This window comes from Clostridium aquiflavi (assembly GCF_031344075.1).
Lineage (GTDB): Bacteria > Bacillota > Clostridia > Clostridiales > Clostridiaceae > Clostridium > Clostridium aquiflavi.
On the sequence record NZ_JAVJAN010000015.1, the window covers coordinates 1 to 57,671 of the forward strand.

Consider the following 57,671-nt stretch of genomic DNA (forward strand, 5'->3'; position numbering starts at 1 on the left):
CTCTGTTTTAGCAGAGTGTTGATATATGCATAAGCAAAGTGAGCGGAGTAATTGAACTTAGGAATGCTAAAATGAGTATAGTCACATTTTAGCTTGCTCCCAATATAAAATTGAGACAAGCAGTAAATGTGACAATACTCATTGAGAATTCTCAAAGTTAAATTACAATGCCACTTTACCTATTGCATATATCAACACACATTTAAAACAGAGTTAAATTTAATTACAAATTAATAATTTGCAGTCTTTTTTTCTTAAAATCAAATAAATTTTAATTTATAAGCAAATACTAAAGATAATTATAAAAAATATATATTATAAAATGTTATTGTGGTAGTATATACTTAATATAATAGAAATATTTGCTATCAGTTAAGATAACAGGAGGACGTGTCATGACAATAAAAGAAACATTATTAAGTTTTATGAAAGAACCTGCATATAATCCAATGACTATTGAAGAGTTGGCTCTTGTTTTTGATATAAAATCACATGAATATGGTGATTTCAAAAAGATATTAAAAATTATGGAAAATGAAGGCTTGATTTCAAGTACTCAAAAAAATAAATATATTATAGCAGAGAGTGTAGGAGTAATAGCAGAGAGTGTAGGCTTAATTACTGGAAGGCTTCAAGCACATCCAAAGGGATTTGGATTTTTAATACCAGATGTAGAAGGAGAAAATGATGTATTTATCCCAAGTTCATGTATGAATGGAGCAATAAATGGAGATAAAATACAAGTTCAAATAACAAGGGAAAACTCAAATACTAAAAAAAGAGAAGGCGAAGTTTATAAAATCCTTGAAAGAAATACAACTAAAATAGTAGGAATATATGAAGATAATAAAAACTTTGGGTTTGTTGTTTCAGAAGATACAAGAATTACTCAAGATATTTTTATTTCTAAAAAGGATAGAAATGGAGCAGAAAATGGTGATGTAGTTATAGTAGAAATAACTAAATGGCCTGATAGAAAAAGAAGTCCAGAAGGATTAATAAAAGAAGTATTAGGTAAAAAAGGCGATAAAGGTATTGATATTTTAACAATTATAAGAAAGTTTGGTTTACCAGAAGAATTTAGTAAAAAAGTTTTAAAATTTGCAGAACAAATTCCAGAAACTATAAAGCCTGAAGAATATAAAAGAAGAGTAGATTTAAGAGATCTTAGAATGGTAACTATAGATGGAGAAGATGCTAAAGATTTAGATGATGCTGTATCTATAGAAAAATTGGAAGATGGAAACTTTAAATTAGGAGTTCACATTGCAGATGTTACTCATTATGTTAGAGAAAATAATATATTAGATAAGGAAGCTTTGAAAAGAGCTACATCTGTTTACTTAATAGATAGAGTTATTCCTATGTTACCTAAACAATTATCTAATGGGATATGTTCATTAAATCCAAAGGTTGATAGGTTAGCATTAAGTTGCTTTATGGTAATAAATAATAAAGGAACAGTCGTAGACCATGAGATAATGGAAAGTGTTATTAAAACAAGTGAAAGAATGACATATACTGATGTTACTAAGATATTAAGAGATAATGATGAAGAATTAATAAAAAAATATGATTATCTTTGTGAAGATTTTAAGTTAATGGAAGAACTTTGTTTAATATTAAGAAATAAGAGAATGAAAAGAGGAGCAATTGACTTCGATTTTGAAGAATCAAAGATAATCTTAGATGAAATGGGAAAACCAATAGATATAAAGCCATATGAACGTGAAATAGCTAATAAAATTATAGAAGAATTTATGCTAGTTTGTAATGAAACAGTTGCTGAGCATATGTTCTGGAGTAAACTTCCTTTTGTATATAGAGTTCATGAAAATCCAGATGAAGAAAAGTTAGTTAAATTTAAAGAATTTATATATAATTTAGGATATAAAATTAATTGGAGTGAAGATGTAAATCCAAAAACTTTACAAAGTATATTAGAACAAGTTAAAGGAAAAAAAGAAGAAACAATAGTAAGTACATTATTATTAAGATCAATGATGCAAGCACGTTATGCACCAGAATGTGTAGGTCACTTTGGATTAGCTGCACAGTATTATTGTCACTTTACATCTCCAATAAGAAGATATCCAGACTTACAAATTCATAGAATAATAAAAGAACATCTTAATGGAGAAATTGATGATGCAAGATTTAAAAAATTAGTACCAATAGTTGATGTAGCATCAAAACAATCATCTGAAAAGGAAAGAGTAGCTCAAGAAGCAGAAAGGGAAGTTGATGATTTAAAGAAAGCTGAGTATATGCTTGATAAAATAGGAGAAGAATTTACTGGAATGATATCCTCTGTTACATCATTTGGAATGTTTGTTGAATTACCAAACACTATTGAAGGATTAGTTCATGTTACTGAGCTAGATGATGATTACTATATATTTGATGAAGCACACTTAGCGTTAATTGGTGAAAAGACAAAAAATATGCATAAACTTGGAGACGAAGTAACAGTAAAATGTGTTAAGGTTGATATAGATAATAGAGAAATTTATTTTAAACTAGTGTCAACAAAAATAGATGAAGATAAAGAAGATAAAGAAGAGAAAAATAGTAAAGAAATTATAAAGGAACTTTTATCTTCAGAGGAAGAGCCCATTCTTAGTTAAATATCTATTAATTGATTAAAAATACTACTTATATTATAATTTTATATAAGAGTTAGTATGAAACCTAAATTATACATTAGGCTATGTTTTAAATGTGTGTTGGTATATGTAATCAGAGTAGCTTTACTTATTTACATATCAACACTCTGTTAAAATAGAGTTATACATTAAAATTTATGATTATTTGTGGGTGATTAAATGGTAAGAAAAAAAAGTTCAAATACTTTAGCAGAAAATAGAAAAGCAAGACATGAGTATTTTATAGAAGAAACTATTGAAGCTGGTATTGCATTGGTTGGGACGGAAGTAAAATCTATTAGAAATGGTAGAGCTAATTTAAAAGAATCCTATGCAGATATTAGAAATGGTGAAATTTTTATATTAAGTATGCATATAAGTCCGTATGAACAAGGCAATATATTTAATGTTGAGCCTTTAAGAGAAAAAAAATTATTATTACACAAATCAGAAATTCATAGACTAGCAGGTCTAGTATCTCGAGATGGATATACTTTAATTCCATTAACATTATACTTAAAAGCTGGGAAAGTTAAAGTAGCTTTGGGTATTTGTAAAGGTAAGAAAGATTATGATAAAAGAGATTCTATGTTAGAAAAAGCTCATAATAGAGAAATGCAAAGAGCTTTAAAAGAAAGAAGTAGATATTAGAGAGATGTTTATTTAAAATATAATAAAAAACTAATTTAATGGAATTTTATTTGAATTTTATTAAGTTAGTTTTTTATTTTTAGATTATGTTTTAGCAGAGTGTTGATATATGTATATGCAAAATGGACGGAGTAATTGAACTTAGGAACACTAAAATGATTATAGTTCCACTTTACCTATTACATATATCAACACATATTTAAAACAAAAAATTATAAATAAATAGAAAATATTTAAAAAATATACATTTTAGTAAAATAAAATATTAATTAAGTAAAATTTCAAAAAACATTTTAAAAAATTATCCAATTAGTGTATATTTATAGTATGCATATAAAATCTGAACAGGGGGAACAAAAATGTATAAGATAGTTAGTAAAAGAGAGCTTACAAATAATATTTTTTTAATGGATATAGAAGCTCCAAGAGTAGCAAAATCAGCAAAACCTGGTCAATTCATAATAATAAAAAATGATGACAAAGGTGAAAGAATTCCTTTAACTATTGCAGACTATGATAGTAAAAAAGGAACAGTAACAATAGTTTTTCAAACTGTTGGAAAAAGTACAAAGGAATTAGCACAATATGAAGTTAATGATTATGTAAGTGACTTTGTTGGACCTTTAGGACAACCAACTGAATTCATTCATGAAGAGTTAGAAGAATTAAAAAAGAAAAATATTATTTTTGTAGCAGGTGGAGTTGGTGCTGCACCAGTTTATCCTCAAGTTAAATGGATGCACGAAAATGGTATTAATGTAGACGTTATAGTTGGTTCTAGAAATAAAGAACTTTTAATATTAGAAGAAGAAATGAAAAAGGTTGCAGGAAATTTATATATATCAACAGACGATGGAAGTTATGGATTTAATGGTAGAGTTACTGATTGTTTACAAAGCCTAGTTAATGACGGAAAGAAGTATGATCATGCAGTGGTTATTGGACCTATGATAATGATGAAATTTATGGCAGCATTAACTAAAGAACTTGGAATTAAAACAACTGTTAGCTTAAATCCTATTATGGTAGATGGTACAGGTATGTGTGGTGCTTGTAGAGTTACAGTTGGAAATGAAGTTAAATTTGCTTGTGTTGATGGTCCAGAATTTGATGGACATTTAATTGATTTTGATGAATCAATGAGAAGACAAGCTATGTATAAGAGTGAAGAAGGTAGAGCACAATTAAAGGTTGAAGAAGGAAATACTCATAGTCATGGTGGCTGTGGTTGCGGAGGTGATAAATAATGGATATGAAAGATAGAATGGTTAAGGTTCCTGTAAGAGAACAAGATGCAAAAGTTAGGGCAACAAACTTTGAAGAAGTATGTTTAGGATATAATGAAGAAGAAGCTAAAAAAGAAGCTTCAAGATGTTTAAATTGTAAGAATCCTAAATGTATAGAAGGATGTCCAGTAGCTATCAATATTCCAGGATTTATATCACATATAAAAGATAATAAATTTGAAGATGCAGCAAAGGAAATTGCAAAATATAGTGCACTTCCTGCTGTATGTGGTAGAGTATGTCCACAAGAAAGCCAATGTGAAGGTAAGTGTGTATTAGGAATAAAAGGTGAACCAGTATCAATTGGTAAACTAGAAAGATTTACAGCTGATTGGTCTGCAGAACACAATATCGACTTAAGTGAAACAGCTCCTTCAAATGGTAAAAAAATTGCAGTAATAGGAAGTGGTCCTTCTGGATTAACTTGTGCTGGAGACTTAGCTAAAAAGGGATATGATGTTACTATATTTGAAGCTTTACATAAAGCTGGTGGAGTTTTAGAATATGGTATACCTGAATTTAGACTTCCAAAGGAAAAAGTAGTTAAAAATGAAGTTGAAAACATTAAAAAATTAGGTGTTAAAATTGAAACTAATGTTATAATAGGAAAAACTATAACTATAGATGAACTTTTTGAAGATGAAAAGTTTGAAGCCGTATTTATAGGATCAGGAGCAGGTCTTCCTAAATTCATGGGTATAAATGGAGAAAATGCAAATGGAGTATTCTCTGCAAATGAATTTTTAACAAGAGTTAACTTAATGAAAGCATATTTAGATGAATATGATACTCCTGTTAAGAATGGTAAAAAAGTTGCAGTAGTTGGTGGCGGAAATGTTGCTATGGATGCTGCAAGAACTGCATTAAGACTTGGAGCTGAAAGTCATATAGTATATAGAAGAAGTGAATCAGAGCTTCCAGCAAGAATTGAAGAAGTTCATCATGCTAAGCAAGAAGGAATAATTTTTGATTTATTAACTAATCCAAAAGAAATCTTAACAGATGAAAATGGATGGGTTAATGGTATGAGGTGCGTTAAGATGGAACTTGGGGAACCTGATGCATCTGGAAGAAGAAGACCAGTTGAAATTGAAGGATCAGAATTTATTATGGATGTAGATACTGTAATAATGTCACTTGGAACTTCACCAAATCCATTAATTTCTTCAACAACTGAGGGATTAGAAGTTAATAAGTGGAAGTGTTTAGTTGCAGATGAAAATGGCTTAACTACTAAAGAAGGTGTTTATGCAGGTGGAGATGCTGTTACAGGTGCTGCAACAGTAATACTTGCAATGGGTGCTGGTAAGAAGGCAGCAGAAGCTATAGATGAATATTTACAAAGTAAATAAATATTTAGTAAAATAAAAATGGTTGTATCAAATTACATTTATTTTAACTTATGGCTGTGCTTTAGTAGCGTATTGATATATACACATATTTAAAATAGAGCCTAATCTATAAAAGGGGATTCATTAAAATGTGAATCCTCTTTTTCAATGTACAGGGATTTTAAAATATGTATTTTTAGAAAATTTTTAGGGTTTTTAATCAAAATTTTCAAATTCAGTACTATTAACTAAAAAGCTTGAAATTTAGTTAAGCATCATTAAATAAGTGATATATCTTAATTTTAGATAATCTTAAAATAAGAATAAATCATCAGTAGAAAATGTAAGATATATTAAATCTCCTTTGTGAAAATTAATGAGATCTTTAGTAAGCCTAAAGTTTATTAAGTTAGAAGTTGTTTTATTAGGATTTTTAAGATATATTGTGTAATCAAATGGATTTTCTATTATATTTTCAACCATAAAAGGAAATGTATTAGCAATATTTTTATCATTACATAATGTTATATTATGTTCTCTTATACCAATGTAACTAATATTATTTATATCACAATTAGATTTTATAATATATTCATGTCCCCAGTCTTCAGCATAGATTTTATTATTATCAATTATTTTTATATGAGATATATTTTTGCAGCCAGTTAATCTTGCTTCGGCAAGCGATTTTGGAGCATTAAATAATGATTTTTTCTCTCTCATATTAAGAGCAGTACCATTATCATAGACAATTATATTATCACATACTCTATAGGCCTCTTCTATGTCATGAGTAACAAAAATAACAGTACCATCATAATTTTTTAGAATAGACAATAATTCTTTTTCCATGTTATGTCTAAGGTGATGATCTAAAGCTGAAAAAGGTTCATCTAAAAGTAGTATATCCGGAGAAGTAATTAAAGCTCTAGCTAAAGCAACTCTTTGTTGTTGCCCACCAGATAACTGCCAAGGATAATTTTTTTCTAATCCACTTAATCCAAATCTATTTATATATTTATTAACCAAATTATTAACATTAGCTTTTTTTGAATTTAATAGTCCAACTTTAATATTTTCTTCAACAGTCATATTAGGAAATAAAGCATAGTTTTGAAATAAAAAACCTATTTTTCTGTTTTTACATGAAATAGATATGTTTTTTTTTGAATCAAATAGAATAGTATCATTTAATATTATTTTTCCTTGTTCAGGCTTGTCTAAACCAGCAATACATTTTAAACTCATACTTTTACCTGAACCAGATGCCCCTAGAAATCCTAATATTCCTTTTTTATGATTAAATTCTACATTTAAAGAAATTGAAGATAATTCTTTTTTTATGTTTACATATAAAGACATATTACTTAATTCTCCTTCCAATGAGTTTAAGTTGTAAGTCTGACCAATAATTTAATAAAATAATCATAAATAATGATAGTGATACGATTATGATAACCCATAAAAGGGCTTTCTGCATGTCATCACCTTCCACTGCAAAAAATATTGCTAGTGGCATAGTTTGAGTTTTTCCAGGGATATTACCTGCAATCATTAAAGTAGCACCAAATTCCCCCATAGCTCTAGCAAAAGATAATACTAACCCTGCTATTATTCCAGGCCAAGATAATGGAATAGCAATTTTATAGAATATTTGTAATTCACTTAATCCCAGTGTTCTAGCAGCTGAAATGATGTTAGTGTCTATTTGTTCAAAGGCAGATCTAGTTGTTCTATACATCATTGGAAAAGAGACAACTACTGCAGCTATTACTGTGGCTGTCCAAGAAAATATTAAAGATTTATCAAATATTAAAAATAACTTTCCTATAAATCCATTTTTACCACATATAAGAAGTAAAAAGAACCCAACAACAGTTGGAGGAAGAATTAATGGTAAATTTAATAAACCATCAAGTAATCCTTTGAGTTTTCCATTAAAATTTGCTATCCAGTATGAAACAATAATACCTAATACAAAGGTAAGAGATGTCGCAACTAAAGATGTTTTTAAAGATATCCATAATGGTGAAAGGTCCATACCCATATTAATTCCTCCTCATAATTAATTAGTCTATAGATTTATAGCCATATTTTTCAAAAATATTTTTAGCATCATCTGTAAACAAAAAATCCTCAAATTGTTTTGCAGTATCAACTTGTTTTGTAACATCTGATTTTGATGTATTTTTTACTATAGAAATAGGATAAGTAATAGGAGAATGGCATGTTTCAGGAATAGTTTCAATTATTTTAGCATCTTTATTATTTAAAGCATCGCTTAAATAAACAAATCCAACATCAGCATTACCGGATATTGACCATGCTAGTACCTCTTTTACATCCTTTGCAAATACTAATTTTGATTCTATATCAGATTTTATGTTTAAATTATTGAAAGTCTCATCAGCATATTTTCCAGCAGGTACACTTGATGGTTCACCAGCTGCAATTTTTTTTACTTTATCGGTTTTTAAATCATTTATACTAGTAATAGTTGTAGACTTAGGACCAATAAGAACTAATTCATTTTTTACTAAATCTTTTTTTGTAGATTCAAGTAATAAATTTTCTTCATCTAATTTTTTCATTTGACTTTGACCAGCTGAAATAAAGATATCACAAGGAGCACCTTGTTCGATTTGTTGTTGTAAAGAACCTGATGAACCATAATTTATAACAAGATCAGCATTCGGTGCAATAGATTTGAACTTTTCTTGAATATCAGCCATAGCTTCTTTTAAGCTAGCGGCTGCTGAAATGTTAAGTTCTATTTTTTCAGAGTTGTTAGATTGAGCAGAACTATTTTTTGTTTCCTTTTTTGCACATCCTGAAAGTAATACGATACAAGATGTAACTGCTAATAATGCGATTAAAATTTTGTTTTTCATAAATATCTCCCCTTTTAACATTGTTTTGTATAGTTTTATTGAGTTTTACACTGTTTTGTATATTTTTAATAATTTTACCATTATTTAAGAATTGATTCAACAACATAATTGCTAAAATAACAAAATTTTCCTTGGTAAACATAATATTTTATAGCAACTATTATTTCTTAATGATAAAATTAATAAGAAGTGAAATATTCGTTAGAAAGATAAATAGCTTTCTATGAAATGTTACAACTAGATTATACAAGGGGGAGATTAATTGTGGACTCAGAAAGATCATTGACTGCACTTGAAGTATCAGAATTATTAAAAATAAATAAAAATACAGTTTATGAACTTGTAAAGAGAGGCGAATTACCTGGATATAAGATAGGAAAAAAATTAAGGATAGATGAAAAAGATGTTTTTGAATATATAAATGATCAAAAATCTTCTTCAAGAAATAGTAAGAATATCACAAACAACTATTTAAATAATAATGTGAATATAAATTCTGAATTTAAAGTAGAAAATGATATCATAATTTCAGGACAAGATATTATTTTAGATGTTTTAGCTCGTCATATTGAAGAAAAAACTGATAATATTAGAGTTTTACGTTCAAATGTTGGTAGTTACACGAGCTTGTGTGATTTATATAATGATAAGATATCAATATCGTCATCACATCTTTGGGATGGTGATACAAATGAATATAATACAGCTTATGTAAGACGATTAATCCCAGGAATTCCCTGCATAATAATTAATTTAGCTTATAGAAGACAAGGTTTTTATGTAGCTAAGGGAAATCCACATAACATAACAACATGGAATGATTTAATAAAAAATGATATAAGTATAGTGAATAGAGAAAAAGGATCAGGTACTAGAGTATTGTTAGATGAGAAGTTAAGATTATACAATGTTGAAGGCGAGTCTATTAAAGGTTATAACTTTGAACAATCTTCTCATTTAGCAGTAGCAAGCAGTATAGCTGTGGGGGATGGAGACTTAGGGATAGGAATAGAAAAGGTTGCCCATCAAGTGAGTGAGATTGATTTTGTACCTATACAAGAAGAACGATATGATTTGATTATAAAAAAATCCTCTTTAAAATATCCACTTTATAAGTTAATAATTGAGATAATTCAATCTAAAAAATTCAAAAAAGAAATCAAAGGATTGGGTGAATATGATTTAAGAGATATAGGTAAGATTCTTGCCGAAACTTAAAAGCTAGCATTAAGTTAAAAAATATATTAAATATTATTAGAATATATATTTTGGAGGAATTATGAATAATGTTACCATACAGGAACTTAGAAATTTAGAAATTTTTAAAAATATATGTGATGATTCTTTGAATAAAATTATTGAAATGGGAATTTTAATTAAATACCCTTCAGGGAGGCATATTTTTAGAGATAAAGAAGATGTGAAAAATTTATATGTAGTATTAAGTGGTACAGTATCATTGTATAAATCAAATGAATGTGGACATAAGAGAGCCATCTTTATTTTAGGAAAAGGTAAGATGATTAATGATGTTATAATACAGGAATTACCATCATCCATTAATTGTGAAGTTTTCGAAGAAGCAGAAATTTTAAGTTTCAATAAAGAGGAATTCTTGAAACTTATGGAAGTGGATTTTACATTAACCAAAAATGTAATGTGCTCATTATCAATGAAAGTAAGAAGGTTATATAGGCAGATTAAAAATTCAACAGGCGTTATAAAAATGGAAAAACGATTATGTGCAAAACTGTGGAAATTAAGCAAGGATTATGGAATTGAAAAAAACGGTGAAGTAGTAGTTGATAAAAAGATAACTATTACCTATTTAGCAGATTTATTAGGTTCGAAAAGGGAAACAATATCTAGGGCATTAAAAATATTATGTAATGAAAATTTAATTGAATATAAAAATAAGCAGATAATAGTAAGGAATCAGGAAAAATTATCGCAGTTTTTTAAAGCACCGTGATTAATATCACGGTGCTTTAATTCTTTAGAATATATACTTAGATTAATGGAAAGCATAATTTAAAATCGCAATTATGAAGGGAGATTTAATACGGTGTTTTGTGAAGAATTTAACAGTGTAGTAGTAGCTGCAAAAGCAAAGGTTAATTTACTAAAAAATAATAAATTAGGTTATTTTATTAGCTCAATGCTTGCAGGTGCTTATGTAGGAATGGGAATAATACTTATATTTACAATAGGTGGACTTTTAAGTAGTGCAGGATCACCATTTACTAAAGTAATTATGGGAGCATCTTTTGGAGTAGCACTTAGTTTAGTAGTAATGGCAGGATCAGAACTTTTTACAGGAAATAATTTTGTTATGACAGCAGGATCCTTAAGTGGTGAAGTAACTTGGAGTGATACACTTAAAGTTTGGGGGCTTTGTTTTTTAGGAAATTTAGTTGGATCTATAATTACAGGAGCTATGTTTTATTTAACAGGTCTTGCAACAGGTCCAGTAGGAGAGTTTATTGCTAGTACTTCAGCGGTGAAAATGAGTGTGCCTTTTTTACCATTATTAATGAGAGGTGTACTTTGTAATATACTAGTTTGCTTAGCTGTATGGTGTAGTTTTCGTTGTAAGAATGAAGTCGCTAAGTTAATTATGATATTTTGGTGTTTATTTGTGTTTATAACAGCTGGATTTGAACATAGTGTAGCTAATATGACACTTTTAACAGTAGGATTACTTTCACCAGGTGCAGCATATGTAAGTGTAATGGGATATTTATATAACATCATAGTTGTAACACTTGGAAATATCATTGGAGGAGCTATATTTTTAGCAGTTCCATACTATTTAATATCAAAAAAGAAGTAAGGGGATATCATTATGGGATATAAATTAAATAAAACTGATGTAAATAATATTTTTGATAATTTATCAAGAGAATATGATATATATGCGCCTAAGCTATTTCTAGGAGAAGGAACTTATTCTGATACAGATAGAATTAGGTATGGAAAGGTAGAAAATATAGATGAAATAGTTTTTGATAAAAAAGCTGAATATTCATCTAAAGAAATTTTATTACCAATATCTGAAACATTGTTCTTCTTTACAGAGGATGAGATAAAAGAAGCTAAGACTTCTAAAAAAGGTGCACTAGTATTTTTAAGAAGTTGTGATTTACATGCTATAAAACGTATGGATGATATTTATTTAAAAAATGGACATGAAGATTTTTATTATAAGAGATTAAGAGAAAAAACTAAGTTCATTTTAATTGGATGTGAAAAATCATTTGAAAAATGTTTTTGTGTAAGCATGGAAACTAATAAAACTGATGAATATGCGGCATATTTAAAAGTTATAGGTGACGAAGTATATATAGATGCTAAAGAAGAAGAATTCATAAAACTATTTTCAATTGGTGAAAATATAGAAGTGAAGCCTGACTTTGTAAGTGAAAACAATAAAAAGGTTTCAGTGCCAGATAATCTTTCATTAGATATTATAAATTCAAAAATGTGGGAAGATTATAGTGCACGTTGTATTGCATGTGGTAGATGTAATTTTGTTTGTCCAACTTGTACTTGCTTTACAATGCAAGATATATTCTACACTGATAATGGAAAAGCAGGTGAAAGACGTAGGGTATGGGCTTCATGTCAAGTAGATGGATTTACTGAGATGGCTGGTGGACATACTTTTAGAGCTGACAAAGGACAACGTATGAGATTTAAAGTTATGCACAAAGTATATGATTATAAAAAGAAATGGGGATATCACATGTGTGTTGGATGCGGTAGATGTGATGATATTTGTCCAGAATATATATCTTTCTCTAATTGCGTAAATAAATTAGAAAATGGAATGAAAGAGGTGTCTTCTAATGAGTAGAAATGAATATATTCCTTTTTTATCAGAAATTAAGGAAGTTATTAAACATACAGATATTGAATATACTTTCAGAATGGAATTTTCAGGCGATGTAAAACCAGGACAATTTTTTGAAGTATCATTGCCTAAGTTTGGAGAAGCACCTATTTCAGTAAGTGGTATTGAAGAAAATACTGTTGACTTAACAATAAGAAGAGTTGGAAAAGTTACTAATGAAATATTCAATAATTATGTAGGTGATAAATTATATCTAAGAGGTCCTTATGGAAATGGATTTGATGTAAATGAATATAAGGGAAAAGATTTAATTATTGTAGCAGGTGGGACAGGTTTATCTCCAGTTAAAGGTGTAGTTGATTATTTTGCAAATAATATAGATAAAATTAACAGTTTTACATTAATAGCAGGTTTTAAATCTCCTAATGACATTTTATTTAAATCAGATATAAAAGATTGGAACGATAAAATAAATGCTATTATTACAGTAGATAATGCTGATGAAAGCTATGATGGAAAAGTAGGATTGGTTACTAAATATATACCAGAACTTGATATAAAAGATTTAAATAATGTTGCTGTTATTGTAGTTGGACCTCCTATGATGATGAAGTTCACAGTTGCAGAATTTTTAAAACTTGGAATAGAAGAAAAAAATATATGGATTTCTCAAGAAAGAAAAATGTGCTGTGGAATAGGAAAATGTGGACACTGTAAAATAGATGATACTTATATTTGTTTAGATGGACCTGTTTTTAATTATTCAAAAGGTAAGTCTTTACTAGACTAGGAGGAGTTAATTATGGATTTAAATACAAAAAAAATCAAGAAAAATGCTTTTAGAGTTACTAAAGTAAGGGGATTAACTGCTTCTAGAGTTAGAGTTCCAGGAGGACATTTACAAGCAGATTTATTAGGCAAGATACAAGAAATATCGCAAATGTATGGTAATGGAAGTGTGCATATAACAACACGTCAAGGATTTGAAATACCAGGAATAAAATATGAAGATATTAATAAGGTAAATGAATTATTACAGCCAATTATAGAAAGTTTAGGTATAAATCAAGAAATACCAGGAAAGGGATATACATCTGCTGGAACTAGAAATGTATCAGCATGTATTGGTAATAATGTTTGCCCATTTGCAAATTATAATACAACTAATTTTGCTAAAAGAATAGAAAAAGCTATATTTCCCAATGATCTACACTTTAAGATAGCACTTACCGGGTGCCCAAACGATTGTGTAAAAGCTAGAATGCATGATTTTGGGATAATAGGAATGACTGAACCACAGTATGATAAAGAGAGATGTGTAAGCTGTGGGGCATGTGTAAGAGCTTGTAAGAAGAAGTCAGTAGATGCACTTAAAGCAGTAAATTATAAAGTAGTAAGAAATGAAGAAAAATGTATTGGATGTGGAGAATGTGTTATAAATTGTCCTACTGGTGCGTGGACAAGAAGTAAAGAAAAATATTATAAATTAGTTATAATGGGTAGAAGCGGTAAAAGAAACCCACGTCTTGCTGAAGATTTCTTAATTTGGTCAGATGAACAAAGTATAATTAAGATAATATTGAACACTTATAAATTTGTGGCTAAGTATATAGATAAAAGTGCTCCAGGTGGCAAAGAACATATAGGATATATCATCGATAGAGTAGGATTTGAAGAATATAAAAAGTGGGCACTAGACGGAATAGAATTCCCAGAAAAAACAATAGTAAAGCAATGTGTTTATTGGAATGGAGTACATTTTTAATTAAACAACTTAAAAATCTCTACAGAAATAAAACTGTAGAGATTTTTTAAACTTCATTTTAATTATGAAAGTTTTAAAAATTTTGCATTATTTTAAATGTGTGTTGATATTGTAATGCAAACATTAATTTAAAATAGAGCACAAAATTTGAAGAAATATTATTTATTACATAAATGATCTTGGACGTTCATTAAAGCTTCACCAAATCTTTGATAGTGTACAACTTCTCTTTCTCTTAAGAATTTTAAGACGTCTTTAATATCTTGTTCATCAGTTAATTGAATTAAATGTTCATAAGTTGCTCTAGCCTTTTGTTCTGCTGCCATATCTTCATGTAAATCTGCAATTACATCTCCTTTTGCTTGGATATAAGTTGCTGTCCAAGGGTTTCCAGTAGCATCAGTATAGAATAATGCTTTTCCATGATCAACATAATGTCCACCAAGACCTGCTTCTTTAAGTTCATCTAATGTTGCATTCTCCATAAGTTGATAAATCATAGTAGCAAGCATTTCTACATGCGCCATTTCCTCTGTACCTATATCAGTAAGTAATCCTTTGGATTTTCCAGTAGGCATTGTATAACGTTGATTTAAATATCTAAGTGCGGCACCTAATTCTCCATCAGGTCCTCCATATTGAGACATAAGATATTTTGCCATTGCAAGATCTTTACACTTTAAGTTTATTGGATATTCTAATGTTTTAACATAATACCACATAATCTTTTATTCCTCCTAATTTTCTTTTTCCCAAGGCCAAGATTTTTCTATCCAATAACGTGGATCTTCTTTAAAAGAAGTACCAAAATTAGTTAAAGGACCGAAATTTTTTTCGTATTCATTAGTTAAACAAGTTAATTTAGCTGATACTATATCATAGTCTTTTTTTGCATTTTCATTATCAGGAAAATTATCAAGGAATAAATTTAGATCAACAGCTGAAAATTGATAAATTCTTATACTATCTAATAAATCTTTTTCATACATAATATATCACCCCACATTAACATTTACTTTTTTTCTTTTCATTATAAGGTTCGTAAAGGTCTTTAAAAATAGTTCCTTTAACAAAGCCTTCTTTACATGTGAATAGATTTTCATAAGGTTGAGGCATTATATATGCACGTGCATATTCTTTTAATTTATAGGTACAATTATCATTTTTGTACATAAAATTTTTTCATCCCTTCATTTTGATTGCTTAATAAATATAATATGCATATAGAGAGATAAAGTGATTCTTGTGAAAAACATATATTTTTAAGTCTAAAATGTATGCAAATAAATATTAATTTTATCTTAAATTATACTTAAATAAAGAACATCTGTTTAATAATGCTATTATTAAGTAGATGTTTTTTATATAATTAACATATAATATAAAATGTGAAGGGGACTAATATGATAAAGTATAAAAAAACAGCACGTACATTAGCTTTAATATTATCTGTGTTTATTATAAATTCATTTATAAATTATAATGTATTTGCAAGTGAAGTAATTAAGCAGAGCAATAATGAAATAAGGCTACAAGACAACTTCTATGAAGCTGTTAATAAGGAATGGCTAAAAAAATCAATACTTAAACAAGATGAAGAAGCTAAAAGTACTTTTACTGAAACAAAGGATAAGGTTAATAATGACGCAAAAAGAATATTTAATGATTTATTAATTCATGAAGATAAATATTTAAGTAATACAGACGAAAAGAAGATAATAAATTTATATAATAATTCTATTAATATTTCAGAAAGAAATAATCAAGGTGCAGAACCTATAAAGAAATATACAAATAAAATAAAGGAAGCTAAAAATATAAATGAGCTTACAAAATTATTAGGCGATCCAACGATAAATATATTTAGTAATTTAATTAATTTTAGTGTTGGAAGCGATATTTATGATGAGAAAAACAATGCACTATATATTTCATCAACAAGATTAGTTTTAGGAGATTCAGATCAATATAGAAATGAAACAGATAAAACTAAAGATAATAGAGAAAATATGGAAAAATACTTAGTCAATATATTAATGTTAAGTGGATATTCTAGAGAAGAATCGATAATAAAAGTTAATAATTTATTTTATTTTGAAAATCAATTAGCACCATCTATTATAGGTGTTAATGAATTTGCAGAGTATTATAATAACCAAAAAAATAACTATAAAACTTATAAAATCAGTGATGTTAATGAACTTTCAAGTAATTTAGATTTATCATATATAATAAAAAACCTTGGATATGAAAATGTAGACAAAGTAATTTTATTTGAACCTAAATGGTTAAATAAATTAAATGAGTTATATAGTGAAGAAAATTTGCAAGTAATAAAAGATTATACTGAAGTTTGTATGATTTCTGCTGCAAGTAAATATCTAAGTGAAAATTTTAGAAATGAATATTTAGCTTTACAAAAATCATTATATGATATAGATAGTATATCATTAGAAGATGAAACTAAAGAACTTGTAAAAAAGAATTTCAATTCAGCTTTAAGTAAATTATATGTAGAAGAGGTCTTTAGTGAAGAGATAAAAAATGATGTGAAAAATATTACTGAAGAAATTATAAATACTTATTCAAATAGAATTAAAAATCTTGATTGGATGAGTGCTTCCACTAAAGATAACGCTATTAAAAAGTTAAAGAATATAAAAGTAAATATAGGCTATCCAGAAGAATGGACAGATTATTCAAATTTAGAAATAAAGTCATATAAAGAAGATGGATCACTTCTTGAAAATATAATAAATTTAGAGAAATTTTCATATAAACAACCTATAAGTTCTAGAGAATCATTTAACAAAATATCACCAGAAGATGTTAATGCATATTATGATGCTGAGTCTAATGAAATTACAATTCCAGCAGCTATATTGCAAAAACCGTTCTATGATATAAATGAAAGTAAAGAAAAAAATTTAGGTGGATTAGGAGTTATTATTGGACATGAAATTACTCATGCTTTTGATAATAATGGATCTAAGTTTGATGAAAATGGAAAAATAAAAAATTGGTGGAATGATGAAGATTATAAAAAATATGAAGATAAAATTAAAAGAATAGAAGAGGTTTATGGAAATATAGAAGCATTACCTGGGATAAAAGTGAATGGGGAAATTACTTTAGGTGAAAATATTGCGGATATTGGATCTATGACTTGTATGTTAGATATTTTAGATAAAATACCTAATGTAAATTATGATGAGTTTTTTAGAAATTTTGCTAGAGTATGGAGAGATGTAACTACTGAAGAATATAAAGTATTATTATTAAAAATAGACAGCCATTCACCTAGTGATATTAGAGTAAATACAGTATTACAACAATTTGAAAAATTCTATGAAATTTATAATGTAACTGAAAATGATGATATGTATATAAAAGTAAAAGATAGATTATCTATTTGGTAGAATAGAATTTTAGTAGGTTAAGTTTAATTACTATGATAAGTTTTACTTATAGATATACTAGAGAAGTGAGAGTATAGATAATTCTGTGTAAATACAAAATTATCTAATGTCTAGAGAGGTTAATGATTAGAATATAAATTTTAGTCATTAACCTCTATTATGTGCTTCCAATATCTTTTTGGCATCATTCTACTTTGTAATTTTAGATTTTTTCTTTCAACTATAGCTGTAGATTTGAAATATGTGCTCCAAAGTGTACCGTAGTTATCAGAATGTGTTTTCAATTTTTCATAATCTCTTAAATCAAGAGGAATTATTTCATAATTTATTTTATTATAAATTATTGCTTTTTCCCTATTCAAATCATGAATTATAAAGTATTCATTTTTAAATCTTTTCTTAAAATGGTCAGCTATAAGTTCTAATATATCATTATCAGGTTCAATAGAAGAATAGAAAAATTTATTATTTATAAGGTTGAATCTAATAAATCCTTTAAATCTATGACTTTCATAAGTTACTTTTTTATTAATGGTATCTATAAGCCTAATTTCATCAATATTTAAAAAAGAATGAACATCCTTGTTTAATTTAAAAGCAATTTTTAAATATTTAAGTAAGAGCATTTCTTTATTTTCGTAATTGCTTAAATATACAATATAGATTTTTTTTAGAGCTAATTTGTCTATTTTATAAATTATAGTATTTTGAACTTTCTCAGCAATATGAGAATTAGTATTTATATTAATAATTTCGCTTCCAAGCAAGGGTATATTATTTTTTTTACTACATATAAATAAATTTGTCTGATCATAATTAAAACTTTTATATAAAGCATTTAAAAGCCCAAAGAAAGTATCATCATATATTAGTATTTTCATAATTAAAAATCTCCATTTATAGAAGTTATTTTATCACTTAAGGTCTTAGTGTTCATTTCAAAAGAATCAAAAAATGATATTTGATTAATATTTATTTTGGAAGATGGTTTATAGGAATCTTCTAATAATTTATTTTTTATTATTAAATCATCAAAAGAAATATTTCCATAATATTTACCGTCACAAGTTATAAAATATTTAGATCTTTTTAAAATAACTCTTAATTTCTTCAAGTCTTCAAAAGTTAATCTATGAACTCTTCTGATCTTTAATATTTTTTTAGCAGAAGTAACACCAATACCAGGAATTCTTAATAATTTTTCATATGATGCAGTATTTATTTCTACAGGAAAATCATTTAAATTAGATAAAGCCCAAGAAGTTTTAGGATCAAAATTTAAATCAAAATTATCTGTACTATTTTTTAATAATTCATTTGCCCTAAATCCATAAAACCTAATTAACCAATCAGCTTGATAAAGTCTATGCTCTCTAAGAACAGGAGGATGACTTATCACAGGTAGAAGGGGATTATCTTTTACAACAGGAACATATGCAGAATAATAAACTCTTTTCAAATTATAGTTATCATATAATGCTTGCGATAAATTTAATATTTTAGCATCGCTTTCAGGGGTAGCACCAACAATTAATTGAGTGCTTTGCCCACCAGGAACAAATAAAGGTGTACTTTTTATGTTTTTTTTCATTTCTTTATAATTAATTATAGAATTTTTTATAGTATTCATAGGTTTTAATATACTATCTTTATTTTTTTGAGGAGCTAATAATTTTAAACTATCATTTGAAGGTAATTCTATATTTACACTCATTCTATCAGCATATTTTCCAGCTTCATTTATTAATTTTTGATCAGCGCCAGGAATCGCTTTCAAATGAATATATCCATTAAACTTCTCTTCTAGTCTTAATTTTTTCACAGTTTTAAGTAAAAGTTCCATAGTATAATTAGGATTTTTTATAATAGCAGAACTTAAGAATAACCCCTCTATATAATTACGCTTATAAAAATTAATAGTAAGGTTACATACTTCTTCAGGAGTAAAACTAACTCTTAAAAAATCTTTAGATGAACCATTTATGCAATATTTACAATCAAAAACACAATCATTTGAAAATAATATTTTAAGCAATGAGATACAACGTCCATCTGAAGTAAAACTGTGACATATTCCACTACTAGAAGCATCTCCAAGTCCATTGTTTTTATTTTTTCTTTTAGAACCTGATGATGAGCAAGAGACATCATATTTTGCTGCTCCAGAAAGAATTTTTAGCTTTTCCATTAATTCCATTTGTGTACACATCCTTATATATTAATCTAAACATATATCCTTAATAATATTATACACAAACATATGTTCCCATACAAGGGTTTTGAATTAGTGTATTTTAGGAAAAAAATGTGTGTTTTGTACTATTATATAAATAAATATATAACTTTATTTTTAGAATAAAATCTTAAATAAATTCATACCATAAAAGAAACTAAATTTTAATTATGTATATTAAAAAATCCATGTATTTGAAATATAAAAATTATATTTTAAAATTAAGAAGGAAAGAAATATTTAATTAGAGAAAATAAATAATATTAAGAATTTTATAGATAGGAGAATTTATATGGATAGTCTTATATTTGATTTAGACGGAACTTTATGGGATGCTACAGAAGCATTTTATATATGCTGGAATGAAGTTTTTTCAAAATACGATGAAACTAAGAAAGGAATGTCTCTTGAAGAAATTCAAAGTGTGATGGGAATGACAATGGATGATATATTAGAAAAGTTTTTCCCACAGTTAAGTGAAAAATCGAGAAAAGATGTAATAGATGAATGCACTAAAATTGAATTAAAGTATTTATTAAAAAATGGGGGTAAATTATATCCAGAGTTGCAAGATACAATAAAAGAATTATATAAAAAATATAAATTATTTATAGTTAGCAATTGTGTGGATGGCTACATACAATGTTTTTTAGAGGCGCATAATTTAAAAAAATATTTTCTGGATTTTGAAGATCCAAGTAGAACAGGATTAGAAAAAGCTGAAAATATAAAAATAGTAATGCAAAGAAATAAATTAAATAATCCAGCATATGTAGGGGATACTAAATGGGATGCAATAGCAAGTGAGAAAGCAGGAGTGCCATTTATATATGCTAGCTATGGATTTGGTGATTTAGATAAATATGATTATAAGATAAATAATTTAAAAGAGTTATTAAATATTAATAATATAAAATGTTAGTAAGATATTACAAGGGCTATATTTTAGGTTACAGTGATATATTTAATAGATAAAGTGCATCATAATTGGATTATATTCATTTTTAGTATTCCTAAGTTTAATAATTCAGTCTAATTTACTTATATATATCAATGATTTTTTTTACATTGCAAAAAAAGATATAAAATTAATCGATTTCATTAATTTTATATCTTTCTTAAATTGAAGATATTTATAGTAAAACTTATCTACTTTTTCTTTTAGCAGAGAATTTCTTATATAGTTTATAGATTAGTGCAACGGCAACTGAATATACCAATATAATACCGACTGTAAGTAACATTGATTTCATACGATCCATAATTAACACCTCTTTTTGAAATATTTACTATATAAATTATTTTAACATAATAATTAAATGAAAAGAAGATAAAATATAAACACTACTTTAAAGTATGTGTAGTATTTAAGGTAAATAAGAGTAATCAGATAAGAATATTGACCAATTAAAAGAAAGATATTATTATGTAATAAAGAGTTAAAGTAAGTAGAAAATATAATGTTTAATATAGAGTAGGAGGAAAAAAATGAGAGTAGTAATTGTTGGTGGAATAGCAGCAGGTACAAGTGCAGCTGCAAAATTAAGAAGAGTAAATCCTGAAGCTGAAATAGTAATCTATGAGAAATCAGATATAGTATCATTTGGTGCTTGTGGATTACCTTACTTCGTAGGAAATTTTTTTGAAGACTCACAAAATATGATTGCAAGAACTCCTGAAGAATTTATAAAAAGTGGAGTAGATGTTAAAACTAATCATGAAGTTGTTAATATAGATTTTAAAAATAAATTGGTTACAGTAAAGAATCTGAAGGCGGGTTCTCAATTTAATGATAAATATGACAAATTAATGATAGCGACAGGTGCAAGGAGTATAATACCTCCAATTAAAAATGTTAATTTAAAAAATGTGTACACATTAAAAAGTATGGATGATGGAAAGATTTTAAAAAGACTTTTAATGGAGAAAAATAATAAGAGTATAGCAATAGTAGGTGCAGGATTTATTGGATTAGAAGCAGTAGAAGCAGCTAAAAGCAATGGGAAAGAAGTTTCAGTATTTCAATTGGAGGATCGAATATTAAAGGATGTTTTTGATAAAGAAATTACTGAAGTATTAGAACAGGAATTAAGAGATAAAGGTGTAAATTTATATTTACAAGAAACTGTTACTGAATTTATAGGAAATGATAAAGTCAGTAAGATACGTACTAATAAAAGAGAAATAAATGCTGATATAGTAATTATAGCTACTGGAGTTAAACCTAATACAGAATTTATTAAAGATAGTGGAATAGAGATGTTATCTAATGGCGCAATTATTGTAGATGAATATGGCAAAACATCAATTGAAGATGTTTATTCAGCTGGAGATTGTGCAACAATAAATCAAATAGTTACAAATGAAAAAAGTTATGTACCTCTTGCTACAGGTGCCAATAAACTTGGACGTATTGTTGGAGAAAATCTAGGGGGAACTAATTTACCATTTCAAGGTTCATTATCATCTAGTTGCATAAAAGTTTTAGATATTGAAGCTGGAAGAACTGGTATTACAGAAGAAAAGGCTAAACAAATGGGATTAGATTATAAGACTAAATTTATAACAGATATGAATCAAACTAACTATTATCCAGGTCAAAATAAGATCTATGTTAAGTTGATTTATGAAGCTAAAAGTAAAAGAATATTAGGAGGACAGGTTGCAGGATATAAAGATGCTGTACAGAGAGTTAATGTTATTGCTGCATGCATATTTGGAAAATTAACAACTAAAGAACTTGGAATGCTAGATTTATGTTATTCACCACCATTTTCAAGAACTTGGGATGTATTAAATGTAGCAGGAAATATATGCAAGTAAAATAAAGTGATAAGTTTAAAGTTTAGGGATATTAACTAATGAATCTAGTTAATATCCTTTTTATGTAGAGAAAATTATATAAAAGATTAAAATTAGAAAATAATAAAGATATTATATATTAACAAAGAAAAACATAATAAATCATCATCAGAAAACGTTTTATTTTAAATATAAATTAAAAATAGGACAAAATTAATGAAAATCATTTTCAAGTTTGGATAAAAGTGTTATAATATCATCATGATAATAATTATCAACAGAAAAGATTATTCATTTTCATAAAAGGTGTACTATATATATTTGTATAAGTACATAATATGAGGAGGAGAAAATATGCCATTAATATTAGCAAATACAGGACAAAGTATGCCAATTAAAAAAATTAGAGGTAATGATGAGACTAAAAAGTTCCTATCAAGTTTAGGATTTATTGCAGGAGAAACTGTAAGCATTATTTCTGAAATTGCAGGAAGTTTAATAATAAAAGTAAAGGGAAGTAGAATAGCATTAGATAAAGCTATGGCTAGTAGAATAATAGTTTAAGGAGGAATTATTAATGAATACATTAAAAGATATTAAATGTGGACAAACAGTTAATGTTCTTAAGATACAAGGAGTAGGTCCTATTAAAAGGCGTATTATGGATATGGGAATAACTAAGGGCTGCGAGATATTTGTACGTAAAGTAGCACCACTTGGAGATCCAATTGAAATAAAAGTTAGAAATTATGAATTATCACTTCGTAAAGCTGATGCAGAAATGATAATTGTTGGGTAAGTATTAAATTAATGTATTTTTTTATTCTTTAGAAAATTGTATTCTTGGAAAGATTGTGGATAACTGAAAGATAAATTTAGCTAAAGGTTAACAAATGAACCATGAAGAATAAAAAAGATAATTGTAGTCACCTGCCATATTTTTCTCACATACGTTCAAAAAGGCAGATGCGTAAAAAATCGATACAGATCTAAAGTCGCTTTAGCGATTTTGTTTTATAATCATTTAATGATAATGATAATCTATATAAATTAAGGGGGAAGACAAATGTCAATAAAGATAGGTCTTGCAGGTAATCCCAATTGTGGAAAGACAACTATGTTTAATGACCTTACAGGATCAACACAATATGTAGGTAACTGGCCAGGGGTAACAGTAGAAAAAAAGGGTGGTAAATTAAAATGGAATAAGGATGTTGAAATTGTAGATTTACCAGGTATATATTCACTTTCACCGTATACGCTTGAAGAAGTTGTGACACGTGATTTTATGATGAATGATAAACCAGATGTAATAATTAATATAATTGATGCATCTAATATTGAAAGAAACTTATATTTAACTACTCAAATTTTAGAACTTGGAATTCCAACAGTTTTAGCACTTAATATGATGGACATTGTTGAAAAAAATGGTGACAAGTTAAAGATAGAAAAGCTTTCAGAACTATTAGGCTGTCCAATTGTTGAAACTTCAGCTATAAAAGGAAAAGGTATTAAAGAAGTTGTTGAAAAAGCAATTGAACTTTCAAAAAAAGAAAATGCTAATAACTTTAAGCTAGAGCTATCACAAGAAGTAGAAAGTTCTATAAAAGATATTGAACAAGCTTTAGATAACAGCAGTTTTAAGAATGAAATAGATACTAGATGGTTGTCTATTAAACTTTTTGAGCGTGATAAAAATATTTTAAGTAATAATAAATTTTCGAAAAATGTGTTAGATAAAGTAGAAGAAATAATAAATAAATGTGAAAATGAACTTGATGATGATAGTGAAAGTATAATTACGGGAGAACGTTATGATTTTATTGGAAAAGTAGTTTCTAAAGCAGTAAGAAAGAATAATAAAAATGATGAAACTACATCAGACAAAATTGATAAGATTGTAACAAACCGTTTTTTAGCGCTTCCTATTTTTGCATTAATTATGTGGGGAGTATATTACATAGCTGTAAGTTCACTTGGAACTATAGCTACAGATTGGACAAATGATACATTATTTGGAGAAATTATAAGTGGAAATGTTTCAACTTGGCTTGAAGGGTTAGGCGTAGCAGAATGGTTACAAGGATTAGTAGTTGATGGTTTAATTGGTGGAGTAGGAGCAGTATTAGGATTCGTACCTCAAATTATGATATTATTCTTCCTATTATCAATACTTGAAGATTGTGGGTATATGTCACGTGTTGCGTTTATAATGGATAGAATATTCCGTAAGTTTGGACTTTCAGGAAAATCATTTATACCTATGCTTATCAGTTCAGGTTGTGGAGTTCCAGGAATTATGGCAACTCGTACTATGGAAAATGATAGAGATAGAAAAATGACAATTATGTTAACTACATTTATTCCATGTGGTGCTAAGGTTCCTATAATAGCATTGCTTGCAGGAGCAATATTTGGTGGAGCATCATGGGTAGCACCATCAGTATATTTTTTAGGAATTATAATGATAATTATTTGTGGAATTCTTTTAAAGAAGACTAAACTATTTCAAGGAGAGCCAGCTCCATTTGTTATGGAACTTCCACAATATCATATACCAAGTTTAAAAGGCGTTCTTATGCATATGTGGGATAGAGGAAAGGCATTTATTATAAAAGCTGGTACAATTATATTTGTTGCTTGTGGAGCAATTTGGTTTATGCAATCATTTAATTGGTCATTAGAAATGGTAGATGCTGGTGACAGTATACTAGCAAGTATAGGAAATGTTTTTGCACCAATTTTTGCACCATTAGGTTTTGGTAATTGGCAGTCTGCGGTTGCAACAATCACTGGACTTGTAGCAAAAGAAAATGTTGTAGCAACATTTGGTATACTGTTTGGTATTGCAGAAGCAACAGAAGAAGATCCAACACTTCTTATGAATGTAGCAGGAATGTTTACAGCAGTAAGTGCATTTTCATTCATAGCATTTAATATGCTTTGTGCTCCTTGTTTTGCAGCAATAGGTGCAATAAAAAGAGAAATGGGTTCATGGAAATGGACTTGGATTACATTAGGATTCCAAACAGGTACAGCATATCTTGTTGCATTATTAATAAATCAAGTTGGTAATGCTTTATTCTATGGTGGAAATATAATAGGCGCACTTATATCTATCGCTATAGTAGTAGCAATAATAGCTGGAATTCTATTATCAAATAAAAAATCAGTAAATATAAATAGTAATGTTAAATTAAGTTATATAAAATAGTATGTTAAATATTAGTAGGTAATTATTTAAAATTATCTACTAATAAATTTTATAAGGGGTGGTGATACTTATGTTAGCTACAATAATAATAGCTAGTATTATATTTTTCATGATGGGATTAGTAGTGTTCAAAAGAGTAAAGAAAGCTAAAAATGGAGAAGGCGGTTGTGGTTGTGGGTGTTCTGGGTGTTCATCAGCAGCAATTTGTCATGGAAAAGATAATCAAGGAATAACTTTAAAATAATATTAATATAAAAAATAAGCTATAAGTATAAAAAAGTATACTTATAGCTTATTTTAAATTTAGCCTATGTTTTAAGTGTATTAACACTTTAGTAAAACATAGGCTAAATTTTTATGAGAATAATAGAATTAAATGCTTGCTGTTTCTAAATTGCTTCTTCTATTATCTAATGGATTAAGATTAATATGATGAACTGTTTGGTTTTCATCAGGATTCATAAGTACCCTATCTAAATGTATTCTACCATTAGGTGTATTTGCAATAACACATAAATTATCATAATTTTTGTGAAGCACCCAAGTATATGTATCAGTTACTACTTTTCTTAAATCTTCTTTAGATATTAATGCTTTATTTTGTACCTTACCATATTTATCTCTTAAAAGTATAGCTATAGTATCATCATTAACCACTTCATAATCATTTCTTATGTTACGTTCAACTATTTCTAAATTAGATCTTCTATTATCTAAAGTATCTCCATTAATATGTCTAATAGGAGTCTTTGGATTAGTATCTAAAATTATAGATTGTAAACTTTGCTTTAGTGGTTTAGACTTTTTATTCATTTTAGTTAAGCTTATATTTTGTACTATATAGCTATTAAGATCTTTGTTCCATTCAGCGAACCAATTACCTAGTTCTTTAACTTTATTAAGATCTTCAACATCTATTTTAGTTGTAAGTTCTTCACCATTTTTCTTTAAAATTGTAATAAAAGCAATTTTGTTATTAATTTCATAGTTATTTTCTACATTTTTATAATTTGTTTTTATAATGAACACCTCTTTCAATCTTACATGACAATAACAAGTATAACAGAGTAAGGTGCAAATACAAGATGTGTATTAAAGAAATTAAATAAAAATAAAAACTTTTAAATTCAGCATATAAATGAATTCAAAAGTTTTTAATTTGATTAGAATAGTTTATTTAGCTTCAAAACTTTGGCAATTAGTTTCTATATACATGTTTGGATTTGCTCCACTAACATTTATTGATGAAAGATCACAAAGGTTATTGCAATTGTGAGTACAAGTTTTAACAGTACAAACTAGACAATCACATTCACCAGAACTATTTGAATTATTAGTTAAATCACTATAATTTTTTTTATCTAAAAAAGATCCGCAGCAAGTATCACAATCTTTTTGTGCAGAATCTCCACCTATATCAACACGATTAGCGTAACAAACACCAGAACAGTTATGAGAACAATTATTTACGTCACAATTAATTTTTTGCATTAAAGACACTCCTCTTAAAATAAAATTTTATATTTATGCTATGTTTTAGTATTATATTTAAAATAATTTTAGATAGATATTTCTACTTAAAATATCTATCTAGTAGTCCCTTGAATGCTCTACCATGTCTAGCTTCATCTTTACACATTTCATGAACTGTATCATGTATAGCATCTAAATTCTCCTTTTTTGCTAATGTAGCTAATTTCTTTTTACCATCACAAGCACCAAATTCAGCTTCAACTCTAGCTTTTAAATTAGCTTTTGTATCAGGAACTACTACTTCACCTAAAATTTCAGCGAATTTAGCAGCATGTTCTGCTTCTTCAAATGCAATTCTTTTATATGCTTCTGCAACTTCAGGATAACCTTCTCTATCAGCTTGACGAGACATAGCTAAATACATTCCAACTTCAGTACATTCTCCTGTAAAGTTAGCTCTTAAGTCTTCTATAAGTTCACTAGGGATGCCGCTTGCTATTCCTATTTTATGCTCATCAGCCCAAGCCATATCATCCTTCATTTCAATAAATTTATCTGCACCTACTTTACAAACAGGGCAAATTTCAGGTGGGGTATCTCCTTCATGAATATAACCACATACTGTACAAACAAACTTTTTCATTATATGTTCCTCCTAAAATTTATTCATTCTAAAATAAGGAAAATTTATACTGAATTTCATATTATAATTTAGTATAAATTTTAATCTAAATTAGAATTTAAATTTGTAAATTCAACGTAATCTATTTAAAGTACGTTTTAACCTATTATTAGCACACAATAAAAGTATTCCCTCAAAAAACAAAAATATTTATTTATTATATTAATTCTGTTTATTATAATTTGGATTATTTATATATTGAAGATAAAAAATGGTGGTGATATAATCATTACATAAGTGTATATACAGATGTAAAATAAAATTGAAAGTGGTGTAACTATGTCTATAGATTTAATAGATAAAATATTAAAGTTAAAAAATGAAAAAAATGCAATAATATTAGCTCATTATTATCAGCCAGATATAATACAAGAATTAGCAGACTATGTTGGAGATTCGTATTATTTAAGTAAGATAGCTAGAAGTTGTAAAGAAGAGGTAATAGTGTTTTGTGGAGTTAAATTTATGGGAGAAAGTGCAAAGATATTATCTCCTAACAAAAAAGTATTAATGCCATGTATTGATGCAGGTTGTTTAATGGCAGATATGGCAAAAGAAAAAGAATTATTAACTTTAAAAGAAAAATATCCTAATGCTTATGTAGTATGTTATATAAATTCTACATATAAAGTTAAAGCATGTAGTGATGTTTCAGTTACCTCTTCAAGTGCATTAAAAATAATAAAGAATGTGCCTAATAAACAAATAATATTTTTACCAGATAAAAATTTAGGTCAATATATATCAGAATTTTTTAAAGAGAAGGATTTTATATTATGGGATGGATTCTGTCCATGTCACAATAAAATTTTAAAAGAAGATATATTAATGTTAAAGGAACAATATACGGAAGCAAAAATATTAGTTCATCCAGAATGTACAAAGGAAATAAGAGGTTTAGGAGATTATATCGGAAGTACAAGTGAAATAATAAATTACGCAACGGAGGATAAAGGCAGTGAATTTATTATTTGTACCGAAGAAGGGATTTTGTATGAATTAAAAAATAAAAATCCTAATAAAAAGTTTTATATTCCAGGAAAAAGTATATGCTGTGGGAATATGAAGAAGACAAGCTTAGAAAATTTATATTATACTTTGCTAAATATGAAAAATGAAATAACACTAGATGAAGATATTAGAAAGAGAGCATTAGTTTCATTAGAAAATATGCATAAGTTAGGGGAGTAATAAATATGGTTAGAAATAAATTTGTAGATGTTTTAGTAATAGGTTCAGGCGTATCAGGACTATACTGTGCATTAAATTTAAACGAAAACTTAAATGTTTTAGTAGTATGCAAATCTAGTGTTACATGTACGAATACTTATTTGGCACAAGGAGGTATATCTACATCAATAAGTAAAGAGGACATACCTATTTTTATAGAAGACACTTTAAAAGCTGGACAATACAAAAATGATTTAAAAGCAGTAGAGGTTTTAGCTAATGAATCAATGAGTAATATAAAAAATTTAATATCTCTTGGTGTAAATTTTGATAAGAACGATGATGGAACTTTAAATTATACTAAAGAAGGAGCACATTCAGTAAATAGAATTGTTCACACAAAAGATAACACTGGTGAAAATGTAGCAAAAGTACTTATTGAACAAGCAAAAGAAAAAGAAAATATAATGATTTATGAAAATACTTATTTTGTTGACATTATAGAAAATGAAAATAAATGTATTGGTGGAATATTATTAAAAGATAATGATCAAATAAATGTTTATGCTAAAAATGTAGTATTAGCCACTGGAGGAATAGGTGGATTATTTAGTGATTCAACAAACCAAAGAATATTAAAAGGTGACTCATTAGCTATTGCTAAGAAGCATGATATAAAAGTGAAGGATATTAATTATATTCAAATTCACCCAACAGTATTTTATGACGAAGGTAATTTTGAGAGAAGATTTCTTATATCAGAGTCTTTAAGGGGAGAAGGAGGAAAACTTTTAAATATTAATGGTGAAAGATTTATTAATGAACTTTTGCCAAGAGATGTGGTTTCTAAAGCTGTGTATGAAGAAATGAAAAAAACAGACAGTGAATACGTATATTTAGATATAACATTTTTAGATAAAGATTATATTATGAATAGATTTTCATCAATATATAAAGAATGTCTAAAAAGAGGAACTGATATAACTAAAGACTATATTAAAGTTTCACCAGCACAACATTTTTTTATGGGAGGAGTAGAAGTGGATATTAATGCAGTAACTTCAATGAAAAATTTATATGCTGTTGGAGAGACAAGTTGCACTGGAATTCATGGAGCTAATCGCCTTGCAAGCAATTCACTATTAGAGGGACTTGTATTTTCAAAAAGGTGTGCAAATTTGATTAATTCAACAGAAAAATATATCAATTCTAATATTATATCAGTAAAAAATATAAATAAATCAATAGAAGAATTAAGTGAAGAAAAAGAACAGATAGTTAAAGAATTGCTTGTTTTAAATGGGGGAATGGTAACAAATGAATTATTTAGTTGTAGATAAAATAATAAAAGAAGCATTATTAGAGGATATTCCAAATGAAGATATAACAACAAATTCAATAATAAAAGAAAGTAGCATATGCACAGTAGACCTATTATGTAAAGAGGAGGGAATACTTTCAGGATTAGAAGTATTTAAAAGAGTATTTGATATTTTAGGAAATGTTCAGATTGGATTTAATAAAAAAGATGGTGATAAAATATGTCCTGGTGAAAAAATTGCTTTATTGAAAGGTGATACACGTAATGTATTATTAGGCGAAAGAGTAGCATTAAATTTACTACAAAGAATGAGTGGTATAGCAACTCTTACAAATAAATTTGTTAACAAAATAGAGCATACAAGGGCTAAGTTATTAGATACTAGAAAGACAACTCCTAATTTAAGAATTTTAGAAAAGTATTCAGTAAAAATTGGTGGGGGAGATAACCATAGGTTTAATTTATCTGATGGAATTATGCTTAAAGATAATCATATAAGTGCAGCTGGTGGAATAAAAAAGGCAGTTGAGATGTGTAAAAAGAATTCATCATTTGTTAGAAAAATAGAAGTGGAGGCAGAAACATTAGATATGGTTAATGAAGCATTAGAAGCTAAAGTGGATATAATAATGCTTGATAATATGAATTTGAAAACAGCAAAGGAAGCAGTAAGAATAATTAATAATAGGGTTTTAATAGAATTTTCAGGTAATGTAAATATAGATAACATAAAAGAAATAGCAGAAATAGGAGTTGACTATATATCAGTGGGGGCGTTAACTCATTCAGCTAAAATATTAGACTTAAGTATGAAAAATTTAAGTATTCTAGATTAAAATAAAATTGATATTATAAATGTAAGCTTAATTACTATAAATTAAATCTTACATTATAATATCAATTTTTGATTTAAGACCTATCAACTTAGCAGAAAATTTATATATTCATAAATTAAACAAGATTCTGTTTTAGTAAATTATATAAGCAAGTTAAAGACATAGAATTTTAATAGAAATTTTATATTATAAACAATTAAAAAATAAATTTTAAATTTTTCTAATAAAGTATTGACAATAGTACAAAATAGAGATATTATAATATTGTAAATGAGAATCAATCTCAAAGCAAACATAACTCATTCAATGACAAATGAGACAAATTATTGCTATACACAATAAAAATTTTACCAAAGCAAAGATTTTATGAAGTGTACTATGAAAAAATAAATTAGCAAGTATTGAAAGCACACACTCAAAATACTAATTTACTAAATAAATAATTGCGTGACCTTATTATTTAGTTTGGATTTTTTCTGTTCTCCCTAAGAAAAAGTACATTTCATCAAATTATATATTATAATTAATCATACGTATTAAAATAGAAACTGCTGATAAAATTGTTATCAGCAGTTTTTATTTTATCCATATTTTGAATAAATGTTTATATATTATTTAACATTAAATTTTAAAGAACTAAAAGTAATATGTTATTATAGTTAATGGAAAGAATTTTATATGAATAAGTTATTGAAGCAAAGTTTTAAAAAATATATAAATTATATATAGAACTTTATTTAATTAAGAAAGTGAGGAAATCATGAATTTAGATAATTTTAGTAATAGAAGTAAAGGAATAATATTTATAATATTATCAGCATTTGGATTTGCAATGATGTCAGCTTTTGTTAAGCTTTCAGGAGATTTACCATCTTTACAAAAATCATTTTTTAGAAATTTAGTAGCAAGTTTAATTGCTTTAAGTTTAATAATTAAACATAAAGAAAGCTTTTTTGGAAAAAGAGAAAATCAAAAGATTCTTGTATTAAGATCTTTATTTGGAACACTGGGAATTGTATTGAATTTTTATACAATAGATAAATTAGTTTTATCAGATGCTAATATGCTAAATAAATTGAGCCCATTTTTTGTGATTATTTTTTCAGCTTTATTTTTAAAAGAAAAAATAAATACAAAACAAATCATATCTTTAATAATTGCATTTTTAGGAGCATTATTCATTATAAAGCCATCATTCAATCTTGAAGTAATATCGGCTTTAGCAGGAGTTGGTGGTGCTATATTTGCAGCAGCAGCTTATACTTGTGTAAGAGAATTGGGGGGAAAAGAAAAACATTATACGATAGTATTTTATTTTTCAACTTTTTCATCAATAGTATTATTTCCATTTATGATGCTATCCTATAAATCTATGACTATGATGCAATTAATTTATTTGATATTAGCAGGTGTTTTTGCAAGTGTAGGTCAATTTGGAGTAACTTTAGCTTATAAGTATGCACCAGCTAAGGAAATATCAATCTTTGATTATTCTAACATATTATTCTCAGCTATAATAAGTTTAGTTATATTTGGAGCATTACCAGATCACTTAAGTATTATAGGATATTTAATAATATTTACAGCTTCATTATATATGTTTCTATACAATAAAAAATTAGACAAGGTTCAAAGTAAGTAAATGTTACTTGAAAATAATTATAATATTTGATATACTCAATAAGAAAATTTAATAAAAATCCACTTTGTTAAAAAGTGGGAGAGGTTCGAAGACCATCCCTCTATAAAAAACTAGGCAATTAAATAAGATTTAATAAGTCGCATGGTTAATTGCGACTTTTTTTATTTTTCATGCTTTGAGATGGTTATTCTCAAGGCATTTTTTATTCTTTAGGAATTTATATTATTAAAAAATTTGTGGATAACTTTTAAAATAATGTATTTTAAAACATAGCCTTAAATTAAAAAAATCTAATAATATATGTGTTTAGAGAGAATAATAGTGGAGAATTAGATATGAAGAGTAAGCGTTGTATTTGTGTTCTAAACACAAAAGGTAAGGAGAAGTAGTAATGAATAAGAAAAAAATAATAATAGATTGTGATCCTGGAATTGATGATTCATTAGCAATCATGTTTGCATTAAAGTCTGAGGAATTAGAAGTAAAAGGTATAACTATTGTTTCTGGTAATGTACATGCTAAAAAAGGTGCAGAAAATGCTCTTAAAATATTAAAAGAACTTGGAAGGTTAGATATTCCTGTATATATAGGGGATGGGGAACCACTAACAAGAGAGCTAATTACAGCAGAAGATACTCATGGTGAAGATGGACTTGGAGAAACATTTTTACCGAAAGTAGAAGAAGCTAATTATAAAGAAGGCGCAGTAGATTTCATTTTAGATTCTTTAAAAGAAGAGGATGAATTATCAATAATAGCAATAGGTCCCTTAACTAATATTGCAAAAGCTTTAGATAAAGATAAAGAAACAACGAGAAAGATGAAAGAATTAATTTTAATGGGGGGAGCATTTAAGAGCTTTGGAAATTGTTCGCAAGTTGCTGAATTTAATTTTTGGGTAGATCCACATGGCGCAGAAAAAGTTTTTAATGAACTTAATAGAAAAATTACCATGGTTGGATTAGATGTAACAAGAGAAATTGTATTAACGCCTAACTATATAGAGATGTTAAAACAATTTAAGAATCCATTAGCAGATTTAATAGTTAAAATAACAAGATTTTATGTGGATTTTCATTGGGAGCAAGAAAGAACTTTGGGGTGCGTGATAAATGATCCATTAGCAATAGCTTATTTTATAGATCCAAGTCTTTGTAGTGGAAAAGAATATTACGTGGATATAGTTACAGAAGGAAAAGCAATTGGTATGAGCTTAGTAGATGAAGGGGATTTTTATAGAAAAGAACCAAATTGCCTGGTATTAACAGAAGTAAATTCAAAAGCATTCATGGAAATGTTTTTAACAAGGTTACTTCCAGAGCATAAGAAAGATATTTTTAATATATTAAATAATTCAAAGTACGGCAATTAAGCAATAAAAGGGGGAATTAAAATATGAAAAAAATAAATTTAAATGTAATGACATTTATGTCTTTATGTATAGTTATAAATCTTGTAGGGGGATTTATAGCGCTAAGTTTTAAATTACCAATATATATTGATACAATAGGAACTTTATTAAGTGCAGTTTTACTAGGTCCAATTAATGGCGGAATAGTTGGTGGATTAACTTCAATAGTAAATGGAGCAACTTTTGATCCAATTTCATTTTACTTTATGCCTGTTCAAATAATTGTAGGTTTAAGTACGGGAGCATGTTTTAAAAATTCTAAATTTGAAGGTATTAGATCTGTATTATCAATTATATTAATTACTGTTTTAGGATCAATAACGGCATCAATAGTAGCAGCATTTGTGTTTAATGGAGTAACGTCATCAGGTTCTAGCATAATTGTTGCTATATTTAAAAATTTAGGAATAAGTACAATTACAGCAGTATTTTCTACTCAAATATTTACTGATTTATTAGATAAAGCCGTTAGTTTTGCATTAGTATTTTCAGTAATAAAAGCGATGCCAATGAAATTTATTATGAATTTAGTTAGGAATGAAGTTAATGGACAGATATAATGTTATAAAAGAAAAAAATAAGAGAGAAATTGTTTTATTAAAAGGATTTCCATGTATTTGGGGAAAATGTACATTTTGTGATTATATAGATGATAACTCAACAAAAGAGGAAGAAATAAATAAATTGGATTTTGAAGTTCTTGATAATGTAAATGGTGTTTATAAGACTTTAGAAGTAATAAATTCTGGGAGCTGTTTTGAATTACCAAAAGAAACATTAAATAAGATAAAAGAAGTAATAGATAAGAACGGTATAAAAAAAATATTTTTAGAAAGTCATTGGTGTTATAAAAATAAACTACAAGAAATGAGAGATTTTTTTGGAATAGAAATAGTTTTTAAAATTGGAGTTGAGAGTTTCGATAATGATTTTAGAAACAAATTCTTAAATAAAAATGCTAACTTTAAAACATATGAAGAAGTAAAAGAGCATTTTCAATCAGTTTGTCTTTTGGTTGGGATAAAAGGACAAACTAAAGAAATGATAAAAAGAGATATAGATATAGTATTACATCATTTTGACTATGGAACAGTAAATATATTTACTGAAAATACTACTGAAATAAAAAGGGATGAAGAATTAATAAAGTGGTTTGAAAAAGAATATCAATTCTTAAGAGATGTTGAAAAAATAGAAATATTATTTGAAAATACTGATTTTGGTGTTGGAGATTAAAAGTATTAGCTAGTAAAAGTAGATTTTACTAGCTAATTTTTTATGTATTTATCTTATAGAATTTTAAATTAGTGGGTTAGTAAAATTATACAAAAAAGAAGCTCTTTAAGATATGTATATTGCATAATCCATTTTAATTAAGTTACACTCCATAATAAAGAGAAGAATTTTCATTTAACTATTATAAGACAATAAATAGCCCTTATTTTAAGAAAAAGTAACTTTTGGAAAGGAGCTTCCTTGACAATTGACAGAGGAAAATATAAATGCTACGCTTTTAAAAGTTAGACTAGTCTTACATTTTTGTATAGCACGGGCATAGGTGTTATTCAGGTTAAAAATAAGATGTTTATAAGGGAGAGATATAAAATGAAAAAATTATTGTCATTATTTTGTACAATATTTATGACTACTTTAATTTTAGTTGGTTGTTCTTCAGCTAAGGATACTACTAAAAAAGAAGAAGCTGTTCGTACTGTAAGTACTGTAAGAGGTGATGTTAATGTTCCTGCTAATCCTAAAAGAGTTATTGCTACTTATGGAATGGGTGATGTTTTGGCTTTAGGAGTTAAACCAGTAGCTACATATGATGCAAAAGGTAGTGCTTATGAAAAAGAGGTAGAGGGTTTACCTGTATGGGAAAAGTTTGAACCAGAAGAGATAATGAAATATGATCCAGACCTTATTCTTGTTGTAAGCGAAGAAAAGATTGATGAATTTTCTAAGATTGCTCCTACAGTTTATATTCCTTTTACTACTCTTAATATGGAGGAGAGAATAGCCTTTTTAGGGGAGGTTTTAAATAAAAAGGAAGAGGCAGAAAAGGCACAGTCTGATTTTAAAGAAAAGATAAATAATGCAAAGAAAGAATTGGATTCTAAAAAAATTATGGATAAGAAATTCAGTATTTTTGAAAGCAACCAAAATGGAGGAGTTTGGGTGTATGGTGATAAATGGGGCCGTGGAGGCGACCTAATTTATAGTCAATTAGGATTCAAAGCACCAGATGTTATACAGAATGAAGTTATTGGTAAAGATCAGCATCGAGAGATTTCTCTTGAAACAATTAAGGATTATGCTGGAGATTACATAATATTTAGTGGAGAGATTGGGAAACTAGCGAACAATCCAGTTTGGCAGTCAATTCCGGCAGTTAAAGAAGGACATGTTATACCAATTGATTTTACATTATTTTATGATATAGATATTTACTCATCTAATGTACAGTTAGATTATATTATGAATAAATTACTAGAAAGTTAGTAAGAAAGATTAAGATACTTATGTGATATAAGTATCTTAAATTTTTTTATAAATTAAAAGATTTTCTAAAATAACTAGGAGTAATTCCATGTACATCTTTAAAGGCAGCAGCAAATTTTGCTGGATTTTTATAGCCGCATAGTTCAGATATGTTACGAATACTTAGATGGTCAGCAGATAAAAGCTGCATGGCTCTTTTCATGGTTTCTATGCGAATATATTTATAAAGGGGAATTCCATAGTGGTTTTTAAAAGATTCACGAAGCTTGCTTTCGCTCATTTCAGCTATTCTGCATAGTTCAATTATAGCTGGAGGGTTCAAAATATCCTCATCAATTTTAGTTTTCACTTCATAAATCTTTTGCTCATTTTCCCAAGTAACATAGTGACGGCGGCTGCTTCTTATTTTAGGTATATCAGGGAAATTTCTAGTGATTGCAGATAATAGATGCAAAGTCATACCCTCAAAAGCAAGTAAAGGCATGTCTGTATTTCGTACAGCCCATCTAATTTGTTCCAAAATAAGCATTATATCAGGGGTATTGTAATGTTGTGTTTTCCAAAGCTTCGCATCCTCAACACTGATTTTAGGTGCATTGGTGCGATCTTTGAGAAAAGGTTTTATAAAGCCATCAAAAATTAAAACACTGGTAAAACAATAGTGTACGTCTTTAGAGAAAGTAAAGGTAAATTGTTTTTGAGGATTAATAATTAGATGAGTGATAGGGGATAAAGCTTGCTTCTTCTTTCCTTGCTGTGAATAGACTATTTCTCCGCAGTCAATACAAAAAAGCAGCATAAAAGGATCACTAGAATTTATTGTATGTACTATCTGTTCACTTGGAGTAAGCCAAGCACTTGAAACAAATAATCCTTTAGCAGGGTTTATTTCTGCAATCCATCCATTTGACCAATGATGTGGAAAATCATAAATTTGCCCTTTGCCATAGGGTCTTTTAGTAAGATTATATTTATCCGCTAAAGCTTTCCAAGAAGAATCTTTATATTCATACATAAAACTTTCACACCTCTCTTTTCTTTGATTTAAAGTAAGAAAATTATATCATTATTTGAGAATGATTTTCAATATAAATATAATCCGTTTTATTTAAATTGCAATCCATAACGAAGAGAACTATTTTCATTTAACTCTTATAAAACAATAAATTACCATCATTTTAATAGAAAATGACTTCTGAAAATGAGCTTCTTAAGCGATTGACAGGAGAAGTTATAAATGCTACGATTTTTAAAGTTAGACTAGTCTTACATTCGTATATAACGCAGGTGCCGGCGTTATCAGATTAATATAAGATATTTATAAAGGAGAGATATAAAATGAAAAAATTATTGTCATTATTTTGTGCAATATTTATGACTACAGCAATTTTATATGGTTGCTCTTCATCTAAAAATGCAGAGAAAAAAGAATCAACTGTTCGTACTGTAACTACTGTAAAAGGAGATATTACAGTTCCTGCTAAACCTGAGCGTGTGGTTGCAAACTGGTATGTTGGAGATGTTATTACTTTAGGGTTAAATCTAGTTGGATATAATGCTTGGGAACAAGAAACTATGCCTTTTTATAATAAACTTAAGGCTACAACAAAAATAGAAAAGTGGGAAGCAGAAGAAGTTATGGCTTTAGAACCAGATCTTATCATTACATATGATGAGGCAGACTTTGATAAATTCAGCAAAATAGCTCCAGTTCTTGTTATTCCAGAATCTCAAAGTTCTATTGATAGAATAAAGTTCATTGGAGAAGCTACAGGACGTACTACTGAAGCAAAAGAAGCTGTTGAGAAATTTGAAGAAAAACTTGATGTTGCGAAGAAAACTCTTAAAGGAGATGCGTTTACAGGAAAAACTTTCAGCATTATGGAAGATTGGGGTCCTTCTGGAGAATGGAGTGGTATATATTATGAGACAGGCTCTAGAGGTGGTACTTTAGTATATGACTATCTTGGCCTTAAATATCCAGCCAAGCTTAAAGAACTTATAGAGAAATCCGGAAAAGGCCGTGGATCTATAAGTTATGAAGTGGCTCATGAGTATTTTGGAGACTATATATTGTGGTTCAAACAAGAAGGTAAAGAATCTGAATATGCAAAAACAGATATTTGGAAGAGCATTCCTGCGGTTGCAGCAGGCAGAGTTGTAGAAATACCAGGGAATTACTTAGGTCTTTTCTATTATTCTGATATTACAAGTCTTACTGAACAACTTGACTATATGATTAATGCAATAAATCCATTAGCTAAATAATTTTAATTAAGAAAGGAAAATAAATATGCAAAAGACCTATAATAAAAAGCGACAATTAGGAGCTTTGAATTTTACAATCTATATGATTGCAGGGGTGGTTTTGTTGGTGATTATGTCAGCGGCGTCAATTTCTTTTGGCGCTGCCGATATGAATTTGTCTACAGCTTGGGGAGCCATTTTTAATTTTGACTCTTCTTTAACTGAACACCAGATTATTCAAACTCTAAGACTTCCTCGTATAGTAGCTAATATAATTGTTGGGTCAAGCCTTGCCATATGTGGTGCTATAATGCAGGGAACTACAAGAAACCCTCTTGCTGATTCTGGGCTTATGGGTATAAGTAGCGGTGCTACTTTTGCTATAGCTTTTTGTATGGCATTTTTACCTGGTGGAAGTTATGGACAGATGATGCTTTTTGCCTGCATTGGTGCAGCTGTTACTACAAGTATGACTTATTTTATTGCATCTATCGGTAGAGGAGGGATGAAACCACAGAGACTTGTCTTAGCAGGTATTTCTATATCAATGTTATTTGGTGCTTTTAGCCAATATCTTTCTATTAAATATAGACTCGGATATGCTTTAGCTTATTGGACTGCTGGAGGAACAGCAGGTGCTAAATGGAGTGAACTTGCTATAGTTTTCCCATTCTTTATTGTAGGTATTATTGTAGCCCTTGTTATATCGCCTTCAATTACGGTTTTAAATCTTGGAGATGATGCAGCTATAGGTCTTGGACTTAATACTAAGAAGGTTAAAGGGATTTCTACTGTAGTTGTTTTAATACTTACAGGACTTTCTGTAATTGTTGTTGGACCTGTTGGCTTTATAGGATTAATAGTACCTCATATTGTCCGCTACCTTATAGGGGTAGATTATAGATACATTGTTCCAGCTTCGGGATTATATGGAGCTTTGATTACTGTGGTAGCAGATTTAGTTGGAAGGCTTATTAATAAGCCTTATGAAACTCCAATTGGAATTATTTTTGCTGTAATAGGTGTTCCATATTTTCTTTATCTTACAAGGATGCAAAGGAGGGAATTTGAATGAAGAAAAAGGGTTATTCAGTTTCACGTGGTATAACTATTATTTTGGTACTTACCATTGCTATGTTAGTTGTGGCAGTAATAAGTGTGAATTCAGGTAAAATGAATCTCTCTCCTTCGGAAGTTTTTAATGTTCTTCTTGGGAAAGGCACAGCTAAACAAAATCTTATAGTATATGATTTTCGTCTTCCTCGTATTGTATTAACTATGCTTGTAGGTATTGGTATGGGAACAGCTGGATGTGTAATGCAGAGTTTACTTCGCAATGATATGGCTAGTCCTGGAACTTTGGGAATAAGTTCTGGGTCAGGGTTATTTGTATTATTGTTTATAGTTATTTTTAAGGTAGATAGTGTACCTTCGGCTATTGCTCTCCCACTTCTAGCTTTTGTAGGTGGAATGACAGCAGCAGTGCTTATATTTTTACTTTCCTATAGAAGAGGAAAAAATATATCACCTACAGGATTAATTTTGACAGGGGTAGCTGTTGGAAGTGGATATAGTGCTGTTACTATGATGCTTACTTTAAAGCTAGATGAAAATCAGATGGATTTTGTTCAAAGATGGAGTGCAGGAAGTCTTTGGGGAGACAATTGGACGTATATTTCTATTCTTGCACCTTGGGTATTGATTCTGTTTTTATATGTATTTTATAAATCTCGTATTTTGAATACTTTAAACCTTGGTAATCAAACTGCAACAGGCTTAGGAGTAGCAGTAAAGAGTGAATTCATAGGTCTAGCTGTAGCAGCTGTTGCTTTATCATCAGGTAGTGTAGCCTTAGGTGGAAACTTCTTTTTTGTTGGAATGATTTCACCACATATGGCAAGGAAGTTTGTAGGCTCAAATCATAAACTATTGATTCCTACGGCATCTTTAGTAGGATCAATAATTATTCTATTATCAGACACTATTACTAGAACTATAAGTCTTGGAACCGATGTTCCTACAGGAATTGTTATTACTGTATTAAGTACACCTTACTTCTTATACCTATTAGTAAAGTCAAATTAAGGAGGTTTGTATGAAAAGTATTGAAACTAAAAATTTAGATATAGCTTATGAGGATACTCTTATTGTAAAAGAATTAAATATGCAGATACCAAAGGGAAAGATAACTTCTATTATAGGAGCAAATGGCTGCGGTAAATCAACTATCTTGAAAGCTGTTGGACGTATATTAAAGCCTAAGAAGGGTATAGTACATCTAAGTGGACAAGATATAAGTAAATTACCTACAAAAGAAATAGCTAAAAAGATGGCCATACTTCCTCAAACTCCTAATGCACCAAGTGGACTTACTGTAAGTGAGTTAGTTGCATATGGACGTTTCCCTCATCAAAAAGGTTTTGGAAATCTCACGGAGGAAGATAAAAAAATTGTTAAATGGGCTTTAGCTGCAACTAAGTTAAGTGAATTTGAGAGAAGAGAAGTTGATACTTTATCAGGAGGGCAAAGACAGAGAGTTTGGATTGCTATGGCTCTAGCACAGCAAACTGATTTAATTTTATTAGATGAACCTACTACTTATCTTGACCTTGCTCACCAATTAGAGGTTTTAAAGCTTTTATATGAGCTTAACCGTAATCAAAAGTGTACTATTGTTATGGTACTTCATGATTTAAATCTTGCTGCAAGATTTTCTGACTATATTATTGCTATTCAAAAAGGAGCCATCATAAAACATGGAACTCCTGAAGAAGTTATGACTCCAGAGGTTCTTAGAAAAACCTTCAATATTAATGCTGATGTTGTTATTGAGCCTAAGAGCAATCGTCCAGTATGCATTACCTATGATATTATAGATGAAAATGAGGATGTGCAATTGAAGGAAAAGGAGGCGGTAGGTATATGAGGACCACTTTACGTATTTTTATAGGAGCCAGAAGATATTGGATTTATTTAATATTAGCATTAATAGCTGTTATTATTTCTACTATAGCAGGATTTTATAATCCCTGGGCCTTAAGAGAGCTTACAAGTATAGCAACAGAAGGAAGCTCTGATTTTGGAGCTCAATCTTTACGAATAGGATTGATGCTTTTAGTTGCAACTATACTTCAATCAGCTGGAAGCTCTATTTCAGGATATTTAAACCATCATGCAGCTTTGCATTATGTTGCAGATATGAGAACAGAACTTTACTCTAAGCTTCAACATATGGGGCTTAAGTATTTTAATAAAAGTCGTACAGGAGATTTAACTAGCAGAGTTATTAATGATGTTATGGAGGTAGAGATTCTTTTAGCTCACGTAATTCCTGATTTTGTTGTTAATATATTGACTTTCGTAGGTGTAGGGATATTATTATTTTCTATTAATGTAAAGTTAGCTTTTATAAGTCTTGTTGCTATTCCTTTTCTTATTATAATTACTCTTTGGCAGAGTAAGTATCTTTCTCCTATATGGAAGCAGAATTCTATGGTTAGAGGAGAACTTTCTGGTACTGTGCAAGATAATTTTTCTGGAATTAAAGAAATACAGATATTCAATCAACAGGAAAGAGAAGAAAAAAGGATTAAGAACCTTTCTATGAAACATAGTAAGACATACTTAAGGGCAAGCTTCTTTTTTGAAACCACTTTTCCACTTCTTACATTTTTCACGGCTCTAGGTTCTGTTATAGTTATAATATTTGGCGGATTTATGGTTTCAAGAGGAGAAGTTAATATTGGGGATATTGTAGGATTTTCTATGTATCTTGGTATGTTTTATGGACCTATAAAGAGTTTTTCAAGGCTTATGGAAATGTCAGGTAACGCAGTTGCAGGATGTAGGCGTGTCTTTGAGGTTATGGATGAAGTTACAGATGTTAAAGAAAAAGTTAATGCAAAGAAAATACCTAGGGTTAAAGGAGAAGTTGAGTTTAAGGGAATTTCTTTCTCCTACAATGATGAGATAAACGTTTTGAAAAATATAAATTTAAAAGTAAATCCGGGAGAAACTGTAGCTTTCGTTGGGGCAACTGGAGTTGGTAAAACCACAATAGCTAGCCTTTTAAATCGCTTTTATGATCCTCAGAATGGAAGCATTTTAATCGATGGAATAGATATTAAAGATGTAACTTTAAAGAGTCTTAGGGACAATATAAGCATGGTTTTGCAGGACACCTTTTTATTTAACGGAACAATTTATGAAAATATTGTTTATGGCTGGAAAGAAGCTACTAGGGAGCAGGTTCTTGAGGCTTCAAAAGCAGCTAATGCTCATGATTTTATTGAGAATTTAGAAAATGGTTATGATACCATAATAGGTGAGCGTGGAGTACGTCTTTCTGGAGGACAGAAACAGAGAATTTCCATAGCTAGAGCAATTCTTAGAAATTCACCTATTCTTATTTTAGATGAAGCAACGTCAGCTCTTGATACAAAAACAGAGAAAGAAATTCAAGCTGCATTAGATGAAATTTCAAAAGATCGAACAACTATAGTAATTGCTCATAGATTATCAACTATCCTTAATGCAGATAAAATTGTAGTTTTAGAAGGAACAGGCATTAAAGAAACGGGAACCCATGATGAACTGATTCGTTCTGGAGGAACTTATGCTATGCTCTATAGAAGTCAGGTATCTTAAAGGTAAAAAAATTAACTGCTTAAAATCGCCAAAGCAATTTTGAGTCGTTGATTTTTTTATTTATTCTCATGTTCTGAAAGAAATTTTTGCATAGCATAAACAGAATCTGAACTAATAACATGTTCTATAGCACAAGCGTCTTCATCTGCAATAGAGATATCGATGTTTAGAATTTTTATAAAGAAATCTTTAATAATGTGATGCTTTTTAGATGTAAATCTAGCTATTTCTAAGCCTAAAGGAGTTAAAAATATTTCCTTATATCTTTCATTAGTTATAAGTCCCTTTTCAGCTAAAGTTACCATAGCGCTATTAGTGCTTGCTTTAGTTACTCCAAGCTTTTCTGCTATACGAGTCATTTTAACTCCGTTGCCTTCTTCTGATAACTCATAGATAGCTTCTAAATAATTTTCCATTACAAAAGTAAGTTTTTCCATACAAATCTCCTGTGATTTTTAAAGTTGATTTTATTCACTCTATATTAATAAAAAGTCTTTTAATAATAATAACATATTTTTAATCATATATAAAAGAGGGTCAAAGAAGTTTGATATATTTAATATGACAATAGGCTTTCTTTCTTCTTTTATCTAAATAAAAATTTAGTGAATTATGTAAATATAAAAATTTTCATTTTCATTAATATATCCTAAATATTTAGAATATATTAAAACATAATAATCTGGTATATTTAAATGCATTGCTATAAAGAGGGGGAAGCTATGCATTAAAACGGATTATTAATAAATATTTCAGGAGGCATAATATTGAATAATGCAAAGTTTAAAATCAAAAGGTTTACATTGTCATTTATACTTAGTTTAGTCTTAGTTTTTTCTTTTTCTATACCTAACACAACATATGCTATGATTGGAAGTGGAACAAGCACAGAGCCATATTCAGTAACTGAAGCTATAGAAAATCAAAACAATACATTAAAAACTGTTCAGGGATATATAATTGGACAGCCAATAGCTACTGATAGAGTTTTAACAAGTGTATATACTGGAGATACTGCTATTGCAATTGCAGATAGCGCAACAGAAACAAATACATTAAATATGATTTATGTTAAAATTCCTGCAACATATAGAAATTCTTTTGGACTAAAAACAAACCCAGATTTACAAGGGAGTCAAGTTAATGTTACCGGTTATTTAACTTCATATTTTTCACATGATGGATTAAAAAATATTACTAGTATAACAAAAGTAACTTCTTCAGAGGTAAGTACTTCTGATACTGATTTAAGTGGAAATACATCAGCAGGTGAAAATAATTCAGATGTAATCATTGAGGATGATGTTAGTGGAAATGACGAGGTAAGTAGTAATGATACAATAATTACTGATACAGCAACTTCATATGATGATACCTATTATACAGATGCTATTGGAAAGAGTGGAAAAGCTTTAAAATCATCACTTCATGAAATAATTGATGATAATAAAAAGTTATCATACGCTGCTGTTTGGGAAGCATTGATGGATACAGATGAAGATCCTAATAATACAAATAACGTAATATTATTATATACAGGTCGTTCTCAAGGAAAAAACACAAAAGGAGCAGGCGTGAATAATTGGAATAGAGAGCATGTTTGGGCAAAGTCACATGGTAATTTTGGAACTAAAGCAGGTCCAGGAACAGATTTACATCATTTAAGACCAGCAGATGTATCTGTAAACAGTTCAAGAGGAAATTTAGATTTTGACAATGGCGGAGTTCCACATAGTGAAGCTACTTTATGTAAATATGATAATGATTCATGGGAACCAAGAGATAGTGTAAAAGGTGATATCGCTAGAATGTTATTTTACATGGATGTAAGATATGAAGGTGATAGAGGAGAAGTAGATCTAGAATTGAATGATAAAGTTAATAATGGGGCTAATCCATACATGGGAAAATTAAGCACATTGCTTCAATGGAATAACCAAGACCCTGTTGATGAACTTGAAAAAAGGAGAAATGATATAATATACAAAAAATATCAGCACAATAGAAATCCTTTTATTGATCATCCAGAATGGGCAAATGAAATTTGGAATTAAAACTAAAAAATCTTAGGGAGTTTAAGTAAAAAAGTATGCTACTTAAAGTATGACTTCGATATTCTATTGGAGTCATACTTTTTAACTTTTTCTGTAATCTTTTTGATTATAAAAATCTATATATTCATCAAGAGAACATTTGGCTTTTCTTGACATAAAAAATACCCCCTTTATAAAAACAGTTTTATTATTTTAACTGTCTACTATAAAGGGAGCATATCATTTTTTGGTTTATAATATTTCCTAATTATATATTTTTATAAAAATTATTATCAATAAATAGTGTCTAATACGTAGTTTGTACAAAATTATTTATAAAGAATCACATGATTTTATAGTTCGGCTATTACCCTAGATGTAAGACCTGTTGCACCTCTTATATTAAGAGGAAAAGTGTGCATAGTAAAAGAATTATTTTTGGCCTCTGACCATAATAGATCAAGATTATTTATATTCTCAACAATAAATATATTTCTATCTGCACAATACTGATCTATATATCTGTGTTCAGAACTTTTTTTTATTCCAGGTGAATCTATTCCTATTAGACTAACTTTTCTATTTATTAAATAATCAATTAATTCCTTAGAAAGCTCAGGATAATCTGTTAAGTATTCAGCTGTTCCATAGCCCATCTCTTTTAAGTAGCCAGTATAAAAAATAATAAAGTGATTTTCCTTAATTTCGTTTAGGTTAATATCCTTTAATGAAATCTCACTATTTCTTATGTGAGATACATTAAATATTTTTCCAATTCTATTTATATAATCAAGAGGAAACTTTTTATTCATAATATCAAAATGAGTTCCTATATGACCTATAGATCCGAAGGCTTTATCCTCATTTATTGCCTTCTTAAGAGTTGAGGAAAGTACTTCCTTGCTAATTTCTAATGTTAAATCAATTTTCATTTTTAAAACCTCCATTAAATTAAAAACGTTTCCTTGGAAACTATTTTAATAATATCATAAAGAAGGTTTCCTTGTAAACAATTTTGATAGTATTGAATAAAAAAATTTTTGAATTATAATATATATTGTTAACTAAGAAACTAAATGGGGGCAGATTTATGATAATAGATGATAAGTCAGGGGCATTATTTGAAAAAGTGATTTCTTTTATAAATCATGTAAGTGATTCAAACAAAAACCAAGAGAAAAATTTAATTCAAGCAATTTTAAACATAAAAGAAGATGAAGAAGAGGTTAGGAAGGAACTTAGTAAAATATCAGAAGATGATATAAGAGATATATCATTATCAGAGTTTCATGTTATTGAATGTATAGGTAAAAATAATATGGCTAATAATATATTCATAGCAAAAGAGCTTTATATGACTAAAGGTGGTATATCAAAAATAAATTCAAAGCTTCTTTCAAAGGAGATTATTAATGCAGATAAGATAGAAAATAATAAAAAAGAAATTTATTATAGCCTAACAGTGAAAGGTATGGCCTTGTTTAAATTACATGAATATTTTCATAAAAAAGAACAAGAAAAGTTAATGGAAATTTTGAATAAGTATAAGGATGAAGAAATAACTACTATTTTAAAATTTTTAGATGATTTAAAAAAGATTATATAGGAAATAGATTATAGATATTATGGAATATAAACAATGAAATTGGAGATACTGTAAATCATATATTATTATGATAAGTAAATATTATAGTAACTTAGAGTTTACAGCGGAATAAAAAGATGAACTTCACTTAGGGGTTATACGGAAAGAAGTATTAGATTACAGGGTCTTTAATTAATATCGTATTAAAATTTATAAATAAGAAAGGCTTAGATGTATTATTATACTAAGTCTTTCTTATTTTAATATTATATAATAATATTTTTTGTATTACTCAATTTTTCATAAAACAGCATATTATCTTTCTTTATTATACTTAGTAAAAGGTGTACAAATATTAATAAGTTAATTACTATAGCTATAAGCATGATGACAATAATATAATTAGCATAGTCAATTTTATTTAAGTCAATAGCAGTAAATAAGATTTTATTTACACCAAAAACTCCATAATAAAGAATTCCATATCGTATAAAAATTTCTTTAAATGATAGCTTTTCATGTTTTCCTTTAATTCTTATTTTAAACAAATATTTTCCAAGAGTTTGACCATTAGTTAAATAGACAAGTACAATAAAGTAAATAAATACTATTAAAGATTTTACAAACAAATTGGAATTAATATTAGGAATAAAGCCCAATATAAACCAATCTATATAGAATGCAAAAAATCTTCTTACATATCCCACTTTAAGTTTTTGTAAATCTATATTGTCATCTAATGTATTTGATTTAGGAAGATAGTATGTAAATAATGGAGCTATTAAATAGCCTAAGAATCCACCAAAAGTATTTAAGATTAAATCATCCACGTCAAAAAGTCTATATGGAGCATTGTATATACCATACAAACCAGATAGTTGAGTAAGCTCAAAGAACAATGAAACTAAAAAAGTTATAAGTATAGTTTTCTTTAAATCTTTTTTGAAATAATATCTTAAGTAAATACCAAGTGGCGTAAGTAAAATTCCATTAAATGCAGCTTGTAAAAAAGCTCTTTCTTTAAGAATATTTATATATGTAAAAGGTTTGGAAAATACAATATCAGTTTCTTTAAAAATGTCAATAATAAAATTAAAAGGTATTAATTGAATATGCTGAGTTCCTTCTGCTTGTAAACTACGAATGTCAGTAGTAAGAGGTAGTGGCAATATTATTAAATAATAAGTACATAATAAGTATAGTAAAAATGAATATAAAATAAGAGTCCTAAATTTATTAATATATCCATATTTTCTATATTGATATAAACTAAAAGGAATCGTAATAAATATAGCTAAAATAGAAAAAGTTAGCATAGCTATTTTAATAGGGAAAACATAATGCATCATTTTTAAATTATCCTCCATCATTAGTAAAATTTTATCACAGTTACGATTTATATATTAAGAAGTATATCAGCATAATAACACATCTACAATTAATATTTACAGTCATTTGAAATATATAGTGTAATAAAACAATAAAAAGAATCAAATCATAAATAAATAGAAATAAACTAAAGGAAATATGGTTAATAAAATTGAATATAAATTATAGTTTAATAACTTTGTATATAGACGATGAAAGGAGTATCTGAAAAAGGTACTCCTTTTGCTATTTAAGATTAAAAATTGCAATAAAATTGAATTAAAAATAATTATAAATATAAAGAGATTTTTTATGTTATAAGACTAAAATTTAAAAAAATAATAAATTAACAAAACCTAAATGATATAGTTATGCTCTTATATTATAGAATGCAAAAAGAAAGGAGATGTAAAAGTTGGATATCCAAGACACAATAATGCGTTGTAAGCTAGGGGAAAAGGAGGCATTTCAGGAACTTTTGCAAACCGTAGAAAAGAAAGCATTGGCCACTGCTTATTTTTTATCTGGAAAAAGAGGAATTGCAGAGGACATTCTTCAGGAAACTTATATGAAATGTTTTATGGAAATAGATAAGCTTAAAGATCCTGAAGCATTTAAAATATGGTTTTTTAGAATTCTTGTTCGCACAGGCTGGAAAATGTCTAAAAAACAATCAATGCTAGTTCCTACTGATATAACATCAGAAAATGAAGCTTTGTTTTATAATGAAAAACAAAATGAAGAAAATATAATTGATACTTATGAAACAAAGCACATAGTAAAAAGTGCAATTAATAATTTAAGTGAAAATTTAAAAACTGTTGTTATTTTATATTACTTTAATGATATGTCAATAGAAGAAATTTCAAAAGTAACTGGATGCTTTAAAGCAACAGTAAAATCCCGTTTATTCTATGCAAGAGGTGCTTTAAAAAAGCAATTGGGTGATTGTTTTGAAAACCAAAATCATCTAGCAGAAGTTAAATGCAAACAAATATAGTGTAAGTCAACTATATAGATAAAGGAGTGTATTAGAATGAATAAGAATGATAAATTTGACAGTTTAATAAAATCAGCTATGGATGATAGTGCTAATAATATTAAAGCATCAAGAGATATTTTTAATGATGCTTGGAATAAAAAAGAACAAGGAGTGACTAATATGAGTTATTTTAAAATAAAAAATATAAAAAAAGCGGCGTTGATTACTGCATGTTGTGCAGCATTTTCTATTGTTGGAGTTTTTACAGTTTCACCAGAAGTTAGAGCAGCTGCACAGGAAGTCTTTAGAACAATATTTATAACTGATGAATCTGGTAATATTGTAGAAAGATCGGAAGATGAAAAGGTTCCAGTTGGTTTTGGTGTTGTACCAATAACAGATGAGAATAAGGAAGATATGGAAAGAAGAATTGGTTTTAAAATTAATTTACCTGAAAAAATAGGAAATTATTCATATGAAAAAATAGAAGATTATGTTATGGAACCAGGTGTAACAATAATGGCTGATGGTGTAAAATATAAGGATTCAAGTGAGGTACGTGACAAATTAGAGAAGGCAATAGATGATGAGAAAACTTTTGATGAGCTTAGTAAGGATTATAAGGTTACTATGATGCCTGGTTTAACATATGTAGATAATCAAGGACACAAATTCCGATTAACCTTATTTAAATATAATGAAAATTCTTCAAAACAACTTGAAGATGATGAAAAAGAAATAAATATTAATGATATTAAATGTAGAATATCACAAGGAAAAAATGTTAAATATAATGTGAAGAAGAATTCAGAAGGTGAAGGTGTAACTGATCTGGAAAATAAACCAATTGCCATAGATGAACGTTATGATATGGAATGGAACTATGACGGAGTAAGATATTGTTTATATATTGGAAATGATTCTTCTCATGTTGATGCAGCAATACAATTTGCAGAAGATTATATAAAAATTTTGAAGCAATCATAGAATAAAATATAAATATAAAAAAGTAGAATATGATTAATAAAATGAGTAGCTGAAAAAGGTACTCATTTTTTATTGTGTTGGATTCAGTAAATATTATTGCTATTAATTTACTTTCAATAAATTATATAAATAAAATATGGTAAAATAGTAATTAATTAAAATAAAAACGGAGGCTATAGTATATGGAAAATAAAATTAAAGTTGGAGTAATTGGATATGGGAATTTAGGAAGAGGGGTATTAAAGGCAATCAAACAAAATGACGACATAGAGTTAGAGGCTGTATTTACAAGAAGAGAAGGAGTTTCTATTGAAGATGGCTTAAATGCTATACATATTTCAAAAATCGCAGAATATAAAGATAAAATTGATGTTATGATACTTTGCGGAGGATCAGCTACTGACTTACCGGAACAAGGACCTAAGATCGCAGAAATGTTTAATACTGTAGATAGTTTTGATACACATGCAAAGATTCCACAATATTTTGAAAGAATTGATAAGGTTGCTAAATCTGCTGGAACTTTAAGTATAATTTCAGTTGGTTGGGATCCAGGTTTATTTTCTTTAAATAGATTAATAGGTCAATCAATTTTACCAGAAGGAAAAGATTATACTTTTTGGGGTAAAGGTGTAAGTCAAGGTCACTCAGATGCTATAAGAAGAATAGATGGAGTTAAAGACGGAAAACAATATACAATTCCTAAAGAAGAAGCATTATCAAAAGTTAGAACTGGTGAAAATCCAGAATTTACAACTAGAGAAAAACATCTAAGAGTTTGTTATGTTGTATTAGAAGATGGTGCAGATAAGACAAGAGTAGAGAATGAAATTAAGACTATGCCAAATTATTTTTCAGACTATGATACGGAAGTTAACTTTATAAGTGAAGAAGAATTAAAGAAAAATCATTCAGGAATGCCACATGGAGGTTTTGTTATAAGAACAGGGGTTACAGGTAATGGAAATAAGGAGAAAATAGAATTTTCACTTTCATTAGAGAGTAATCCAGAGTTTACTTCAAGTGTATTAGTTGCATATGCTAGAGCAATTGTTAAGATGGCTAAAGAAGGAAAAACAGGTGCTTGCACAGTATTTGATGTTCCACCAGCATATCTTTCAGCAAAATCACCAGAAGAGTTAAGAAAAGAATTATTATAATATTTAGTATTTAAAAATTGCTAAAATGTTATATAGGCTAGCAAAGTATTATCTAGTAAATAAAAATTAAGTTATTAATTAACAAAAGAGATAAATGGATTAATATATAAGCTCATTTATCTCTTTTATTTATGGCTATGTTTTAGCAGAGTGTTGATATATGCATAAGCAAAGTGGGCGGAGTAATTGAACTTAGGAATTCTAAAATGAGTATAGTCCAATTACAATACCACTTCACCTATTGCATATATCAACACTGTTTTAAAACATAGTCTTATTTATATATAATAATCTAGATTACTAATAATATTTTATTTATTATATAAATTATTTACTAAAAAAAAATATTATATTAAATTAACATAGTATTCTTCAAGTAAATTAATTATAGATTTATCAGGTAAATCTTCAGTAATAATACCATGAAAATCAACAGCATTTGAAAAAATAAAACTGCCATTTGTTTTAAATTTCTCATTTAACATTACTAAAAATAATTCTTTAGATATGCTTATTATAGCCTTTTTAGTACATGAATCCTCTGAAATGGCAGTGCTTATACTACCATCACTAAGGTCAATCCCAGTACAACCTAGAAATGCTTTATTACAACGATATTCTTTTATTTGCTCAATGGAATACGATCCAATGCTACCACCTACAAATACATTATAGTCTCCACCAATAAAAATAAAATGTGTCTTTGAATTTTCAGGAATTAATGATGATATTTCAAACATATTTGTGATTAAAGTTATGGGTGTATCATTTTTTACTATTAATTTTGCAATCATATATGAAATAGTTGATGCATCTAAAAAAATAGTATCATTTTCATTTATTTGATTAAAAGCTTTTTGAGCAACAATTTCCTTTAAATCAATGTTTTCAACCACACGTTTACTAAAACTTTGGCAATTAACAAGTGAATGTTTTACATTTATAGCACCACCGTAAGTACGCTGTAATAGATTTTTTTTCTCTAAAGCTTGAAGGTCTTTTCTAATCATGCTTTCACTTACATTAAATTCTTTACTTAAATCTTTAACTAATACTTTCCCGTTTTTATCCAATAAATCTAAAATATATTTATAACGTTCTTCTATAAACATTTTTATATCTCCTTAAATTATCATTTATTATCATTTTAATATAAAATAACTATAATTTCAATTGACAAATGATAATAAACGATATAAAATCAGAATAAATAAGAAGATGGGGGATGGATTTATGGAAAAGATTATATTTTTGGATATAGATGGAACATTATTAGATTGTTTTAATGGATTATTAGATATTACACCAAAAGTTAAAAAGGTAATTCGTTTCTTACAAGCTAATGAAAATTATGTTTTTATTGCTTCTGGTAGACCATATGCATTTTTGAGCCAAGCCATATTAGAGTTTGGATTTGATGGTTTTATTTTAGCAAATGGAGCTCAAGTGATAATTGATAATAAAACGATATATAGTGATCCTATTAATAAAGAGTTTGTAAAAAATCTAATATCTAAATTTGAAAGACATAATATCCAATATATTTTAGAAGGAGAACTTTACTCATATATGAAAGAAGATTATAAAGAGTTTTATAATTTTTATGACAGTTTAGGGATTTCTAGAAGATATATAAAAAGTGATTATGATATTGAAGAAATTAATGTTCATAAAGTAGAAATGCTATGTACTGATGATGAAGCTTCAAGATTATGTTTATCATTAGTAAAGAGTAATTCTGATTATGATTATTTTAGCAGCATAGATGAGAAATCTTTTGAACTATATTCAAAGAAAAATACTAAAGCAACTGGAATATTAAAAGCTTTAGAACACTTAGATATTCCCATTGAAAATAGCTATGCATTTGGAGATGGAAAAAATGATATAGAAATGCTATCAACAGTTGGATGTGGAATAGCAATGGGAAACGCTTGCGATGAAGTTAAGAAATATGCAAAAAAAGTTACTGATACTGTACATAATGATGGGGTAGCAATAGGAATAGAAAGATATGTGGTTTGCTAAGGAATAAAAAAAGTTTAATATATTGATTTCAAATAGAATTATATATTAATTATAATGATAAATTTATTAAATAAAAATATTGATTTGGAGTTAGAAGATTAAAGATAGAAAATTAGAAGGTGTTGGGGTGAACCGTATCATAAATAAATAGATACGGTTCTATTTTTATCATAAATTTATATATTAACTATTTGAATTTTTGTGGAAATTGTTTAATTATACCGTCAGTAAGTATATCTGCAAACATAATCATATGTTTTTCACCTTTATCATATGATTCAATATCGGATTTCCAATCTTTATTTAAGCTGGCTACAACTTGATCTGTAACAAATTGTAGATGTTTATATAGCATATCTTTTAAAACTTTGTTTGAATAGTTAGGATTAGCAGAACTTAAAAAATCGGATATTTTATCAGCATTTTCATACCAAAGTTTATTATATTTTTCTAAATCATCTTTATTTTCACTTTTAGCAGCATCAGTAACTTGCCCTGCAAGTTCTATATGCTCCCTTAGTAGTACAGAAAGTTTATTTCCAGCAGCTTCTCCGTAATAAGGTTTAATTGAATTTCCAATGTCATCTTGATTTTTAAGAAGTCTTTCTAGTACAGTTTTTTTATCTTCAAGTGAGGATAGATCACTTGTAATAAAGCTTTTAGTCCATGAAACATGATCTATCCAAAGAATTTGCTCTGACATTCTTAAATCACATGTAGCCTTGTTACAAGGGATACCTTTTTCTGACGCTTGAGATTTAACTGGTACTAAAATTAAAGTTAATAGAAATGATGATAATAATAAATTTCTTAAAATTCCTTTCATAGTTATATAGTCCTTTCAACAGTAAAATTTGATTTTAGTTTGTTCAAGATTATATAAATTTATACTGCTAAATATGGAGCGTGATTTGTTAAAAGTAGTAAATGAAGTAGACAATGAATGTATGCATACGATAATATTATAAATATTGCTATTAAAATATCCAATTTATCACAATAAAAGCATCTATAATATGATAATGGTTTTCATTTACAAGTGATAAATTATATGTTATATTATTTTTAGATTTAATTTTATCATATCAAATCTGATTCTATTAGGTTCTTATGAAAAATAGATTAACATTTTGCAGAACTACTAATTCTTTGAAAGTTGAATAAGTTTGTTAATTAATATTTTTTGTCAAACTACTTATCCAAGCTAAATTTATTGTGTTTCTAAAATTTGAGAAGAGCAATGCTCATATAACTTAACAGATGAGGAAAAATACTAAGGAGGATTTCATGAAGATTAAAGATATGCCAATATATAAAAAACTAATAGTTTCATTTATTGGAATAGCAATAATTTCAATAATATCAGGTTTAATTGCACTTGGTTTTCTAATAAAAACTAATAAGGATTATCAATATGCTTTGGTTAATTATGGATTTTCACAAGGTGATATTGGGAAATTAGGTATGGAGATTCAAAAATCTAGAGCGATTGTACGTGATATTATATTTTTAGAAAATAAGGATGAACTATTAGAATCTCAAAACTTACTTGATGAATGTGAGAATAAAATAAGTGAATTATTACAAGAAATTGGAAATAAAAGTATGACAGATAAAGAAAAAGAAATATTTAATAATCTTAAGGATTCAGTTGAAAAGTATGATACTGTTAGAACAAAAGTAGTTAATTTAGGGCTAGGTAATAAAAATCAGGAATCATTAGATTTATTTAGAAAAGAAGGTAAACCTGTTATAGCAAATATAACTACTTTAGCAGATGAACTTTTAAATAATAATATTATTGATTGTGATAAAGTTTCAAATAGATTAAGAATATTATCATTCATTGCAATATTGGCAGTAATATCATGTATAATAATTTCTTTTGTATTAACTATAGTATTGGCAAAGCGTATTTCAAAGTTGATAAGTAATCCAATAAATGACATGGTAAATATTGCGAATGAAATATCACAAGGAAATTTAAATGTTTCAATTGAATCAACATCAAAGGATGAAATTGGAGAATTAACTGATGCATTTTCTAAAATGGTTAAATCTTTAAAGGCTTATATTGATGATATAGAGAATGTTTTGGAGAATGTTTCAAATGGAAACTTGAACATAGAAACTGAAGTAGAGTATAAGGGAAACTTTCTTGAAATAAAAAGTTCATTATATAATATTTTGCAATCCTTAAATGAAGTATTTGGTGAAATTAGAGAGGCATCTAATCAAGTTACTGGAGGCTCAGAACAAGTTTCAACAACTGCACAAGTTTTATCAGAAGGATCTACAAATCAAGCAAGTTCAGTGGAAGAATTATCAGCATCAATGCAAAGAATAAATGAAAAAGTAAAAAATAATGCTGAAAATGCAGATAATACTAATGAGATAACAATTAAACTACTTGAAGATGTACAAAAAAGTAATGATGAAATGAAAAATATGTTAAGCTCAATGAATAAGATAGAAAAATCATCCAATGATATAAATAATATTATTAAGGCTATTGATGACATAGCAGCACAAACTAATTTGCTTGCATTAAATGCTGCAATAGAAGCAGCTAGAGCAGGTGAGGCAGGAAAAGGTTTTGCTGTAGTCGCTGAAGAGGTAAGAAAGTTAGCAAATCAAAGTGCACAAGCTTCAAAACAAACAGCTATATTAATTGAAGAAGCAATAAATAACATAATTACTGGGAAAAATTTAGCAAATAATACAGCAGAAAATTTATTAGAAGTAGTTAATAAAGTAAATAAAGTTACAGCATTAGTTTGTGATATAGCATCTTCATCAGAAGAACAAGCAGAATCAATTGCACAAGTGAATAGTGGTATTATCCAAATTTCAGATATTATTCAATCTAATTCAGCAATATCAGAAGAAAGTGCTGCTGCAAGTGAAGAATTAACAGCACAAGCAGAAACTTTGAATACAATGATAAGAAGACTTAAATTGAGAAAATAAATTTAAAATAATAAACTTAAAATATAGAAAAAATAAAAGAGGCTTCTAATTGAATGAAGCCTCTTTATTGATTGAAACATTATAATTAATAAAAACCATTAATATTAATTTGTTTTGAAAAAATATTAATAAATTTAATGAGAGTAAAATTATGGTGTATAATAATAACATAATTACCATTTAATAAAAGTATATGGTCAAAATATATATGGTTTAATATATGGAGGAGAAATATGAATATTTTAATTACTAACGATGATGGTATAGGTGCTAGAGGAATAAAAACTTTGGCAGAAAAGATGTTAGAAAAGCATAATGTAATAGTTGTTGCACCAAGAGAACAAAAAAGTGCATCAAGCCATTCTATATCTATTAATATACCAATTAAAATTAGAGAAGAAAAGATTGAAGGCTTAGATTGTAAGGCTTATAGTATTGTTGGAACACCAGCAGATTGTACTCAAGCTGGAATATCATTATTAGCTAAAGATATTGATCTTGTTATTTCAGGTATAAATAGAGGCTTTAATAGTGGAA

55 protein-coding genes and 1 riboswitch (1 of these 56 running past the window's edge) are annotated in these 57,671 nt (G+C 27.9%); of the genes, 38 read left to right on the plus strand and 17 right to left on the minus strand.

Features of this window, described 5'->3' with window-relative positions:
• Window positions 1–395 precede the first annotated feature (395 nt).
• The 4 genes from rnr (at window position 396) to gltA (ending at window position 5,934) form a co-directional block, all read left to right on the plus strand.
• Window positions 396–2,627, plus strand: coding sequence for a ribonuclease R (gene rnr, locus RGC78_RS06790; RefSeq protein ID WP_252211963.1), 2,232 nt, complete (start codon window positions 396–398; stop codon window positions 2,625–2,627).
• A 198-nt stretch (window positions 2,628–2,825) separates the two neighbouring features.
• A complete protein-coding gene (smpB, locus tag RGC78_RS06795) occupies window positions 2,826–3,296 on the plus strand; it encodes an SsrA-binding protein SmpB (protein ID WP_003373284.1) in 471 nt (156 codons plus the stop codon).
• A gap of 359 nt (window positions 3,297–3,655) precedes the next feature.
• Window positions 3,656–4,543: a sulfide/dihydroorotate dehydrogenase-like FAD/NAD-binding protein gene (locus RGC78_RS06800; protein ID WP_252211965.1), complete on the plus strand. Its 888-nt coding sequence runs from the start codon at window positions 3,656–3,658 to the stop codon at window positions 4,541–4,543.
• Entirely contained in the window at window positions 4,543–5,934 is a 1,392-nt protein-coding gene (gene gltA / locus RGC78_RS06805) for an NADPH-dependent glutamate synthase (protein WP_309556296.1), read from the plus strand. The genes RGC78_RS06800 and gltA overlap by 1 nt, the downstream gene beginning before the upstream one ends.
• 291 nt (window positions 5,935–6,225) lie before the next feature.
• Here the strand turns inward: gltA and RGC78_RS06810 are convergent, their stop codons facing one another.
• The 3 genes from RGC78_RS06810 to modA are packed head-to-tail and all read right to left on the minus strand — an operon-like array spanning window position 6,226 to window position 8,804.
• The gene (locus tag RGC78_RS06810; protein ID WP_252211968.1) at window positions 6,226–7,275 is read right to left on the minus strand and encodes a sulfate/molybdate ABC transporter ATP-binding protein; all 1,050 of its coding nucleotides are present in this window, start codon (window positions 7,273–7,275) and stop codon (window positions 6,226–6,228) included.
• A gap of 1 nt (window position 7,276) precedes the next feature.
• The gene (gene modB / locus RGC78_RS06815; protein ID WP_252211970.1) at window positions 7,277–7,960 is read right to left on the minus strand and encodes a molybdate ABC transporter permease subunit; all 684 of its coding nucleotides are present in this window, start codon (window positions 7,958–7,960) and stop codon (window positions 7,277–7,279) included.
• A gap of 22 nt (window positions 7,961–7,982) precedes the next feature.
• Window positions 7,983–8,804, minus strand: a complete 822-nt coding sequence (modA, locus tag RGC78_RS06820; RefSeq protein ID WP_205455222.1) for a molybdate ABC transporter substrate-binding protein — start codon at window positions 8,802–8,804, stop codon at window positions 7,983–7,985.
• Window positions 8,805–9,068: 264 nt separating this feature from the next.
• Here modA and RGC78_RS06825 point away from each other — a divergent pair, with 264 nt between their 5' ends.
• The 6 genes from RGC78_RS06825 (at window position 9,069) to asrC (ending at window position 14,422) form a co-directional block, all read left to right on the plus strand.
• Entirely contained in the window at window positions 9,069–10,022 is a 954-nt protein-coding gene (locus tag RGC78_RS06825; RefSeq protein ID WP_205455221.1) for a substrate-binding domain-containing protein, read from the plus strand.
• 61 nt (window positions 10,023–10,083) lie between these two features.
• Window positions 10,084–10,776 carry a Crp/Fnr family transcriptional regulator gene (locus RGC78_RS06830; RefSeq protein WP_205455220.1) on the plus strand — a complete coding sequence of 231 codons (693 nt, stop codon included), beginning with the start codon at window positions 10,084–10,086 and terminating at the stop codon, window positions 10,774–10,776.
• Window positions 10,777–10,869: 93 nt separating this feature from the next.
• Window positions 10,870–11,637, plus strand: a complete 768-nt coding sequence (locus tag RGC78_RS06835; RefSeq protein ID WP_252211971.1) for a formate/nitrite transporter family protein — start codon at window positions 10,870–10,872, stop codon at window positions 11,635–11,637.
• A gap of 12 nt (window positions 11,638–11,649) precedes the next feature.
• Window positions 11,650–12,660: an anaerobic sulfite reductase subunit AsrA gene (gene asrA / locus RGC78_RS06840; RefSeq protein ID WP_205455218.1), complete on the plus strand. Its 1,011-nt coding sequence runs from the start codon at window positions 11,650–11,652 to the stop codon at window positions 12,658–12,660.
• A complete protein-coding gene (gene asrB, locus RGC78_RS06845; RefSeq protein ID WP_205455217.1) occupies window positions 12,653–13,447 on the plus strand; it encodes an anaerobic sulfite reductase subunit AsrB in 795 nt (264 codons plus the stop codon). The genes asrA and asrB overlap by 8 nt, the downstream gene beginning before the upstream one ends.
• A 12-nt stretch (window positions 13,448–13,459) precedes the next feature.
• Window positions 13,460–14,422 (plus strand): sulfite reductase subunit C, encoded by a 963-nt coding sequence (gene asrC, locus RGC78_RS06850; protein WP_252211973.1) that lies wholly within the window; start codon window positions 13,460–13,462, stop codon window positions 14,420–14,422.
• 158 nt (window positions 14,423–14,580) lie between these two features.
• On the opposite strand, the gene RGC78_RS06855 is transcribed toward asrC, so the two are convergent.
• From RGC78_RS06855 to RGC78_RS06865, 3 genes are read right to left on the minus strand one after another with little or no spacing between them, the layout of a single operon-like run.
• A complete protein-coding gene (locus tag RGC78_RS06855) occupies window positions 14,581–15,144 on the minus strand; it encodes a manganese catalase family protein (RefSeq protein WP_012450300.1) in 564 nt (187 codons plus the stop codon).
• A 15-nt stretch (window positions 15,145–15,159) separates the two neighbouring features.
• Window positions 15,160–15,411, minus strand: coding sequence for a spore coat protein CotJB (locus RGC78_RS06860; protein WP_205455214.1), 252 nt, complete (start codon window positions 15,409–15,411; stop codon window positions 15,160–15,162).
• 16 nt (window positions 15,412–15,427) lie between these two features.
• The gene (locus RGC78_RS06865; protein ID WP_252211975.1) at window positions 15,428–15,595 is read right to left on the minus strand and encodes a spore coat associated protein CotJA; all 168 of its coding nucleotides are present in this window, start codon (window positions 15,593–15,595) and stop codon (window positions 15,428–15,430) included.
• A 230-nt stretch (window positions 15,596–15,825) separates the two neighbouring features.
• Between RGC78_RS06865 and RGC78_RS06870 the strand changes: the two genes are divergently transcribed.
• Window positions 15,826–17,841: a M13-type metalloendopeptidase gene (locus tag RGC78_RS06870; protein ID WP_252211977.1), complete on the plus strand. Its 2,016-nt coding sequence runs from the start codon at window positions 15,826–15,828 to the stop codon at window positions 17,839–17,841.
• A gap of 140 nt (window positions 17,842–17,981) precedes the next feature.
• Here RGC78_RS06870 and RGC78_RS06875 read toward each other — a convergent pair whose 3' ends face one another.
• The gene (locus RGC78_RS06875; protein WP_252211978.1) at window positions 17,982–18,722 is read right to left on the minus strand and encodes a TIGR03915 family putative DNA repair protein; all 741 of its coding nucleotides are present in this window, start codon (window positions 18,720–18,722) and stop codon (window positions 17,982–17,984) included.
• Window positions 18,723–18,724: 2 nt separating this feature from the next.
• A complete protein-coding gene (locus RGC78_RS06880; protein WP_252211980.1) occupies window positions 18,725–20,038 on the minus strand; it encodes a putative DNA modification/repair radical SAM protein in 1,314 nt (437 codons plus the stop codon).
• Window positions 20,039–20,366: 328 nt separating this feature from the next.
• Here RGC78_RS06880 and RGC78_RS06885 point away from each other — a divergent pair, with 328 nt between their 5' ends.
• From RGC78_RS06885 to RGC78_RS06910, 6 genes are all read left to right on the plus strand, one after another.
• The gene (locus tag RGC78_RS06885; protein WP_252211982.1) at window positions 20,367–20,996 is read left to right on the plus strand and encodes an HAD family hydrolase; all 630 of its coding nucleotides are present in this window, start codon (window positions 20,367–20,369) and stop codon (window positions 20,994–20,996) included.
• Window positions 20,997–21,562: 566 nt separating this feature from the next.
• Window positions 21,563–22,897: a CoA-disulfide reductase gene (locus RGC78_RS06890; protein WP_252211984.1), complete on the plus strand. Its 1,335-nt coding sequence runs from the start codon at window positions 21,563–21,565 to the stop codon at window positions 22,895–22,897.
• Between the two features lie 333 nt (window positions 22,898–23,230).
• Window positions 23,231–23,440, plus strand: a complete 210-nt coding sequence (locus RGC78_RS06895; protein WP_252211986.1) for a FeoA family protein — start codon at window positions 23,231–23,233, stop codon at window positions 23,438–23,440.
• 13 nt (window positions 23,441–23,453) lie between these two features.
• Window positions 23,454–23,675 carry a FeoA family protein gene (locus RGC78_RS06900; RefSeq protein ID WP_252211988.1) on the plus strand — a complete coding sequence of 74 codons (222 nt, stop codon included), beginning with the start codon at window positions 23,454–23,456 and terminating at the stop codon, window positions 23,673–23,675.
• Between the two features lie 267 nt (window positions 23,676–23,942).
• Window positions 23,943–26,093, plus strand: coding sequence for a ferrous iron transport protein B (gene feoB, locus RGC78_RS06905; RefSeq protein WP_252211990.1), 2,151 nt, complete (start codon window positions 23,943–23,945; stop codon window positions 26,091–26,093).
• A 70-nt stretch (window positions 26,094–26,163) separates the two neighbouring features.
• Window positions 26,164–26,337 (plus strand): FeoB-associated Cys-rich membrane protein, encoded by a 174-nt coding sequence (locus RGC78_RS06910; protein WP_252211992.1) that lies wholly within the window; start codon window positions 26,164–26,166, stop codon window positions 26,335–26,337.
• Window positions 26,338–26,465: 128 nt separating this feature from the next.
• Here RGC78_RS06910 and RGC78_RS06915 read toward each other — a convergent pair whose 3' ends face one another.
• The 3 genes from RGC78_RS06915 to RGC78_RS06925 form a co-directional block, all read right to left on the minus strand.
• Entirely contained in the window at window positions 26,466–27,122 is a 657-nt protein-coding gene (locus RGC78_RS06915) for a hypothetical protein (RefSeq protein WP_252225545.1), read from the minus strand.
• Window positions 27,123–27,266: 144 nt separating this feature from the next.
• A complete protein-coding gene (locus RGC78_RS06920; RefSeq protein WP_252211994.1) occupies window positions 27,267–27,584 on the minus strand; it encodes a DUF1540 domain-containing protein in 318 nt (105 codons plus the stop codon).
• A gap of 82 nt (window positions 27,585–27,666) precedes the next feature.
• Window positions 27,667–28,209 (minus strand): NADH peroxidase, encoded by a 543-nt coding sequence (locus tag RGC78_RS06925; protein ID WP_252225544.1) that lies wholly within the window; start codon window positions 28,207–28,209, stop codon window positions 27,667–27,669.
• Window positions 28,210–28,533: 324 nt separating this feature from the next.
• On the opposite strand from RGC78_RS06925, the gene nadA reads away from it, so the two are divergent.
• The 8 genes from nadA to RGC78_RS06965 all read left to right on the plus strand — a co-directional run bounded on the left by nadA (window position 28,534) and on the right by RGC78_RS06965 (window position 37,127).
• Window positions 28,534–29,439: a quinolinate synthase NadA gene (nadA, locus tag RGC78_RS06930; RefSeq protein WP_434062230.1), complete on the plus strand. Its 906-nt coding sequence runs from the start codon at window positions 28,534–28,536 to the stop codon at window positions 29,437–29,439.
• Window positions 29,440–29,444: 5 nt separating this feature from the next.
• Window positions 29,445–30,758, plus strand: a complete 1,314-nt coding sequence (locus tag RGC78_RS06935) for an L-aspartate oxidase (RefSeq protein ID WP_252212001.1) — start codon at window positions 29,445–29,447, stop codon at window positions 30,756–30,758.
• The gene (nadC, locus tag RGC78_RS06940) at window positions 30,736–31,575 is read left to right on the plus strand and encodes a carboxylating nicotinate-nucleotide diphosphorylase (RefSeq protein ID WP_252212011.1); all 840 of its coding nucleotides are present in this window, start codon (window positions 30,736–30,738) and stop codon (window positions 31,573–31,575) included. The genes RGC78_RS06935 and nadC overlap by 23 nt, the downstream gene beginning before the upstream one ends.
• 760 nt (window positions 31,576–32,335) lie before the next feature.
• Entirely contained in the window at window positions 32,336–33,217 is an 882-nt protein-coding gene (locus tag RGC78_RS06945) for a DMT family transporter (RefSeq protein ID WP_252212013.1), read from the plus strand.
• Window positions 33,218–33,291: 74 nt separating this feature from the next.
• Window positions 33,292–33,337: riboswitch (PreQ1 riboswitch) on the plus strand.
• A 271-nt stretch (window positions 33,338–33,608) separates the two neighbouring features.
• Complete coding sequence (locus tag RGC78_RS06950; protein WP_252212015.1) at window positions 33,609–34,589, plus strand: nucleoside hydrolase; 981 nt, start codon at window positions 33,609–33,611, stop codon at window positions 34,587–34,589.
• Between the two features lie 23 nt (window positions 34,590–34,612).
• The gene (locus tag RGC78_RS06955) at window positions 34,613–35,188 is read left to right on the plus strand and encodes an ECF transporter S component (RefSeq protein ID WP_252212017.1); all 576 of its coding nucleotides are present in this window, start codon (window positions 34,613–34,615) and stop codon (window positions 35,186–35,188) included.
• Window positions 35,175–35,864 carry a radical SAM protein gene (locus tag RGC78_RS06960; protein ID WP_252212019.1) on the plus strand — a complete coding sequence of 230 codons (690 nt, stop codon included), beginning with the start codon at window positions 35,175–35,177 and terminating at the stop codon, window positions 35,862–35,864. Before RGC78_RS06955 ends, RGC78_RS06960 begins: the two co-directional genes overlap by 14 nt.
• Window positions 35,865–36,233: 369 nt before the next feature.
• A complete protein-coding gene (locus tag RGC78_RS06965; RefSeq protein ID WP_252212021.1) occupies window positions 36,234–37,127 on the plus strand; it encodes an ABC transporter substrate-binding protein in 894 nt (297 codons plus the stop codon).
• Window positions 37,128–37,173: 46 nt separating this feature from the next.
• Here RGC78_RS06965 and RGC78_RS06970 read toward each other — a convergent pair whose 3' ends face one another.
• A complete protein-coding gene (locus tag RGC78_RS06970) occupies window positions 37,174–38,142 on the minus strand; it encodes a helix-turn-helix domain-containing protein (protein WP_252212023.1) in 969 nt (322 codons plus the stop codon).
• Window positions 38,143–38,465: 323 nt separating this feature from the next.
• Here RGC78_RS06970 and RGC78_RS06975 point away from each other — a divergent pair, with 323 nt between their 5' ends.
• From RGC78_RS06975 to RGC78_RS06995, 5 genes are read left to right on the plus strand one after another with little or no spacing between them, the layout of a single operon-like run.
• Complete coding sequence (locus tag RGC78_RS06975; protein WP_252212026.1) at window positions 38,466–39,395, plus strand: ABC transporter substrate-binding protein; 930 nt, start codon at window positions 38,466–38,468, stop codon at window positions 39,393–39,395.
• Between the two features lie 25 nt (window positions 39,396–39,420).
• Complete coding sequence (locus tag RGC78_RS06980; RefSeq protein ID WP_309556301.1) at window positions 39,421–40,449, plus strand: iron chelate uptake ABC transporter family permease subunit; 1,029 nt, start codon at window positions 39,421–39,423, stop codon at window positions 40,447–40,449.
• On the plus strand, window positions 40,446–41,459 hold the full coding sequence (locus RGC78_RS06985) for a FecCD family ABC transporter permease (protein ID WP_252212028.1): 1,014 nt from the start codon (window positions 40,446–40,448) through the stop codon (window positions 41,457–41,459). The genes RGC78_RS06980 and RGC78_RS06985 overlap by 4 nt, the downstream gene beginning before the upstream one ends.
• A 10-nt stretch (window positions 41,460–41,469) precedes the next feature.
• On the plus strand, window positions 41,470–42,300 hold the full coding sequence (locus RGC78_RS06990; protein ID WP_252212030.1) for an ABC transporter ATP-binding protein: 831 nt from the start codon (window positions 41,470–41,472) through the stop codon (window positions 42,298–42,300).
• Window positions 42,297–44,021: an ABC transporter ATP-binding protein gene (locus tag RGC78_RS06995; protein WP_252212033.1), complete on the plus strand. Its 1,725-nt coding sequence runs from the start codon at window positions 42,297–42,299 to the stop codon at window positions 44,019–44,021. Before RGC78_RS06990 ends, RGC78_RS06995 begins: the two co-directional genes overlap by 4 nt.
• Window positions 44,022–44,077: 56 nt before the next feature.
• On the opposite strand, the gene RGC78_RS07000 is transcribed toward RGC78_RS06995, so the two are convergent.
• Window positions 44,078–44,458 (minus strand): metal-dependent transcriptional regulator, encoded by a 381-nt coding sequence (locus RGC78_RS07000; protein ID WP_252212035.1) that lies wholly within the window; start codon window positions 44,456–44,458, stop codon window positions 44,078–44,080.
• Between the two features lie 330 nt (window positions 44,459–44,788).
• Between RGC78_RS07000 and RGC78_RS07005 the strand changes: the two genes are divergently transcribed.
• Window positions 44,789–46,075 carry an endonuclease gene (locus tag RGC78_RS07005; protein WP_252212038.1) on the plus strand — a complete coding sequence of 429 codons (1,287 nt, stop codon included), beginning with the start codon at window positions 44,789–44,791 and terminating at the stop codon, window positions 46,073–46,075.
• A 332-nt stretch (window positions 46,076–46,407) separates the two neighbouring features.
• Here the strand turns inward: RGC78_RS07005 and RGC78_RS07010 are convergent, their stop codons facing one another.
• Complete coding sequence (locus RGC78_RS07010; protein WP_252212041.1) at window positions 46,408–46,986, minus strand: cyclase family protein; 579 nt, start codon at window positions 46,984–46,986, stop codon at window positions 46,408–46,410.
• A 158-nt stretch (window positions 46,987–47,144) separates the two neighbouring features.
• On the opposite strand from RGC78_RS07010, the gene RGC78_RS07015 reads away from it, so the two are divergent.
• On the plus strand, window positions 47,145–47,660 hold the full coding sequence (locus RGC78_RS07015) for a MarR family transcriptional regulator (RefSeq protein WP_252212044.1): 516 nt from the start codon (window positions 47,145–47,147) through the stop codon (window positions 47,658–47,660).
• Between the two features lie 245 nt (window positions 47,661–47,905).
• Here RGC78_RS07015 and RGC78_RS07020 read toward each other — a convergent pair whose 3' ends face one another.
• Window positions 47,906–48,988: a VanZ family protein gene (locus RGC78_RS07020; RefSeq protein ID WP_252212046.1), complete on the minus strand. Its 1,083-nt coding sequence runs from the start codon at window positions 48,986–48,988 to the stop codon at window positions 47,906–47,908.
• 434 nt (window positions 48,989–49,422) lie between these two features.
• On the opposite strand from RGC78_RS07020, the gene RGC78_RS07025 reads away from it, so the two are divergent.
• The 3 genes from RGC78_RS07025 to RGC78_RS07035 all read left to right on the plus strand — a co-directional run bounded on the left by RGC78_RS07025 (window position 49,423) and on the right by RGC78_RS07035 (window position 52,136).
• Window positions 49,423–50,007, plus strand: a complete 585-nt coding sequence (locus tag RGC78_RS07025; RefSeq protein ID WP_252212047.1) for an RNA polymerase sigma factor — start codon at window positions 49,423–49,425, stop codon at window positions 50,005–50,007.
• A gap of 36 nt (window positions 50,008–50,043) precedes the next feature.
• Window positions 50,044–50,976, plus strand: coding sequence for a hypothetical protein (locus RGC78_RS07030; RefSeq protein ID WP_252212048.1), 933 nt, complete (start codon window positions 50,044–50,046; stop codon window positions 50,974–50,976).
• Window positions 50,977–51,158: 182 nt separating this feature from the next.
• Window positions 51,159–52,136, plus strand: coding sequence for a diaminopimelate dehydrogenase (locus tag RGC78_RS07035; protein WP_252212050.1), 978 nt, complete (start codon window positions 51,159–51,161; stop codon window positions 52,134–52,136).
• Window positions 52,137–52,483: 347 nt separating this feature from the next.
• On the opposite strand, the gene RGC78_RS07040 is transcribed toward RGC78_RS07035, so the two are convergent.
• On the minus strand, window positions 52,484–53,248 hold the full coding sequence (locus tag RGC78_RS07040; RefSeq protein ID WP_252212051.1) for a DeoR/GlpR family DNA-binding transcription regulator: 765 nt from the start codon (window positions 53,246–53,248) through the stop codon (window positions 52,484–52,486).
• Window positions 53,249–53,369: 121 nt separating this feature from the next.
• Here RGC78_RS07040 and RGC78_RS07045 point away from each other — a divergent pair, with 121 nt between their 5' ends.
• Window positions 53,370–54,164 carry an HAD family hydrolase gene (locus RGC78_RS07045; RefSeq protein ID WP_252212058.1) on the plus strand — a complete coding sequence of 265 codons (795 nt, stop codon included), beginning with the start codon at window positions 53,370–53,372 and terminating at the stop codon, window positions 54,162–54,164.
• 187 nt (window positions 54,165–54,351) lie between these two features.
• Here RGC78_RS07045 and RGC78_RS07050 read toward each other — a convergent pair whose 3' ends face one another.
• Window positions 54,352–54,990, minus strand: a complete 639-nt coding sequence (locus tag RGC78_RS07050; protein ID WP_252212060.1) for a glycosyltransferase — start codon at window positions 54,988–54,990, stop codon at window positions 54,352–54,354.
• A 461-nt stretch (window positions 54,991–55,451) separates the two neighbouring features.
• On the opposite strand from RGC78_RS07050, the gene RGC78_RS07055 reads away from it, so the two are divergent.
• Both RGC78_RS07055 and surE read left to right on the plus strand, forming a co-directional pair.
• On the plus strand, window positions 55,452–57,134 hold the full coding sequence (locus RGC78_RS07055) for a HAMP domain-containing methyl-accepting chemotaxis protein (protein WP_252212062.1): 1,683 nt from the start codon (window positions 55,452–55,454) through the stop codon (window positions 57,132–57,134).
• Window positions 57,135–57,367: 233 nt separating this feature from the next.
• Window positions 57,368–57,671 carry the 5' portion of a 5'/3'-nucleotidase SurE gene (surE, locus tag RGC78_RS07060; RefSeq protein WP_252225535.1) on the plus strand. 452 nt of this gene lie beyond the right edge of the window, so only the first 304 of its 756 coding nucleotides appear in the window; its start codon is at window positions 57,368–57,370; its stop codon lies beyond the right edge, outside the window.

Bases quoted from the DNA above. Each gene is read 5' to 3' on its own strand.
- RGC78_RS06935 (WP_252212001.1), top strand. From the start codon at position 29,445: ATGGTTAGAAATAAATTTGTAGATGTTTTAGTAATAGGTTCAGGCGTA.
- RGC78_RS07000 (WP_252212035.1), bottom strand. From the start codon at position 44,458: ATGGAAAAACTTACTTTTGTAATGGAAAATTATTTAGAAGCTATCTAT.
- RGC78_RS06945 (WP_252212013.1), top strand. From the start codon at position 32,336: ATGAATTTAGATAATTTTAGTAATAGAAGTAAAGGAATAATATTTATA.
- RGC78_RS06865 (WP_252211975.1), bottom strand. From the start codon at position 15,595: ATGTACAAAAATGATAATTGTACCTATAAATTAAAAGAATATGCACGT.
- RGC78_RS06870 (WP_252211977.1), top strand. From the start codon at position 15,826: ATGATAAAGTATAAAAAAACAGCACGTACATTAGCTTTAATATTATCT.
- RGC78_RS06875 (WP_252211978.1), bottom strand. From the start codon at position 18,722: ATGAAAATACTAATATATGATGATACTTTCTTTGGGCTTTTAAATGCT.
- gltA (WP_309556296.1), top strand. From the start codon at position 4,543: ATGGATATGAAAGATAGAATGGTTAAGGTTCCTGTAAGAGAACAAGAT.
- nadC (WP_252212011.1), top strand. From the start codon at position 30,736: ATGAATTATTTAGTTGTAGATAAAATAATAAAAGAAGCATTATTAGAG.
- asrC (WP_252211973.1), top strand. From the start codon at position 13,460: ATGGATTTAAATACAAAAAAAATCAAGAAAAATGCTTTTAGAGTTACT.
- RGC78_RS06855 (WP_012450300.1), bottom strand. From the start codon at position 15,144: ATGTGGTATTATGTTAAAACATTAGAATATCCAATAAACTTAAAGTGT.
- RGC78_RS07020 (WP_252212046.1), bottom strand. From the start codon at position 48,988: ATGATGCATTATGTTTTCCCTATTAAAATAGCTATGCTAACTTTTTCT.
- asrA (WP_205455218.1), top strand. From the start codon at position 11,650: ATGGGATATAAATTAAATAAAACTGATGTAAATAATATTTTTGATAAT.
- RGC78_RS07010 (WP_252212041.1), bottom strand. From the start codon at position 46,986: ATGAAAATTGATTTAACATTAGAAATTAGCAAGGAAGTACTTTCCTCA.
- RGC78_RS06895 (WP_252211986.1), top strand. From the start codon at position 23,231: ATGCCATTAATATTAGCAAATACAGGACAAAGTATGCCAATTAAAAAA.
- RGC78_RS06985 (WP_252212028.1), top strand. From the start codon at position 40,446: ATGAAGAAAAAGGGTTATTCAGTTTCACGTGGTATAACTATTATTTTG.
- RGC78_RS06970 (WP_252212023.1), bottom strand. From the start codon at position 38,142: ATGTATGAATATAAAGATTCTTCTTGGAAAGCTTTAGCGGATAAATAT.
- RGC78_RS07050 (WP_252212060.1), bottom strand. From the start codon at position 54,990: ATGAAAGGAATTTTAAGAAATTTATTATTATCATCATTTCTATTAACT.
- RGC78_RS06925 (WP_252225544.1), bottom strand. From the start codon at position 28,209: ATGAAAAAGTTTGTTTGTACAGTATGTGGTTATATTCATGAAGGAGAT.
- RGC78_RS06880 (WP_252211980.1), bottom strand. From the start codon at position 20,038: ATGGAATTAATGGAAAAGCTAAAAATTCTTTCTGGAGCAGCAAAATAT.
- RGC78_RS06860 (WP_205455214.1), bottom strand. From the start codon at position 15,411: ATGTATGAAAAAGATTTATTAGATAGTATAAGAATTTATCAATTTTCA.
- RGC78_RS07030 (WP_252212048.1), top strand. From the start codon at position 50,044: ATGAATAAGAATGATAAATTTGACAGTTTAATAAAATCAGCTATGGAT.
- RGC78_RS06975 (WP_252212026.1), top strand. From the start codon at position 38,466: ATGAAAAAATTATTGTCATTATTTTGTGCAATATTTATGACTACAGCA.
- RGC78_RS06900 (WP_252211988.1), top strand. From the start codon at position 23,454: ATGAATACATTAAAAGATATTAAATGTGGACAAACAGTTAATGTTCTT.
- RGC78_RS07055 (WP_252212062.1), top strand. From the start codon at position 55,452: ATGAAGATTAAAGATATGCCAATATATAAAAAACTAATAGTTTCATTT.
- RGC78_RS07035 (WP_252212050.1), top strand. From the start codon at position 51,159: ATGGAAAATAAAATTAAAGTTGGAGTAATTGGATATGGGAATTTAGGA.
- RGC78_RS07045 (WP_252212058.1), top strand. From the start codon at position 53,370: ATGGAAAAGATTATATTTTTGGATATAGATGGAACATTATTAGATTGT.
- RGC78_RS06995 (WP_252212033.1), top strand. From the start codon at position 42,297: ATGAGGACCACTTTACGTATTTTTATAGGAGCCAGAAGATATTGGATT.
- smpB (WP_003373284.1), top strand. From the start codon at position 2,826: ATGGTAAGAAAAAAAAGTTCAAATACTTTAGCAGAAAATAGAAAAGCA.
- modA (WP_205455222.1), bottom strand. From the start codon at position 8,804: ATGAAAAACAAAATTTTAATCGCATTATTAGCAGTTACATCTTGTATC.
- RGC78_RS06965 (WP_252212021.1), top strand. From the start codon at position 36,234: ATGAAAAAATTATTGTCATTATTTTGTACAATATTTATGACTACTTTA.
- rnr (WP_252211963.1), top strand. From the start codon at position 396: ATGACAATAAAAGAAACATTATTAAGTTTTATGAAAGAACCTGCATAT.
- asrB (WP_205455217.1), top strand. From the start codon at position 12,653: ATGAGTAGAAATGAATATATTCCTTTTTTATCAGAAATTAAGGAAGTT.
- RGC78_RS07015 (WP_252212044.1), top strand. From the start codon at position 47,145: ATGATAATAGATGATAAGTCAGGGGCATTATTTGAAAAAGTGATTTCT.
- RGC78_RS06920 (WP_252211994.1), bottom strand. From the start codon at position 27,584: ATGCAAAAAATTAATTGTGACGTAAATAATTGTTCTCATAACTGTTCT.
- RGC78_RS06910 (WP_252211992.1), top strand. From the start codon at position 26,164: ATGTTAGCTACAATAATAATAGCTAGTATTATATTTTTCATGATGGGA.
- RGC78_RS06885 (WP_252211982.1), top strand. From the start codon at position 20,367: ATGGATAGTCTTATATTTGATTTAGACGGAACTTTATGGGATGCTACA.
- modB (WP_252211970.1), bottom strand. From the start codon at position 7,960: ATGGGTATGGACCTTTCACCATTATGGATATCTTTAAAAACATCTTTA.
- feoB (WP_252211990.1), top strand. From the start codon at position 23,943: ATGTCAATAAAGATAGGTCTTGCAGGTAATCCCAATTGTGGAAAGACA.
- RGC78_RS06830 (WP_205455220.1), top strand. From the start codon at position 10,084: ATGAATAATGTTACCATACAGGAACTTAGAAATTTAGAAATTTTTAAA.
- RGC78_RS06810 (WP_252211968.1), bottom strand. From the start codon at position 7,275: ATGTCTTTATATGTAAACATAAAAAAAGAATTATCTTCAATTTCTTTA.
- RGC78_RS06890 (WP_252211984.1), top strand. From the start codon at position 21,563: ATGAGAGTAGTAATTGTTGGTGGAATAGCAGCAGGTACAAGTGCAGCT.
- RGC78_RS06980 (WP_309556301.1), top strand. From the start codon at position 39,421: ATGCAAAAGACCTATAATAAAAAGCGACAATTAGGAGCTTTGAATTTT.
- RGC78_RS07040 (WP_252212051.1), bottom strand. From the start codon at position 53,248: ATGTTTATAGAAGAACGTTATAAATATATTTTAGATTTATTGGATAAA.
- RGC78_RS06955 (WP_252212017.1), top strand. From the start codon at position 34,613: ATGAAAAAAATAAATTTAAATGTAATGACATTTATGTCTTTATGTATA.
- RGC78_RS06990 (WP_252212030.1), top strand. From the start codon at position 41,470: ATGAAAAGTATTGAAACTAAAAATTTAGATATAGCTTATGAGGATACT.
- RGC78_RS06960 (WP_252212019.1), top strand. From the start codon at position 35,175: ATGGACAGATATAATGTTATAAAAGAAAAAAATAAGAGAGAAATTGTT.
- RGC78_RS06950 (WP_252212015.1), top strand. From the start codon at position 33,609: ATGAATAAGAAAAAAATAATAATAGATTGTGATCCTGGAATTGATGAT.
- RGC78_RS06800 (WP_252211965.1), top strand. From the start codon at position 3,656: ATGTATAAGATAGTTAGTAAAAGAGAGCTTACAAATAATATTTTTTTA.